At 56.3% G+C, this 57,671-nt stretch carries 54 protein-coding genes (1 of these 54 running past the window's edge); 34 read left to right on the top strand and 20 right to left on the bottom strand.

The genetic code is table 11. The features are described 5' to 3' along the window. The 3 genes from OCH02_RS25460 to OCH02_RS00010 form a co-directional block, all read right to left on the bottom strand. On the bottom strand, nt 1-88 hold an 88-nt coding region (locus OCH02_RS25460), incomplete at its 3' end, for a hypothetical protein (RefSeq protein WP_133177284.1). Nucleotides 89-105: 17 nt separating this feature from the next. Next, nucleotides 106-1,056 (bottom strand): transaldolase, encoded by a 951-nt coding sequence (tal, locus tag OCH02_RS00005; RefSeq protein ID WP_261429123.1) that lies wholly within the window; start codon nt 1,054-1,056, stop codon nt 106-108. Nucleotides 1,057-1,341: 285 nt separating this feature from the next. Continuing rightward, nucleotides 1,342-1,935: a lytic polysaccharide monooxygenase gene (locus OCH02_RS00010; RefSeq protein ID WP_012146190.1), complete on the bottom strand. Its 594-nt coding sequence runs from the start codon at nt 1,933-1,935 to the stop codon at nt 1,342-1,344. A 405-nt stretch (nt 1,936-2,340) separates the two neighbouring features. Between OCH02_RS00010 and OCH02_RS00015 the strand changes: the two genes are divergently transcribed. Then, a complete protein-coding gene (locus OCH02_RS00015; RefSeq protein ID WP_261429125.1) occupies nt 2,341-3,282 on the top strand; it encodes a LysR family transcriptional regulator in 942 nt (313 codons plus the stop codon). A 79-nt stretch (nt 3,283-3,361) separates the two neighbouring features. On the opposite strand, the gene OCH02_RS00020 is transcribed toward OCH02_RS00015, so the two are convergent. Continuing rightward, the gene (locus OCH02_RS00020) at nt 3,362-4,861 is read right to left on the bottom strand and encodes a glycosyl hydrolase family 18 protein (protein ID WP_261429127.1); all 1,500 of its coding nucleotides are present in this window, start codon (nt 4,859-4,861) and stop codon (nt 3,362-3,364) included. Nucleotides 4,862-5,157: 296 nt separating this feature from the next. Here OCH02_RS00020 and OCH02_RS00025 point away from each other — a divergent pair, with 296 nt between their 5' ends. The 5 genes from OCH02_RS00025 (at nt 5,158) to maeB (ending at nt 9,288) form a co-directional block, all read left to right on the top strand. Next, nucleotides 5,158-5,484 (top strand): phage holin, lambda family, encoded by a 327-nt coding sequence (locus tag OCH02_RS00025; protein WP_261429129.1) that lies wholly within the window; start codon nt 5,158-5,160, stop codon nt 5,482-5,484. Continuing rightward, the gene (locus OCH02_RS00030) at nt 5,474-5,875 is read left to right on the top strand and encodes a M15 family metallopeptidase (RefSeq protein ID WP_261429130.1); all 402 of its coding nucleotides are present in this window, start codon (nt 5,474-5,476) and stop codon (nt 5,873-5,875) included. Before OCH02_RS00025 ends, OCH02_RS00030 begins: the two co-directional genes overlap by 11 nt. Continuing rightward, nucleotides 5,872-6,255: a hypothetical protein gene (locus tag OCH02_RS00035; protein ID WP_261429131.1), complete on the top strand. Its 384-nt coding sequence runs from the start codon at nt 5,872-5,874 to the stop codon at nt 6,253-6,255. The genes OCH02_RS00030 and OCH02_RS00035 overlap by 4 nt, the downstream gene beginning before the upstream one ends. Beyond that, entirely contained in the window at nt 6,239-6,409 is a 171-nt protein-coding gene (locus tag OCH02_RS00040; protein WP_174353512.1) for a hypothetical protein, read from the top strand. Before OCH02_RS00035 ends, OCH02_RS00040 begins: the two co-directional genes overlap by 17 nt. Nucleotides 6,410-7,008: 599 nt before the next feature. After that, nucleotides 7,009-9,288: an NADP-dependent oxaloacetate-decarboxylating malate dehydrogenase gene (gene maeB / locus OCH02_RS00045; RefSeq protein ID WP_261429132.1), complete on the top strand. Its 2,280-nt coding sequence runs from the start codon at nt 7,009-7,011 to the stop codon at nt 9,286-9,288. Between the two features lie 53 nt (nt 9,289-9,341). On the opposite strand, the gene mmuM is transcribed toward maeB, so the two are convergent. Then, nucleotides 9,342-10,280, bottom strand: a complete 939-nt coding sequence (gene mmuM / locus OCH02_RS00050; RefSeq protein ID WP_261429133.1) for a homocysteine S-methyltransferase — start codon at nt 10,278-10,280, stop codon at nt 9,342-9,344. After that, entirely contained in the window at nt 10,270-11,679 is a 1,410-nt protein-coding gene (gene mmuP / locus OCH02_RS00055; protein ID WP_012146182.1) for an S-methylmethionine permease, read from the bottom strand. Before mmuP ends, mmuM begins: the two co-directional genes overlap by 11 nt. A 192-nt stretch (nt 11,680-11,871) precedes the next feature. Here mmuP and OCH02_RS00060 point away from each other — a divergent pair, with 192 nt between their 5' ends. From OCH02_RS00060 to OCH02_RS00075, 5 genes are all read left to right on the top strand, one after another. Further along, nucleotides 11,872-12,711: a ChaN family lipoprotein gene (locus OCH02_RS00060; RefSeq protein ID WP_261430771.1), complete on the top strand. Its 840-nt coding sequence runs from the start codon at nt 11,872-11,874 to the stop codon at nt 12,709-12,711. A 138-nt stretch (nt 12,712-12,849) separates the two neighbouring features. Beyond that, a complete protein-coding gene (locus OCH02_RS00065) occupies nt 12,850-13,614 on the top strand; it encodes a TonB family protein (protein ID WP_261429134.1) in 765 nt (254 codons plus the stop codon). An 84-nt stretch (nt 13,615-13,698) separates the two neighbouring features. Beyond that, nucleotides 13,699-15,834 carry a S9 family peptidase gene (locus OCH02_RS00070; protein ID WP_261429136.1) on the top strand — a complete coding sequence of 712 codons (2,136 nt, stop codon included), beginning with the start codon at nt 13,699-13,701 and terminating at the stop codon, nt 15,832-15,834. A 195-nt stretch (nt 15,835-16,029) separates the two neighbouring features. Further along, nucleotides 16,030-16,083, top strand: a complete 54-nt coding sequence (locus OCH02_RS25465; RefSeq protein WP_371257926.1) for a hypothetical protein — start codon at nt 16,030-16,032, stop codon at nt 16,081-16,083. Nucleotides 16,084-16,175: 92 nt separating this feature from the next. Next, nucleotides 16,176-18,209, top strand: a complete 2,034-nt coding sequence (locus OCH02_RS00075) for a TonB-dependent receptor domain-containing protein (RefSeq protein ID WP_410001241.1) — start codon at nt 16,176-16,178, stop codon at nt 18,207-18,209. Between the two features lie 17 nt (nt 18,210-18,226). Here OCH02_RS00075 and OCH02_RS00080 read toward each other — a convergent pair whose 3' ends face one another. The 3 genes from OCH02_RS00080 to amiA all read right to left on the bottom strand — a co-directional run bounded on the left by OCH02_RS00080 (nt 18,227) and on the right by amiA (nt 20,571). Next, the gene (locus OCH02_RS00080; RefSeq protein ID WP_004947732.1) at nt 18,227-18,682 is read right to left on the bottom strand and encodes a YaiI/YqxD family protein; all 456 of its coding nucleotides are present in this window, start codon (nt 18,680-18,682) and stop codon (nt 18,227-18,229) included. Further along, a complete protein-coding gene (hemF, locus tag OCH02_RS00085) occupies nt 18,682-19,602 on the bottom strand; it encodes an oxygen-dependent coproporphyrinogen oxidase (RefSeq protein ID WP_261429138.1) in 921 nt (306 codons plus the stop codon). The genes OCH02_RS00080 and hemF overlap by 1 nt, the downstream gene beginning before the upstream one ends. A 69-nt stretch (nt 19,603-19,671) precedes the next feature. Further along, a complete protein-coding gene (gene amiA, locus OCH02_RS00090) occupies nt 19,672-20,571 on the bottom strand; it encodes an N-acetylmuramoyl-L-alanine amidase AmiA (protein WP_261429139.1) in 900 nt (299 codons plus the stop codon). 330 nt (nt 20,572-20,901) lie between these two features. Here amiA and OCH02_RS00095 point away from each other — a divergent pair, with 330 nt between their 5' ends. After that, a complete protein-coding gene (locus OCH02_RS00095) occupies nt 20,902-21,327 on the top strand; it encodes a GNAT family acetyltransferase (RefSeq protein ID WP_012146174.1) in 426 nt (141 codons plus the stop codon). 43 nt (nt 21,328-21,370) lie between these two features. Here OCH02_RS00095 and OCH02_RS00100 read toward each other — a convergent pair whose 3' ends face one another. Then, on the bottom strand, nt 21,371-21,769 hold the full coding sequence (locus OCH02_RS00100) for a YgiW/YdeI family stress tolerance OB fold protein (protein WP_261429140.1): 399 nt from the start codon (nt 21,767-21,769) through the stop codon (nt 21,371-21,373). 175 nt (nt 21,770-21,944) lie between these two features. Here OCH02_RS00100 and OCH02_RS00105 point away from each other — a divergent pair, with 175 nt between their 5' ends. The 10 genes from OCH02_RS00105 to OCH02_RS00150 all read left to right on the top strand — a co-directional run bounded on the left by OCH02_RS00105 (nt 21,945) and on the right by OCH02_RS00150 (nt 31,743). Further along, nucleotides 21,945-22,409, top strand: coding sequence for a DUF2919 domain-containing protein (locus OCH02_RS00105; RefSeq protein WP_261430772.1), 465 nt, complete (start codon nt 21,945-21,947; stop codon nt 22,407-22,409). 133 nt (nt 22,410-22,542) lie between these two features. Continuing rightward, nucleotides 22,543-23,127, top strand: a complete 585-nt coding sequence (locus OCH02_RS00110) for an RpoE-regulated lipoprotein (RefSeq protein ID WP_153859522.1) — start codon at nt 22,543-22,545, stop codon at nt 23,125-23,127. A 282-nt stretch (nt 23,128-23,409) separates the two neighbouring features. After that, entirely contained in the window at nt 23,410-24,309 is a 900-nt protein-coding gene (locus OCH02_RS00115) for a Dyp-type peroxidase (RefSeq protein WP_261429142.1), read from the top strand. A 201-nt stretch (nt 24,310-24,510) separates the two neighbouring features. Beyond that, the gene (locus OCH02_RS00120) at nt 24,511-25,533 is read left to right on the top strand and encodes a sulfate ABC transporter substrate-binding protein (RefSeq protein ID WP_261429143.1); all 1,023 of its coding nucleotides are present in this window, start codon (nt 24,511-24,513) and stop codon (nt 25,531-25,533) included. Further along, entirely contained in the window at nt 25,533-26,366 is an 834-nt protein-coding gene (cysT, locus tag OCH02_RS00125; protein ID WP_012146168.1) for a sulfate/thiosulfate ABC transporter permease CysT, read from the top strand. Before OCH02_RS00120 ends, cysT begins: the two co-directional genes overlap by 1 nt. Then, a complete protein-coding gene (cysW, locus tag OCH02_RS00130) occupies nt 26,366-27,241 on the top strand; it encodes a sulfate/thiosulfate ABC transporter permease CysW (RefSeq protein ID WP_261429145.1) in 876 nt (291 codons plus the stop codon). Before cysT ends, cysW begins: the two co-directional genes overlap by 1 nt. Next, on the top strand, nt 27,231-28,319 hold the full coding sequence (gene cysA, locus OCH02_RS00135; RefSeq protein ID WP_261091010.1) for a sulfate/thiosulfate ABC transporter ATP-binding protein CysA: 1,089 nt from the start codon (nt 27,231-27,233) through the stop codon (nt 28,317-28,319). Before cysW ends, cysA begins: the two co-directional genes overlap by 11 nt. Nucleotides 28,320-28,401: 82 nt before the next feature. Further along, a complete protein-coding gene (gene cysM / locus OCH02_RS00140; RefSeq protein ID WP_261429146.1) occupies nt 28,402-29,283 on the top strand; it encodes a cysteine synthase CysM in 882 nt (293 codons plus the stop codon). A 451-nt stretch (nt 29,284-29,734) separates the two neighbouring features. Beyond that, nucleotides 29,735-30,415, top strand: coding sequence for a response regulator transcription factor (locus OCH02_RS00145; RefSeq protein WP_012146164.1), 681 nt, complete (start codon nt 29,735-29,737; stop codon nt 30,413-30,415). A 5-nt stretch (nt 30,416-30,420) separates the two neighbouring features. Then, on the top strand, nt 30,421-31,743 hold the full coding sequence (locus OCH02_RS00150) for an ATP-binding protein (protein ID WP_261429148.1): 1,323 nt from the start codon (nt 30,421-30,423) through the stop codon (nt 31,741-31,743). A 76-nt stretch (nt 31,744-31,819) separates the two neighbouring features. Here OCH02_RS00150 and crr read toward each other — a convergent pair whose 3' ends face one another. From crr to cysZ, 5 genes are all read right to left on the bottom strand, one after another. Continuing rightward, on the bottom strand, nt 31,820-32,329 hold the full coding sequence (gene crr, locus OCH02_RS00155; RefSeq protein WP_012146162.1) for a PTS glucose transporter subunit IIA: 510 nt from the start codon (nt 32,327-32,329) through the stop codon (nt 31,820-31,822). Between the two features lie 49 nt (nt 32,330-32,378). After that, on the bottom strand, nt 32,379-34,106 hold the full coding sequence (gene ptsI / locus OCH02_RS00160) for a phosphoenolpyruvate-protein phosphotransferase PtsI (protein WP_261429149.1): 1,728 nt from the start codon (nt 34,104-34,106) through the stop codon (nt 32,379-32,381). 46 nt (nt 34,107-34,152) lie between these two features. Then, nucleotides 34,153-34,410: a phosphocarrier protein Hpr gene (gene ptsH / locus OCH02_RS00165; protein WP_004936458.1), complete on the bottom strand. Its 258-nt coding sequence runs from the start codon at nt 34,408-34,410 to the stop codon at nt 34,153-34,155. A gap of 395 nt (nt 34,411-34,805) precedes the next feature. Continuing rightward, nucleotides 34,806-35,774: a cysteine synthase A gene (cysK, locus tag OCH02_RS00170; RefSeq protein WP_261429150.1), complete on the bottom strand. Its 969-nt coding sequence runs from the start codon at nt 35,772-35,774 to the stop codon at nt 34,806-34,808. 184 nt (nt 35,775-35,958) lie between these two features. After that, nucleotides 35,959-36,720: a sulfate transporter CysZ gene (gene cysZ, locus OCH02_RS00175; RefSeq protein ID WP_261429152.1), complete on the bottom strand. Its 762-nt coding sequence runs from the start codon at nt 36,718-36,720 to the stop codon at nt 35,959-35,961. A 221-nt stretch (nt 36,721-36,941) separates the two neighbouring features. Here cysZ and zipA point away from each other — a divergent pair, with 221 nt between their 5' ends. From zipA to OCH02_RS00190, 3 genes are all read left to right on the top strand, one after another. Beyond that, nucleotides 36,942-37,940: a cell division protein ZipA gene (gene zipA / locus OCH02_RS00180; protein WP_135317470.1), complete on the top strand. Its 999-nt coding sequence runs from the start codon at nt 36,942-36,944 to the stop codon at nt 37,938-37,940. 78 nt (nt 37,941-38,018) lie between these two features. Continuing rightward, entirely contained in the window at nt 38,019-40,040 is a 2,022-nt protein-coding gene (gene ligA, locus OCH02_RS00185; RefSeq protein ID WP_261429153.1) for an NAD-dependent DNA ligase LigA, read from the top strand. Then, nucleotides 40,040-40,255, top strand: a complete 216-nt coding sequence (locus tag OCH02_RS00190) for a DUF3820 family protein (RefSeq protein WP_012146156.1) — start codon at nt 40,040-40,042, stop codon at nt 40,253-40,255. The genes ligA and OCH02_RS00190 overlap by 1 nt, the downstream gene beginning before the upstream one ends. Nucleotides 40,256-40,289: 34 nt before the next feature. On the opposite strand, the gene OCH02_RS00195 is transcribed toward OCH02_RS00190, so the two are convergent. Next, on the bottom strand, nt 40,290-41,282 hold the full coding sequence (locus tag OCH02_RS00195; protein WP_261429154.1) for a bile acid:sodium symporter family protein: 993 nt from the start codon (nt 41,280-41,282) through the stop codon (nt 40,290-40,292). Nucleotides 41,283-41,377: 95 nt separating this feature from the next. On the opposite strand from OCH02_RS00195, the gene OCH02_RS00200 reads away from it, so the two are divergent. Then, nucleotides 41,378-42,298 (top strand): LysR family transcriptional regulator, encoded by a 921-nt coding sequence (locus OCH02_RS00200; protein WP_261429155.1) that lies wholly within the window; start codon nt 41,378-41,380, stop codon nt 42,296-42,298. A 1-nt stretch (nt 42,299) separates the two neighbouring features. Here OCH02_RS00200 and OCH02_RS00205 read toward each other — a convergent pair whose 3' ends face one another. Next, on the bottom strand, nt 42,300-42,776 hold the full coding sequence (locus OCH02_RS00205) for a FlxA-like family protein (RefSeq protein WP_261429156.1): 477 nt from the start codon (nt 42,774-42,776) through the stop codon (nt 42,300-42,302). A 59-nt stretch (nt 42,777-42,835) separates the two neighbouring features. Further along, nucleotides 42,836-43,384, bottom strand: a complete 549-nt coding sequence (locus OCH02_RS00210) for a nucleotidyltransferase family protein (protein ID WP_261429158.1) — start codon at nt 43,382-43,384, stop codon at nt 42,836-42,838. A gap of 140 nt (nt 43,385-43,524) precedes the next feature. On the opposite strand from OCH02_RS00210, the gene OCH02_RS00215 reads away from it, so the two are divergent. Then, nucleotides 43,525-44,910, top strand: coding sequence for an ethanolamine ammonia-lyase subunit EutB (locus OCH02_RS00215; protein WP_261429159.1), 1,386 nt, complete (start codon nt 43,525-43,527; stop codon nt 44,908-44,910). After that, nucleotides 44,907-45,698 (top strand): ethanolamine ammonia-lyase subunit EutC, encoded by a 792-nt coding sequence (eutC, locus tag OCH02_RS00220; protein WP_261429160.1) that lies wholly within the window; start codon nt 44,907-44,909, stop codon nt 45,696-45,698. Before OCH02_RS00215 ends, eutC begins: the two co-directional genes overlap by 4 nt. Here eutC and OCH02_RS00225 read toward each other — a convergent pair. Next, nucleotides 45,677-46,636 (bottom strand): LysR family transcriptional regulator, encoded by a 960-nt coding sequence (locus tag OCH02_RS00225; protein ID WP_261429161.1) that lies wholly within the window; start codon nt 46,634-46,636, stop codon nt 45,677-45,679. The genes eutC and OCH02_RS00225 overlap by 22 nt on opposite strands. A gap of 378 nt (nt 46,637-47,014) precedes the next feature. On the opposite strand from OCH02_RS00225, the gene budA reads away from it, so the two are divergent. The 3 genes from budA (at nt 47,015) to OCH02_RS00240 (ending at nt 51,254) form a co-directional block, all read left to right on the top strand. Further along, entirely contained in the window at nt 47,015-47,794 is a 780-nt protein-coding gene (gene budA, locus OCH02_RS00230) for an acetolactate decarboxylase (RefSeq protein WP_012146146.1), read from the top strand. A gap of 39 nt (nt 47,795-47,833) precedes the next feature. Beyond that, a complete protein-coding gene (gene alsS, locus OCH02_RS00235; RefSeq protein ID WP_261429162.1) occupies nt 47,834-49,519 on the top strand; it encodes an acetolactate synthase AlsS in 1,686 nt (561 codons plus the stop codon). A gap of 139 nt (nt 49,520-49,658) precedes the next feature. After that, nucleotides 49,659-51,254: an ABC transporter substrate-binding protein gene (locus tag OCH02_RS00240; RefSeq protein WP_261429163.1), complete on the top strand. Its 1,596-nt coding sequence runs from the start codon at nt 49,659-49,661 to the stop codon at nt 51,252-51,254. 182 nt (nt 51,255-51,436) lie between these two features. Here OCH02_RS00240 and OCH02_RS00245 read toward each other — a convergent pair whose 3' ends face one another. Further along, complete coding sequence (locus OCH02_RS00245; RefSeq protein ID WP_261429164.1) at nt 51,437-53,716, bottom strand: TonB-dependent siderophore receptor; 2,280 nt, start codon at nt 53,714-53,716, stop codon at nt 51,437-51,439. 436 nt (nt 53,717-54,152) lie between these two features. Here OCH02_RS00245 and fes point away from each other — a divergent pair, with 436 nt between their 5' ends. The 3 genes in view from fes to OCH02_RS00260 are tightly spaced (at most 32 nt apart) and all read left to right on the top strand, a layout consistent with a single transcriptional unit that may run on beyond the window. Next, nucleotides 54,153-55,523, top strand: coding sequence for an enterochelin esterase (fes, locus tag OCH02_RS00250; RefSeq protein WP_261429165.1), 1,371 nt, complete (start codon nt 54,153-54,155; stop codon nt 55,521-55,523). Continuing rightward, entirely contained in the window at nt 55,498-55,704 is a 207-nt protein-coding gene (locus tag OCH02_RS00255; RefSeq protein ID WP_017893570.1) for an MbtH family protein, read from the top strand. The genes fes and OCH02_RS00255 overlap by 26 nt, the downstream gene beginning before the upstream one ends. Nucleotides 55,705-55,736: 32 nt before the next feature. Then, on the top strand, nt 55,737-57,671 hold the beginning of the coding sequence (locus OCH02_RS00260) for an enterobactin synthase subunit F (protein WP_261429166.1). 2,010 nt of this gene lie beyond the right edge of the window; only the first 1,935 of its 3,945 coding nucleotides appear in the window; it begins with the start codon at nt 55,737-55,739; its stop codon lies beyond the right edge, outside the window.

Consider the following 57,671-nt stretch of genomic DNA (forward strand, 5'->3'; position numbering starts at 1 on the left):
GTGCACCCGGGTGGCCGGAATTTGCTTTTTGTACGGCGTCCATGCTGAGTGCGCGGATGGCGTTGGCAAGCTCTTTACGAGAGGACATGTTTTACTCCAGTGTGATTACAGTTCGGCGGCCAGCATATCTTCCAGCTTCTGCTGGTCAACGGCGAACAGGCGGATACCTTCGGCCAGTTTTTCAACCGCCATGGCGTCCTGATTGTGCTGCCAACGGAATTCAGCCTCCGCCAGTGGGGCAGGCTGATGGAAACCTTCGGTGGATGGCGTCAATTTACGCTCGACCGGCTGCTGGCTTTGCTTGAGCTGTTCCAGCAGGTTTGGTGCGATGGTCAGGCGATCGCAACCGGTCAGGGCCAGAATTTGCTCTACCTTGCGGAAGCTGGCACCCATGATCACCGTCTGATAACGGTGCTGTTTGTAGTATTCATAAATGTTGCGCACTGATTTCACGCCAGGATCCTGCTCGGCATCGTAGTCAGCCGCAGGCTGTTTAGCCTGATACCAGTCATAGATACGGCCAACGAAGGGTGAAATCAGGAACACGCCGGCTTCGGCACAGGCGCGGGCCTGGGCGAAAGAGAACAGCAGCGTCAGGTTGGTATTGATGCCTTCTTTTTCAAGCTCCTCGGCGGCTTTGATGCCTTCCCAGGTAGAAGCCAACTTGATCAGAATGCGGGACTTATCAATACCCTGTTCCTGATACATGCCAATCAGCTTGCGCGCCTTGGCCACGCACATACCGCGGTCGAAGGACAGGCGGGCATCCACTTCGGTGGAAATGCGGCCCGGTACGCTTTTCAGGATTTCGACGCCGATGTTGACCGCCAGTTTGTCGCAGGCATTAATCAATTGGGTTTCTTTGCTGCCGCCTTGCTGGCGGGCATAGCTCAGGGCTTCGAGGATCAGTGGCTTATACTGAGGCAGTGCAGCGGCCTTCAGGATCAGTGAAGGGTTGGTGGTGGCGTCTTGCGGTTCGAACTGGCGGATAGATTCGATATCGCCGCTGTCGGCTACAACCGTTGTAAGCTGCTTGAGTGCATCGAGTTGATTCATTTATAAGCTCCTTGACCAAACGTCAATGTAGGGAAATGAGAACGTTTTCCATCGTAGGCTGCACACACTGCATCAGAAGCCTGCCGATTAAAATGCGCTTTTTCTGATTGTTGCAATGGATAAGAACGATGGAACCCCACAAAAACCAGGCGGGCCAGGGCTTTGCGGCCGCCGGACGGTGTTAAAAAAGCGGGGGGTTGATCAGAAAAACCAGGCTTATAGCGGAGACAGGCAATAAAAAAGGGTTCAGCACCCGGCTGAACCCTGCGGTATTCCCCTTCCTTATTATTTAGTCAAATTAACGTCAATTGCCTGATAGAAGGCATTGGCCGTATCTGCCACATCCCACACGGCGAGGATCACGTGCGAACCACTACGGTCTGCCGGTATGTTGCAGTGGTGGGTGACCTGCGCAGCAGGGATCGCGCCGCCGTCGTTCTGTTGGCAGAACGGCGTCAGGTCAAATGACGCACGGGTCAGCGGCTGGGAGGCATCCCAGTTCGGTTTGGTAATGAAATAACGCCAGCTGGTGGTGCTATGGCGAGCCGTGAGCGTCCAGGTGAAGGAGTTGGCACCGGTGTGCAGGTTGATTTTATTCCAGCGGGTCGGGGTTTGCTGATCCAGTTCGAAGAAGGTGGATTTGTCGGCGCTGGCGATATGCCCATCTGCCGGACCGGCCTGTGGGAAGCCTTTCAGCCCTTCAACGCTTTGCGGTTCGTATTGCACGCTGCCGCACTGGGTATTGAGTTGCAGCTTGCACTGGTAAGAACGACTGGCCGGTGTTTCGACATAGCCGTGGGCGGCAGCCTGTTGCGATACGCCGAACAATGCGGCGCTCAGCAGACCCAGGGACATGAGGGTACGGGAAGTATTGTTCATAAGTCACTCCTGACTGAAGTTGTATTGTAAGTTGGATTTATTTCACCGGTGAAATGAGAGGTTATTAACGAAATTAAAAACATCATTCTTGGCGGCTTGTTTTATTTTTACTCTTAGTCTTGGTCGTCAGGATGGAATGTTTTATAGGCTATTAACTAAAATTATTATGATGATTGCCTTTCGTTTCTTGGTTGAATTTATTTAAATACTGCTGTCTAAAAAAACGGCGTCATGATGAATTTTATTTAAAGGATTGATGAATGGTCTTTCAGATGGCGTTCTCCGATATGGAGTATATTGCTTGTGGTTTTACTTACTCTTGTGTGACTTGAACGACTTTTACGCGCCAACCACTTGGGAATTTAGTGTCAATTTTTTCTTATTTTATTTTAAAGAGGAATTTGTATGACTAGATTATCCCTGGATGCGATTAAAATAATCAGCACCATAAAAAGTACCGGCTCTTTCTCAATGGCGGCGGAGGCATTGCATAAAACGCCTTCGGCGATATCCTATCGGGTATCCAATATTGAAAGTAAACTCTGCGTGAAACTTTTTCATCGTAATGGCCCGATGATTACCCTGACAGATGAAGGGGAATTCTTGCTGCAGGAAGGCAGCTGGATTTTAAATGCGGTGCAGGATCTTGAGAGCAGGGTGAGAAACATCCCAAAACTCGATAATAATATTCGCATCGTCGTCGATAATTTCTTTCCACTGGAAACTATCACCCAGGATATCCGTGACTATATCCAACACAGCCCGAATGCCAACATTGCGGTACAGCGTGAAGCGCTGAATGGCACCTGGGATGCTTTAAAGAACAACCGGGCGGATTTGATTATCGCCATCGGCCAGATCCCGGACAGCGTGCAGGCCAAGACGCTGATGCTCGGCAAGTTGAACTTTGTGTTGTGCGTTTCACCTTCGCATCCCTTTGCGGCGCAGAAAAAACCGGTGGACAAAAACCAGCGGCTGAACGATATCGTGGTGGTGATAGCCGACAGCAGCCACGAGTTGCCCAAGCGCAATCACGGCACCATGCCGCTGCAGCGCCAATTGGTGGTGTGCGACGTCGAAAGCAAGCTGGCGCTCCTCAAGCGCGGCATTGGTCACGGCTTCCTGCCACCGGCGCTGATAGAAAAAGAGTTGGCGAGTGGTGAACTGGTGACGGTACCGGTCGATATGCAAAAAGGTGACGAAATGATTTGGCTGGCCTGGCACCCGGCCAGCAAAGGCGCCGGATTTAGCTGGTGGCACGAACGGCTGACGCGCAAGAGCGACGTCTTTAGCCTGATGGGGCGTGAGGTGATACGTGATGGGGGTTACCCTTGGTGTAACAACTGAGGGAATTGACCACGAAGGGATGCGCAGTAAAAACCCCGTTGCCATCGGCCCCGGGGTTTTTTAATGCGTCAACCTGCCGTTATGCCACGCGGCCCACTTTCAACCAGGCGCTGTCCGAGCCGGGTACGGAAGTGATGAAGCCCCATTTGGTCTGCCAGACGTAGCCAAGATAAGACACCAGCGCCCCCTGGTTATAGGTGGTACCGGCCACGTAGGCCGGGGCGCTCATGATTGGCAAATTACCGGGGCCAACGCCGGTATAACGCAGGCCGGTGCCCATATCCAGTTGACTGTCATCGTAGTCCGCCGCGTTGAAATAGCGGTCCAGCGACGCCAGCAGGTCACCGTTACGGTTATCCTGGCCCAGATGCCAGAACATCACGCCGCCCAGTTGCTGCTGCTTGATGTACTTCGCCTTGTACTTGAAGCTTTCGACGTCATCATAGGTAACGAACAGGCCATTGGCTGCGTGATACAGGTACGGCGTTTTGGTCTTGTCGTTCCACAGGCGCTGATAGCCGTAGTTGCCCAATAGCATTTGCTCGAGTTGGCGGTAGGAGGCGATGCGCGGATCCTTGTCGCGGACACATTCTTCGCAACCCACCAGCCAGTAGTCGGTGCCTGGGAACGGATCTTCCCCCGGCGTGCTGTGGCTGCTGTACTGGCCGCCGTTGCTGCTGCTGACGCCCTTGAACGCCCGGCCATAGAAGGGCACGCCCATGACGATCTTGTTGCTCGGCACGCCTTCCAGCATCAGATGCTGTTGCACCGCCGCATCTACCGTCAGGCTGAAGGGGCTTGGGAAGGCGCGGGTCAGTTCTTCCCAGCTCCAGCCCAGGTTGGCTTCACGCAGCGCGTTATAGAAGGTTGGCCCGGCGCTGTCGCCGAACAGTCCCGCCTGGTGATTGGTGATTTTCTCCCATGGGCCGGCCAGATCGTAGGTCATCAGGTTGATGTAATCGAGTGAGGCGACGATCTGCGGCAGTTTGCTGTAGTAACGCGACAGGAAGAAAGCGCCACCGGCACCGGCAATAGTCAGTTGGTAAGGCAATGCCTGGCGGCCGTCAGCCAGGGTTTGCTGGTTCAGCAGGGTGCGGATCTCCTGCAGCGCGGCGACAAAACCGTCCACTTCACTGCTCTGCGGATACTCCCAGTCAATATCCACGCCGTCAAAGCCGTAGTCTTTCATAATGCGGACGCAGGATTGCGCGAATTTGATACGCGCCGCCGGTGTTTTCACCGCGTTGACGTAGTTGGCATGGGAAACCCCCAGATCGTTGGAGTAATACCAGCCGCCGATGGAGAACATGATCCGCAGGCTGGGGTTGTGTGCCTTCAGCGCGGTTAACCGGCTGACCACGTCACGCGCTTTGGCGTCATTAGTGGCGGGATCCCAGGCACATTCCAGATTGGCGTTAATGTCGAGGAACGAGAAATTAATGTGGGTCAGCTGTTTGGCTTTGGCCGGTGTGATGTTGGATACCGGGAAGGGCACGATTGAAGTATCAGACTCGGTATAGTTATTAATTTGGTTGGTTGGAATGAAATAATAACCAATAACGGCTTTACGTTCGGACATGGTATTTCTCCAGGGTTGAGGTTTGTTGTTATTGAGAGCCATTCTCTCGCCGCTATTAATGTTTATTTTCCTGATAAAGAGAAGTCGAAATAAATCACAGTAAAGATGAATTTTTTATCGCTCGGCACCGTTATTTATCAGGGCTTGTTGTGCCATCGCTGAGCATGAATCAATTTGAACTTAGAGGCTGTATTTATTCATTTGCTTTGTTATAGCATCCTTAACTAGATTCTGAAGGTACCGATATCCCACCGGCCGTGATTGGCAGTTAATTAAAATAAAATAGGAGTTCAGCTATGTCCAGCTTAGAGCCAGACGCTGTTGGCTTAATTATCCAGCGAGCATGTGAATATCTACAGCCGGTGATGAATGCCATTTTGGCGGGCATCATGGCGTTATTGCACGGCGCTTACCGCAACGTAGGTATGCGGCGCCGACTGTTAAATGCCGGCATGTGCGCATTATTGGCCTGGACGGTACGCGATGCATTAGCGCTGACCGGGCTGGAATTAAAGTGGGCGAATCTTGCCAGCGTACTGATTGGCTTTCTTGGGGCCGATTATATCAGCGCATTAATTAAAAGAATCATTGGAAAAAAAACGGGGCTTAAAAATGATAAATGAAATTGAAGATATTCGGTTTACCGCGCGCAGTGAGGCGAATTTGGTGGGTGTTCATCCGGATCTGGTGCGGGTGATACGGCTGGCGTTGCAGTACTCGCTGGTGCCGTTTTCCATCACCGAGGGGCTGCGTACCATGGCGCGTCAACGCGATCTGGTGCGGGGTGGTCAAAGCCAGACGCTGAAAAGTCGCCATTTAACCGGTCACGCGGTGGACGTGGTGGCCATGCCGGCGGGCGTGGTGTCGTGGGAATGGGACTATTACGCGCAAATCGCGGTGGCGGTGCGCCGTGCGGCACGCGAATGTGCGGTTAACGTTGAGTGGGGGGGCGAATGGAAAACGCTGAAGGACGGGCCACACTTCCAGCTTTCCTTCAGGGATTACCCGGTATGAGCGCCTGGTTAAGCCGGTTGGCGCAGGGGGGATTGTTACTGCTGCTGTTGGCAGCCATCTGCCTGGCCGCTTATAGCTCGCTGTTGTCGCATCGGCTGGAACGGGTGCGACAGCAGGCGAGCGAACAGCAAAAGACCCTGGCGCAACAGGCGGGGTTGATTACCACGCTGCAAACCCAGGATGCCCAGAACCGGGCATTGATGGTGGCTCAACGGCAGCAGGAACAGCAGTTGCGTCAGCAAAGCGACGTTTACCAGAGGAAATACCGTGAAGCGATTAAAAATGACGCCTGTGCTGGGCAGCCTATGCCTGGCGCTGTTATTGAGCTCCTGCGCCCAACCCCCACAGGCAGCAGCGCCGGTGGTGCTGTTGCCCCCTGAGTCGGTGTTTACCCCGTGCGAGCAGCCGCAGTTGCTGGGTAACACCTGGGGCGATGCGCTGAGTTACACGCTGGCACTACAAACCTCGTTACAAATTTGCGCAGGCCGGGTGGCGACGCTCAATGCCTGGCGAGCCCAACTGCCGTCGCACTGACGGTATTCAGACTACTGATGATGCCCGATATTAGGGAGAGCGTGCCGAAGGGGTCGTAGCAGCCTTGGCTGCCGGAGCGCCCCTCGGTGCGCTAGGCCCGGGTATCTCGAGCTAAAAAACAACTTTGTTATCAAACTCACTATCAGTCGCACTGACGGCAGTGTTTTTCTTTTCCCTCCTGTGGTACTTCTTTTTTTACTTTTAAAAAACTATTTCGATCAAGGTTATGGCCCGCTTCAAAGTTTGTGACGTTTCTCTCACTATACTTAAAGGCTGTGCCCTGCCATTGTACGTGAGCGCCGCTGGCGGTCATTTGGACGCGCAGCAAGGCGCGGGTCGTGAGGTTTGGTGGGCCAAATAAGCGACTCGTAACACAGATGCGCGTTCAAATGGCCCCAGCCCTTCGGGTCGCGCCCCAAAAGCCCGTACTCCGCGTTGTCGGGTTTGAACATAGGCCCGCTATGCTCTGCTCCCTCTGCCTTGATTACGGGCTTTTGGGTCTGCGACGGCGCCACGGACAATGACAGGACGCAGCCTCATAGCCTTAAAGGTTTACAAGTCTTACCTCAACATAAAAGCAAAAAGCATAGGAACCCATAATGGACGAACAGCTCAAACAGAGTGCGCTTGATTTTCACCAGTATCCGACCCCAGGGAAGATCCAGGTATCTCCAACCAAACCGCTGGCTACGCAACGCGATCTGGCGCTGGCCTACTCGCCGGGTGTTGCAGCCCCTTGTCTGGAAATTGCTGCCGATCCTCTCGCGGCCTACAAATACACCGCACGCGGCAACCTGGTGGCGGTGATTTCCAACGGTACGGCGGTTTTAGGGCTGGGGAATATCGGTGCCTTGGCCGGTAAGCCTGTAATGGAAGGGAAAGGCGTGCTGTTCAAGAAGTTTTCCGGCATCGACGTTTTCGATATCGAAGTCGATGAGCTAAACCCTGACAAGCTGATCGACATCATCGCCGCGCTGGAGCCCACCTTTGGCGGTATCAACCTGGAAGACATCAAAGCGCCGGAGTGTTTCTACATCGAGCAGAAGCTGCGTGAGCGCATGAAGATCCCGGTATTCCATGACGATCAGCACGGCACCGCCATTATTACCACCGCTGCAGTGCTGAACGGTCTGCGGGTAGTGAAAAAGAATATTTCCGACGTGCGACTGGTGGTTTCCGGTGCCGGCGCGGCGTCGATCGCCTGTTTGAACCTGTTGGTGGCGCTGGGGCTGCGTCAGCAGAACATTACCGTCTGCGATTCCAAAGGGGTGATCTACAAAGGCCGCGACGCCAACATGGAACAGACCAAAGCGGCCTACGCCATCGAAGACAACGGCCAGCGTACGCTGGGGGATGCTATCCCGGATGCCGATATCTTCCTCGGCTGTTCCGGTCCGGGCGTGTTGACCCAGGATATGGTGAAAACCATGGCCAAAGATCCGTTGATCATGGCGCTGGCCAACCCGGAACCGGAGATCTTGCCACCGCTGGCGAAAGCCGTGCGTCCGGATGCCATTATCTGTACCGGTCGTTCCGACTATCCGAACCAGGTGAACAACGTCTTGTGCTTCCCGTTCATCTTCCGCGGCGCGCTCGACGTGGGCGCGACCACCATCAACGAAGAGATGAAGCTGGCCTGCGTGCATGCGATTGCCGATCTGGCACTGGCAGAGCAGAGCGACGTGGTGGCTTCGGCCTATGGCGATCAGGACCTGTCATTTGGTCCTGAATACATCATTCCAAAACCTTTCGATCCGCGCCTGATTGTTAAAATTGCCCCGGCGGTTGCCAAGGCGGCGATGGAGTCGGGCGTGGCGACACGTCCAATCGAAGACTTTGACGCCTACGTCGAAAAACTGTCCGAGTTCGTCTACAAAACCAACCTGTTCATGAAACCTATCTTCTCCCAGGCGAAAAAAGAGATGAAGCGCGTGGTGATGGCGGAAGGGGAAGAGGAAAGGGTACTGCATGCGACTCAGGAGCTGGTGTCGCAGGGGTTGGCCTATCCGATCCTGGTCGGTCGCCCGAGCGTGATTGAAATGCGGCTGAAAAAACTCGGCCTGCAACTGACGCCGGGTAAAGACTTTGAAGTGGTGAACAACGAGTCCGATCCGCGTTTCAACGAATACTGGGGCGAGTATTACCAGATCATGAAGCGTCGTGGCGTATCGCAGGAACAGGCGCGGCGTGCAGTCATTGGTAACCCGACGCTGATTGCGGCGATCATGCTGCATCGCGGCGAGGCGGATGCGATGATCTGCGGCACCATCGGCAGCTATCACGAGCATTACGACGTGGTCGAGAAAGTGTTTGGTTTCCGCGAAGGGGCACACGTCGCCGGGGCGATGAATGCGCTGCTGCTGCCAAGCGGCAACACCTTTATTGCCGACACCTATGTCAATGACGATCCGACGCCGGAGCAACTGGCAGAAATTACCCTGATGGCGGCGGAAACCGTGCGTCGTTTTGGGATTGAACCCAAGGTGGCGCTGCTGTCTCATTCCAGCTTTGGCTCTTCCGATAACCCGGCGGCCTGCAAGATGCGCAAAACGCTGGAGCTGGTGAACCAGATGGCACCGGAGCTGGAGATTGACGGTGAGATGCACGGTGACGCCGCGCTGGTGGAAAGCATCCGTAACGATCTGATGCCGGACAGCCCGCTGAAAGGGGCGGCCAACGTACTGATCATGCCGAATATGGAAGCGGCGCGAATCAGCTACAACCTGTTGCGCGTATCTTCTTCCGAAGGCGTTACCGTGGGGCCGGTGCTGATGGGGGTATCGAAACCGGTACACATCCTGACGCCAATCGCCTCGGTACGCCGCATCGTCAACATGGTGGCGCTGGCCGTGGTGGAAGCGCAGACCACGCCGTTATAAGCCTTGAGTGACAACCAGCCTCCTGCGTTTCGGCGCCGGAGGCTTTTTTTATTTTATGCTTTGCAGCGTGCGGCGATCTGGCGGATATCCTGCGGTGTCGTGCGGCAACAGCCGCCAATCAGCCGGGCACCGATGCGTTGCCATTCGCCAATTTGATCAATCAAACTGCCGTGTGTGCCACCACAGGCATGCCAGGTTTTACTTACCGCGTCGTAGTGTTCACCCGAGTTTGGATAGACCAGCAGCGGCTTGTCAGCCAGTGCGGCAAACTGCTGCAGTGCCGGAGCCACATTTTCCAGCGCAATGCAGTTAATGCCTATCGCCAGCACCTGTGGATTGGCGTGCAGCAGAGCCAAGACTTCGGTCAGCGGCGTCCCGTCGCTGAGGTGTTGACTGTCGCGCAGAGTGAAAGCGAACCAGGCACCCAGGGTTGGGAACGCTTCTAATAGCGTCAGCAACGCCTGCAGTTCACTCAATGACGGCAGGGTTTCACAGGCCAGTAAATCCACCCCAGCTTCAGCCAGTGCGCTGATACGCGGGCGATGGAAAGCCATCATTTCATCCTGCGGCAGCGAGTAATCACCGCGATATTCAGATCCGTCGGCCAGATAAGCGCCATAGGGGCCTACCGAGCCGGCAATCAGCAGCGGTGCAGCTTGCGGGTGCTGCATCAGATAGTCGTGGCGTGCCTGCTGCGCCAGCTGCACGCTTTTGGCAATCAGCGCCAGTGACTGCGCTTGACTCAGGCCCCGGCGTAAAAAGCCTTGTGGCGTGGCCTGATAGCTGGCGGTGATGGCGCACTGCGCCCCGGCGTTGAAATAGTCGAGATGCACCTGATAAATCAGCTCAGGGTTTTCAATCAGCACTTTCGCCGACCACAGCGGGTCGCTCAGGTCACAGCCGCGGGCTTCCAGTTCGGTGGCCAACGCGCCGTCTAAAATCAGCGTAGGGTGAGCGCTCAAGAGCGTGGCGACAGGGTTGTTAACCGACATGATTCTCTCCCAGAGACGTTTTTTGCCCGGCACGGCGGGTCAGGTAATAGGCGATGTAACACAGGGCGACAAAGGGCAGCCCGCAGTAAAGCGCAATGCGCTGCTCCGGGTCGAACGCCAGCCCGACGCAGGCCAGCAGACACAGGGTGAAACCGACGATCGGCGTTAGCGGGTAGCCCGGCGCACGGTATTTCAGGCCGGAAATGGGCTGGCCGCTGCGGACATAATGACGGCGGAAAGCGAAGTGCGAGGCACAGATGCTCAACCAGACCACCACCACCGCAAAGCCGGAAATCGCTGACAGCGCCACGAACACCGTGTCCGGGGCGATCACGCTGGTCAGCAATGCCAGTACGCCGCCGAGCATGCTGAAGGTCAGCGCGTTAATTGGGATACCCCGTTTATTCACGCGGGAGAAATAGGCCGGCAGGGTGCGCTGGTTGGCCAGCGACCACAGCATGCGCCCCGAGGCGTACAGGCCCGAGTTGGCCGCCGACAAAATGGCGGTCAGGATCACGAAATTAAAGATATCGGCGGCATAGGGCACCCCGATGCGTTCAAATACCAGCACAAACGGGCTTTTGACAATCCCGGCCTGATCCATCGGGATCAACGCCGCCAGAATAAATACCGTACCGATAAAGAACAGCATCAGGCGGATCACCGTGGTACGTATCGCCCAGGGCACCACCTTTTCCGGGTTCTCGGTTTCACCGGCGGCAATGCCGATAAGCTCAGTGCCAGAAAACGCGAAATTCACTGCCACCATGGTCATCAGGATCGGCAAGGTGCCGTTTGGCAGCCAGCCGGAGGCGGTCAGGTTATGCAGGAAGGGCGCTGGCGTGCCGTCTTTCATCGGCAGCAGGCCGAACATGGCCGCACCGCCGAGGATGATAAACGCCAGAATGGTGACGACCTTGATCAGCGAGAACCAGAATTCGCTCTCAGCAAAGAAGCGGGTCGTGACCACGTTAAGCAGGAAAATCGCCGCGCAGAAGATCAAACACCACAGCCACACCGGTGATTGCGGGAACCAATACTGCATGCAGAAACCGGCAGCGGTCAGGCTGGAGCCCAGAGCTACCGTCCAGGTCAGCCAGTACAGCCAGGCGACGGTGTAACCGGTGGCCGGGCCAAGATAGCGTGATGCATAGACGTGGAAAGCGCCGGTTTCCGGCATCGCCACCGACAGTTCACCCAGGCACAGCATCACCAGATAGACCACCAATGCGCCGATCAGATAGGCCAGCAGGGTGCCGAGAGCACCGGTAGTGGAAATGATATAGCCGGTGTTGAAGAACAGCCCGGTACCAATCACGCCGCCCAGTGACAGCATCACCAGATGCCGGGCCTTCATGGTGCGTTTGAACTGCCCTTCGGCAGGAACGGCTGAGTGCATAATATTCTATCCGTGTAGACGTCTAAACAGCTAAATGGCTATCGGTTATACCCGCAATACTTCACGAAATCAATGTGTGAGCGGAAACCATAAAGCAAAAACCGTTATCAGCGTCTCAGGAAAGGGGGTTCTCTATATGCAAATGATAATTATTATCTATAATGTCGCCACTTTTATTACAGGGGCAGCATGATGAGATTTTTGATTTTATTGGCCGCGCTGGCACTGGGTGCCTGTAGTCAGGCCCCGGTTTCCTCGCCGAAGAACAGCCTTGATAACCTGGGGGAAATTACTGATTTACGCAGCGGTGAAAGTTTGTCGCCGGCGCAATTACTGAGTCGATTGGCCGCTCAGCCACGGATCATCGTCGGGGAAAAACATGACAACCCGTACCACCACCGGATTGAACTGTGGCTGGTGGAAAACTTACCGCAACAGCGGCCGCAGGGCAGCGTACTGATGGAGATGATTACCCCGAGTCAACAAGCCAAAGTGAGTCAGGTGAAGCACTGGCTGCAGGGCAGTCCGGCGGTACGCGACAGCCGCGTGGCGGAGTTGATTGATTGGCAACCTGGCTGGAAATGGCCGCTGTACGGCGAACTGACGATGGCGGCGATGCGCGCACCGTATCCGCTATGGTCGGCCAACCTGGATCGCGATGAAATCATGGCATTCTATCAGCAGCCGGTTTTCCCGCCGGGCCAACTCTCCGTGCGTCCGGCGGTGCAGAAGGCGCTGGAAGAAACTATCCGGACTTCGCACGGTGGGAAAATTGAACCTCAACAGTTGCACGCCATGTTGGCGATCCAACAGCAGCGCGATCGACGTATGGCCGAACGTTTGCTGGCCGCGCCGACGCCGACGCTACTGATTGCCGGCGGCTATCATGCTTCAAAATCGGTGGGGGTGCCGCTGCACGTGCAGGATCTGCAGCCGGCAGCCTTGCCGATCGTATTGATGCTGGCTGAGCCCGGTGTACAGGTCGATATGCAGGTAGCGGATTACCTGTGGGTGACTCCAGCGGTTAAATGATTAGGTTAAGACGGAGAAAAGAACTATTAATACAAATTACAAATGATTATCATTAGCAAATGAGATCTAAAATCATTCGTAATTAAGTGTTCTAATATCCCTATGCTAAGTCAGTCTTTATCTTGTCCGCTCGCCTCAATGCCACAGCCGCGCTGGGCGCGCGGACTTTTATGTGCGCTAGCGGTACATCTGGCGTCGGTGCTGCTGTTTTATTGGCCGTCCAAATCGTTGCCGCCGATGCCGTTGGCACCACCGGCGGTGATGATGAGTTGGGCGGCGCAGATTGAAGCACCGGAAAGCCCCAGGCCGCTGCCGTTGGGCGTGCAACAGGCCGAGTCTTCTGAGGCACAACCGGCCGAGCCGCAGGATCAACCCGATTTGCCCAAGCTGGCGCGGGCCGAAAAGACCAGGATTAGCGTGGCTGAGAAAAAGCGGACTGAACGCCGACCACCGCAGAAAGCCCAGCCGCAGCCGGAACAGCAGGTAAAAGAGGTTAAGCGTGCTGCTGCCTCCAGCGCTGCGGCACCGAAAGCCTTGCACATGGCCCGGCAGACGGCCGCACCGCTGAACAGCGATTCCGCAAGCAACGAACAGGTCAAGCTGTCGTGGGAAAACCGGGTAAAGGGAATGCTAAACCGCATCAAACGTTATCCGCCGGATGCGCAGCGCCGCCGCCGTACCGGTATGCCACAGGTGTCTTTTTCTGTGGATGCACAGGGGCGGGTTTTCGATCTGGCCTTGCATGCCCCGTCGGGTACTGCTTCGCTGGATCGGGAAGCGCTGGCCGTGGTCATACGGGCACAGCCACTGCCGCCACCGCCGGTCGAAATGCTGCGGCAGGGCAAGATTCAGGTGACGATGCCCATCGATTTTAATCTGGCCGCAATGAACGCCGGCCAATAGTTTATTTTGTGAGCGGCGGTCTTTTACCTTTTTTGTTCACCTATGCAAAAGGGGGCTGCTGATGCCAAACCATCGTGAGGGATTATGAAACATCCACTTCTGTCGGGCCGCCAGCGTTGGCGTGCGGCCACCTATGCCGTGATTTCATTGAGTTTATTGGGCCAGACCGCCAGGGCGGAACCGCTGGCACCCAGCGCTGAGATTATCCCTCATCAATTGGTTACCCTGGGGGAAACCCGGGTGGATGATTATTATTGGCTGCGTGACGACAGCCGGCAGAATAAAAAGGTGCTGAATTATCTGACGGCGGAAAACCGGTATACCGAGCAGATGATGCAACCGTATAAAAAACTGCGCGATACGCTGTATCAGGAAATGCTGGGCCGTATCAGCCCGGAAGATCGCTCGGTGCCCTACCAACTTAATGGGTATCGCTATCAGGAAAGCTATGCGGCAGGCAAAGATTTTGCTCTGTATCAGCGCCAGGCCCTGACGGCCGATGCGCCGTGGCAAACCTTGCTGGACGCCAATCAGCGTGCGGCGGGGCAGGATTATTATCGTTTGGGCGGGATGGCGATAAGCCAGGATAACCAGCAGATGGCGATTGCTGAAGATCTGCAGGGGCGCAGGCAGTACCGTATTTCGCTGCGTGAGATAGACAGTGGAAAATGGGCGCTGGAAGTGATTGAAAACACCTCCGGTGATATGGCGTGGGCCAATGACGGCAAGACGCTATTTTATATTCGCAACCACCCGCAAACCCTGTTGCCCTATCAGGTTTACCGCCATCAGTCCGGCACGCCGGTTGCGGACGACAAACTGGTCTATCAGGAAAATGATGGCGGGTTCTATTTGAGCCTGGGTCGTTCTTCTTCGCGCGACTACGTCATTATTACCATCAGCGGCAATACCACTTCTGAGGCGCGGCTGATTGACGCTAATCAGCCTCTGAGCACACCGGTGCTATTCGCCGCACGCAAGAACGGCCTCGAGTATTATCTAGACCACTATCGCGGTGAGTTCTATCTACGCTCTAACCACCAAAGCCCGCATTTTGGCCTGTACCAGACCGCGGCAGTCGGCAAGCCATGGCAAACGCTAATAGCACCGCAGGAAAAGCGCGAGGTGGAGGGTTTCACGGTGTTTCGTGACTGGCTGGTCGTGAAGGAACGAGCTGATGGTCTGGTACAGCTACGGCAAATCAGTTGGGACGGTAAAACCCAGCGCAGTATTCCTTTCGATGACGCCAGCTATATGGCCTGGCTGGGCTATAACCCGGATCCGGACAACCAGCAGCTGCGCTACGGCTATTCGGCGATGACGACGCCGACCCGCACCTACCAATGGGATCTCAATAAAGGCGAGCGCACCCTGCTGAAACAGCAGGAGGTGAAGGGGGTGGATCCTGGCCAGTACCACAGCGAGCGAGTGTGGATTAACGCGCGTGACGGTGTGAAGGTACCGGTCTCGCTGGTCTACAACAAAGCCATGTTCAAACCGGGGCACAGCCCGCTGCTGGTGTACGGTTATGGTGCCTATGGCATGAGTATGGATCCGGCCTTTAGCGCCAACCGCATTAGTTTGTTGGATCGCGGTTTCGTTTATGCGCTAATCCACGTGCGCGGTGGCGGCGAGTTGGGGCAGAACTGGTACCAACAGGGCAAGTTGACTCATAAGCCAAACACCTTCAGTGACTTTATCGACGGCACCCAGGCATTAATCCAACAGGGTTATGGCCAGCCGGGCCGCATTTACGCCATGGGGGGCAGTGCAGGAGGGTTGCTGATGGGGGCGGTGATCAATCAGTCACCGCAGTTGTATAACGCGGTGGTGGCGCAGGTGCCTTTTGTTGATGTGCTGACCACCATGCTGGACGACAGCATCCCGCTGACGGTCGGTGAATACGAAGAGTGGGGCAATCCGAATCAGCCGCAGGCTTATGCGTTGATGAAGTCCTATAGCCCTTATGACAACGTAGGTAAACAGGCCTTTCCGAACCTGCTGGTCACCAGCGGCCTGTATGACTCGCAGGTGCAATATTGGGAACCGGCCAAATGGGTAGCCAAACTGCGTCGATTTAAACAGGGAGATTCAGTGTTGCTGCTGGCGACCGATATGACGGCCGGGCACGGCGGAAAATCGGGCCGCCTGACGCGGCTTGAAAATAGCGCGCTGGAATACAGCTTTATTATGGCGATGGATCAGAAAACACGGAAATAACCATTATCACCGTCGGGTAATAAGCCCGGCGGTTTATTAAAACTATAAAACACTCAACTTACCGTCGATTCCGGCGGGCTTTTTGCTGGGCATTGTCGGCCACCACATCTTTTGGCAATTTCTGGGGATATATGAAAATTAAATTAATAGTAAGCCTGTTCGGCGTGGGAATAACGCTGAGCGGGGTGGCGACGGCTGCGCAGAATGGGACAGAAGAGGGAAAGGGCAAGGTCGTTTTCAGCCCGTTAAATGTTTCGGCGGCAGACAGCAGTAACAGTAGCAGTGAAAAAGAAGCGCTGGAAAAGCCCGGCGCTTTCAGCTCGCGCGGGGAAAACAAGAATCTGGAGTCGGTGGACAGCATTCTGCGCAGCATGCCAGGCACCTACACCCAGATCGATCCTGGCCAGGGTTCGGTCAGCGTCAATATCCGTGGCATGAGTGGTTTTGGCCGCGTTAATACCATGGTTGATGGTATTACCCAGAACTATTACGGCAGTTCACCCAGCGACGCAGCGCATGGCGGTTTGCCAACCAGCCAGTTTGGTGCGCTGATCGACCCTAACTTTATCGTCGGCGTTGATGTGGCACGCGGTAATGCGACGGGATCCGCCGGTGTCAATGCGCTGGCGGGCAGCGCCAACTTCCGCACCATTGGCGTGGATGACGTGGTGTTTTCGGATAACCCTTTTGGCGTGCGCACCAAGTTTTCTGTAGGCAATAACGGTATTGGCCGCAGCGGTATGATCGCCGTGGGTGGGAAAACCGACGCATTCGGCGACGGCGGTAGTCTGGGAGCCATGGCGGCGATCAGCGGCAGTTCGATCACCTCTAATTATAAGAACGGTTCCGGGTTTGACAGTGAAGAATTTAATGTCGATAAAACGTATCGCCAGAATCCAAAATCTCAGTTATTTAAAGTGGATATTAAACCCGACGCTTTTAATAGTATTGAACTGTCGGCCAGAACTTATCAAAACAAGATCACCCGTCGCCATATCGACAGTAATGACTTCTATATTAAATATCATTACGCCCCGTTTTCAGAGCTGATTGATTTTAATCTGACTGCCAGTACCAGCCGGGGTGAGCAGAAGTTTATGTCCGATAATATGGCGGGATTCAGCGACAGCACCGCAAGGAATATCTCTGACGCACTGGACGTAAACAACACCAGTCGTTTCAGCCTGCAGGAGGTCGACTTTGCCTTCAGCTATGGTGGCAAGCTGATCCGCAACGAATACAAAAAGCACGCATCCGGGCTGGTGACCGATGATAATCAGGCGGAAAGTTCGCCGGTGGGTATTGCCGGCAAACAAAATATCGCCAGCCTTTACAGCGGGCTGCAGCTTAATTACGGCATCTGGCAGGGTAATTTTGACCTGAACTACAGCGCCTATGATATCTCCGGCTATAAACCGGCCTGTGATGAGCGCGTAGCCTGCTTCCCGCAGGGGGCCAGCAATATCAATTTGAAAGAGCACGGCTTTAATCCGGCGGTGATGTTGTCAGCGCAGGTGACGCCATGGCTGCAGCCGTTTGTCAGCTACAGCAAGTCGATGCGCGGGCCGAATATTCAGGAAGTGTTCTTCGCCAACAGCGGCGGGCAGTCGATGAACCCGTTCCTGAAGGGCGAAACGGCCGAAACCTATCAGGCGGGTTTTAACGCCAATGCGCATGACCTGCTGTTTAAACAGGACAGTTTCCAGCTCAAGGCGGTGTATTTTGAGTCGAAAATCAAAAATTACATTTCCAGCCAGAGCTACATGGTGTGCAGCAATCGCCAGAAATGTAATCGTGCCCAGACTAGCCAGGAGGAATGGGATAACGCCGATGTGAATGTCGCCATGACCATGTACAGCAACTCTTACGAGCCAGTCAGGTCGCGTGGGGTGGAAGTGGAGGCGATGTACGACGCCGGTTTCGCCTACACCAAACTGTCCCTGAGCAAGGATCACACCAGTCAGCCGACCAATCAGGCCAGCAATGTGTTTGGTGCCGGTGATATCAGCGAGTTACCGGAGTTGTACTTCACGCTGGATACGGGGGTGCGTTTGCTGGATGAGAAATTGACGCTGGGCGGGCTAGTGAAATACACCGGCAAGGCTGTGCGCCTTTCTCCCGATTCTAACGTCGATGAGAATGAGCAATTGCTGAAAGAGCCTGCGCCGCATATTCCGACCGTTATCGATCTGTACAGTACCTATCAATTCAACCGCAATCTGCTGTTGAAATTCAGCGTGCAGAACCTGATGGACAAAGACTATTCCGATGCGTTGAACAAGATGAATGCTATGCCGTCCCAGTCACAGGATTTCTCACCGACCAACACCGCCCGCGGCCGAACCTATATCTTTGGCGGCGAGGTGCGATTCTAAACGGGATGCGGGCGCAATTACTGCGCCCGTTTTGCTTGCTGCAACCACTTGTCCAGCTCATTGGCGAACTGCTGGCGATCGCGCTGGTTCAGCGTATTCGGCCCGCCGGTCTGGATGCCGCTGGAGCGCAGGGTATCCATAAAGTCACGCATGTTCAGGCGCTCACGAATGGTGTCCGGGGTGTAACGTTCACCGCGTGGGTTCAGCGCCACCGCCCCTTTTTCTATCACTTCCGCTGCCAGCGGGATATCAGCGGTGATCACCAGATCGCCTTTCTCGCAGCGGCGCACGATTTCGTTATCCGCCACGTCAAAACCGGCCGCCACCTGCAGGGTGTGGATGTGTTTTGACGGCGGCGTTCTCAACGGCTGGTTCGCTACCAGCGTCACCGACATTGCGGTACGCTCCGCCGCCCGAAACAGCACTTCCTTAATTACGTTCGGACAGGCGTCCGCATCAACCCAAATCTGCATCATTCCGGCTCCTTCAGCCAATCGCGTACCGGCAGGAAATCACGGTACAGCGCCGCTTCCGGGCTGTCTTCCGCCGGTTGATAATTGTATTCCCAACGCACCAGCGGCGGCATCGACATCAGGATGGATTCGGTACGGCCACCGGTTTGCAGGCCGAACAGCGTGCCCCGGTCCCAGACCAAATTGAATTCCACGTAGCGGCCGCGACGATACAGTTGGAACTGGCGCTCGTGATCGCCCCAGCTCAGCGTTTTGCGTTTCTCTACGATCGGCAGATAGGCCTCGAGGAAGCCTTCGCCCACCGCCTGGGTAAACGCGAAGCAGGTGGCGAAGTCCGGGGTGTTCAGGTCATCAAAGAACAGGCCGCCGATGCCGCGTGCCTCGTTACGGTGTTTGATAAAGAAATAGTCGTCGCACCATTTTTTGTATTTGGGGTAGACCTGTTCACCGAAGGGCGCACACAGCCGTTCGGCGGTGCGGTGCCAGTGAACGGCATCTTCTTCGAAGCCATAAAACGGCGTCAGGTCAAAGCCACCGCCAAACCACCACACCGGTTCTTCACCCGGTTTTTCCGCAATGAAAAAGCGCACGTTGGCGTGGCTGGTAGGAATGTAGGGGCTGCGCGGATGGATCACCAGCGACACGCCCATCGCCTGGAAGCTGCGTCCGGCCAGTTCGGGGCGATGCGCGGTAGCGGAAGCGGGCAGGGTAGCGCCGGAGACGTGTGAAAAGTTGACGCCCGCCTGTTCGAACACCGCGCCGTCGGTCAACACCCGGCTGCGGCCACCGCCGCCTTCTTCACGCGTCCAGCGGTCTTCGTTGAAAACGGCGCTGCCGTCGGCCTGGGCCAACTGGCTGCAGATGCGGTCCTGCAGCGCCAGCAGGAAGGATTTTACTTCGGCGATGGTCGATAAACTCATACGGGATAATTCACAGCGTCTGACTGAACAAGGCGCAGAGTATACCTTTATTCACCGCGGCTGGCAGTATCAGCCGGGTTTTCGTTGGTGCGTATCGTAATAGCTGAAGAAACTGATCACGCCGTCGGCAATGGCGCGGGCGATTTTTTCGCGAAATGCGGTGGTGCCGAGCAGGCGCTCTTCTGCCGGGTTGGTAATGAATGAAGTTTCTACCAGCACTGACGGAATAGACGGGGATTTCAACACCGCAAATGCCGCCTGTTCCGTACTGTTGCTGTGCAGGTGGTGTACCGGCCGGATTTGGCCGAGCACGTGGCGACCGAGCGTCAGGCTGTTGTTGATGGTATCGGTCTGCACCAGATCAAACAGCACCTGTTGCAGATAGTTGTCCTGGTTTTTGTACTTGCCACCGGCCACGTCATCGGCGGCATTTTCACGGTTGGACAGGTAACGCGCCATGGCGCTGCTGGCCCCGCGATTGGACAGGGCAAACACCGAAGCGCCTGAGGCTTCCGGGCTGGTAAAGCCGTCGGCGTGAATCGAGATAAACAGATCGGCCTGATGCTGATGGGCAATCTCCACCCGTTGGAACAGCGGGATAAACTCGTCTTCTTCCCGCGTCAGACGGACTTCGACGTGTTCCTGTTCGTGCAGGATGCGACGGACGTGGTTGGCAATCTCCAACACGACGTGCTTTTCCTGTGAGCCTTCGCTGCCAACCGCGCCTGAGTCGATACCGCCATGGCCAGGGTCGATCATCACCAGCCTTTTGCTGCCGGACGGTTTAGCTGCCGGCTTGCTTGTCGGTTTGGGATGTTGGTTGCGCAGCATGCCACCGGACTCGGCTTCGGCGCTTTGGCTTTTGCTGCCAAGCAGCACCAACGCCAGGCCGGAGAGCAGTAATTGACGTCGCGTGGGGGAAACAGGGAGCGGCTTAAAATTGAGGAATTGTTTAACCTGCTTTTTCATAACGCTACGCTCCATCGACAAATTCTATTTTGCGACGTTATATCGTATTGATAATCATTAATCGACCTGATAACTATGTCCATTTATTACGCAGGTAACCGATCATTTCTGGATAATTGCTGGGGTAAATCGCAGTTTGATATTGCGTAAGTGAATAATCTCGCGATATACCCTGCGTACTTGAAGCTGCATCTGTGTTAGCTGCGCTTGCTCACCCGAATCACTGACTTAAGTCAGCTCGTCGGGCTTCATTCGCTTGCTGCCGTGATGCAACTCCAATAACTTTGGGTATAATCAGATAAACATCTTAATTAACAGCGGCGAACATCGATGGAAATTCGCGTATTTCGACAAGACGACTTTGAAGAGGTCATTACCCTGTGGGAGCGCTGCGATCTGCTGCGACCGTGGAACGATCCCGAGATGGATATCGAGCGCAAACTGAATCACGATCCAGGCCTGTTTCTGGTTGCCGAAGTGGGCGGAGAAGTCGTAGGGTCGGTGATGGGCGGTTACGATGGCCATCGCGGTTCGGCGTATTACCTGGGGGTACACCCGGATTATCGCGGGCGCGGTATTGCCAATGCGTTAATTAACCGTTTGGAGAAGAAGCTGATCGCGCGTGGGTGTCCGAAGATCCAACTGGTGGTGCGTGAGGACAACGACACGGTGATCGAGATGTACGAAAAACTCGGTTACGAGATCCAGAACGTGACCAACCTGGGTAAACGACTGATTGAAGATCAGGAATATTGAGTCGTCATTCGGGCGGTGAAACGTCACCGCCCGTTGCTGCGTGTTAAGGCAGTTTTTTGATGTTTTTCACATCCACTTCCACACTGCTCCAGTCTTTATCCACTTTCCCTTCCAACTGCACTTTATCTTTCGGGGTGATGGTCTGGCCGTTCCAGCGTTTTTTGTCGATCTCCACCGTCAGGGTGCCGCTGGCGTCGCGGAAGGTATAGGTGTCGTCACCGACGCGCTGCTCAATGTTGCCCTGCAGCATCACCCAGGTGTCATCGCTCATCGACTTCACCTTGTCTACCGTGGTCAGCGCCGCGCTTGGGCCGGAGAAGCCGCCCTGCTGGGTAGTTTGCGTTTGTGTCTGCGGCGCGGCAGGATCGAGGAACCCGCCTTGCTGTGCCATAACCGGTGCGCTGCACAGCGCGATTAATGCGGCCAGGGTATATTTTTTCATCTTAAGCTTCCTTATCTCAATCGAGAATCAAAGCCCTGCCAATCAGGACTGCTGGTTTGATGGGGTTAAGTAAAGCATGAAAATCTTAAGGGGTTCTTAAGCGAGCACATTGAAAACAATAAATCTGGCTCCCATTTGAAGGAGTAATAATAATGCAATTGGCAAGGAATTGATGTTGAAGCCACTCCCACACCGTTTTTCTCCCGACGATTACGATCATCATGGCGCGCTGCGTTTGCCGCTGTGGTTTTGGGGCGTGCTGGTTTTACAGGCCCGGACCTGGATTTTGTTCGTGATGGCCGGTGCTTCGCGCCAGCAGGGGGAAGGGCTGCTGCAGCTGTTTTACCCTGACACCCAAAGGTTCTGGTACGGCATCATGCTGGGGCTGCCGGCGGCGTTGGCATTTCTGTTGGCGCCACGGCGTCAGCAGTGGCCACGATTGTGGCGCGCCTGGCGTTGGGTGCTTTGTCTCTCGCTACTGGCGGCGCTGGGCGGTTCGGTGTTCAGCCTGTGGCAACAGGCCGACAATCAGCCACCGCTGGATGCTGTCCTGATACTGCTTGATGCGCTGGCCCTGACCTATCTGTTGCTGAACCAGCGGCTGAAAGCCTGCTTTACCGTACAGAACGACGCCGGGTAATTGCCGCCTGCGGCGGCACTTTTCCTATTTTCTGCACTCCAAGCTCGCAACCGATGGCGAAGCGTGGGCAGTTGTGAGAGGCTGGCACGCAGCAAAACGCCGGGCCCATGCCTTTGATGTTAAGGAGCTAGAGATGAATATTCGCCCACTACTGTTAGGGCTCCCGCTGTTACTGACCGGCTGTTCGACGATGTCGAACTTCTCCTGGTCGAGCCTGTCGCCGCTTAACTGGTTTGGCAGCAGCCTTGAGGTCAGCGCCAAGGGCGTTGGCGATTTGAACGCCGGCACCCCGATGTCGGAAAGCGCCATCAACGACGGGCTGAAAGGCGATTACCGCCTGCGCGGCGGCATGGCCACCAGCCAGGGCCAGATAGTTTCTTACTATCAGGCGATGGACGGCAATGATGTGAAACTGGTGATCACCGGTGAACCCAAGGGCCACGTGCAGCGGGTGGACGTGATGGACAGCAAGGTGGCGACCGAGTGGGGCAGCAAACTTGGCACGCCGTTCAGCGACCTGTACAGCAAGGCGTTCGGTGCCTGTAAGCCGGCCACCGGTGACGATGCCGGCAAGGTGGAATGTGTAGCGGAGCAGAGCAAATATGTGACTTATATTTTCAACGGCAAGTGGGCCGGCCCGCAGGACATCATCCCACCGGATGACACGCTGAAAAGCTGGACGGTCAGCAAGATTATCTGGCACGCCAAACCTCAGTAAGCCTTTCTTTTTGGGCGCCCAATCCGCGGCGCCAAACCCTCATAAATTTTTACCCTATGCATTTCAAGCCACAGCTAGGCGACCAACACGGGAGTCCCCACGAGCTTACTTTAGTAAGTGACTGGGGTGAGCGGGTGCAGTTAACAACGCTGTGGTTTGAAAGGCGACGGGTATCCTTATTTTCTTTGCGTTCGGGCAAGGCAATTACCCCTGCTTGCGGTATGATGCTGCGCATTCGTAACAGGCCACTGTTACCCGATTCTGCTATTGAGGATAACGACAATGACACAGGTTCAGAGCGGCATTTTGCTGGAACACTGCCGTTTCGCCATTTTTATGGAAGCCACGGTACAGGGCGAATTTGCCGAACTCCGTCAGGGCTGCAAGCAGTTTTGCCAGACGTTGACCGAGCTGCAACAGCAGTTCCCCGATGCGCATGTGGGCGCGGTGATTGCCTTTGGCTATGACGTTTGGCATGACCTGTCCAGCGGCCAGGGTGCCAAAGAGCTGAAGCCATTCACCCCGCTCGGCAAAGGGCTGGCACCGGCCACCCAGCGCGACCTGCTGATCCATATTCAATCCCTGCGTCATGATGTTAACTTCACGCTGGCCCAGGCTGCGCTGGCGGCGTTCGGCAACGCCATCAAAATTGAAGAGGAAACCCACGGTTTCCGCTGGGTGGAAGAGCGTGACCTGAGCGGCTTTATCGACGGCACGGAAAACCCGCAGGGCGACAAGCGACCGGAAGTGGCGGTGATTGCCGAAGGCGAAGAAGACGCAGGCGGCAGCTACGTGCTGGTGCAGCGTTACGAACACAACCTGCGTCAGTGGCAGCGTTTCACCACCGAACAGCAGGAGCAGATTATCGGCCGTACCAAACATGACAGCGAAGAACTGCCGCCGGAGCAGCGCCCGGACACCTCGCACGTCAGCCGCGTTGATCTGAAAGAAGAGGGCAAGGGGCTGAAGATCCTGCGCCAAAGCCTGCCTTACGGTACCGCCAGCGGCAAGCACGGGCTGTATTTCATCGCCTACTGCGCGCGCCTGCATAACATCGAAAAGCAGCTGCTGAGCATGTTCGGCGATCTGGATGGCAAACGCGACGCAATGCTGCGTTTCAGCCGCGCGGTGACCGGCAGTTATTACTTTGCGCCATCACTGACGCGCCTGCTGTCGCTGTAACACCTCTACCGGGGCTGGCGACGCCTGCTCCGGTTTTACTTCCCCCCTCTGCCATGCCGCTCCGTTCCTGCCTTATAGCGTTTGATGCTTGAAAATCACTAAACGGTATATAAAAGCGTTACAGCTCCGCACCTAGTTATAAATACACTGGTCAACATCAGGGCGAAAGCCCGACGGAATGACTCAGTAATAAGGTGCACAATGAAACAAACGCGGGTTAAAAATATCGTACTGAAAGGATGGTTGGCGGTGGCGCTGTTAGCCAGCGGCCCGCTGTCGGCAACTGAATTGCTGAACAGTTCCTATGACGTTTCCCGTGAATTGTTTACTGCGCTGAACCCAGGCTTTGAGCAGCAATGGAACCAACAGCACCCGGGCGACAAGCTGACCATCAAACAATCCCACGCCGGTTCCTCCAAGCAGGCGCTGGCGATCCTACAGGGTTTGCGCGCCGACGTCGTGACCTACAACCAGGTGACCGACGTGCAGATCCTGCACGATCGCGGGCAATTAATCCCGGCTGACTGGCAGTCCCGTTTACCGAACAACAGCTCCCCTTTCTATTCCACCATGGCTTTCCTGGTGCGTAAGGACAATCCAAAGGGCATCCATAACTGGAATGATTTGGTGCGTGATGACGTGAAGCTGGTGTTCCCGAACCCGAAAACCTCCGGTAACGGCCGTTATACCTATCTGGCCGCCTGGGGGGCCGCCAATCAGGCGGATGGCAATGATCAGGCCAAAACCCGCGCCTTTATGACCCGTTTCCTGAAAAACGTTCTGGTGTTTGACACCGGCGGTCGCGGCGCAACCACCACCTTCGTCGAACGCGGTCTGGGCGACGTGCTGATCAGCTTTGAGTCGGAAGTGAACAATATTCGCAAGCAGTATGGCGAAGACAAATACGAGGTGATCGTGCCGCCGGTCGATATTCTGGCGGAGTTCCCGGTGGCCAGGGTCGATAAAAATGTGGCAAGAAACGGCACCGAACAGGCGGCCAAAGACTATCTGAATTATCTCTACAGCCCGGCAGCGCAGCAGGTGATCACCAGCTACTACTACCGTGTTTACGACAAACAGGCGATGGCCGCGGCCAAAGGGCAGTTCCCGGAGACCAAGCTGTTCCGGGTGGAAGATCAGTTTGGTGGCTGGCCGCAGGTGATGAAAACGCATTTCTCCACCGGTGGTGAGTTGGATCAGCTGTTAGCCGCAGGGCATAAGTAATGTTGTCGTTGACCAGCAAGCGGGTGTTACCTGGGTTCGGCCTCAGTCTGGGGAGCAGCCTGTTTTACACCTGCCTGATCCTGCTGTTGCCGCTCAGCGCGTTGGTGATGCAGTTGGCGCAGATGAGCCTGGCACAGTATTGGGAAGTGATTTCCAACCCGCAAGTGGTGGCGGCTTATAAAGTCACGCTGTTGGCGGCGGGTGTTGCCAGTCTGTTTAACGCGGTGTTCGGCATGCTGATGGCCTGGATCCTGACCCGCTATCGTTTTCCCGGCCGCACGCTGCTGGACGGTCTGATCGATCTGCCGTTTGCACTGCCGACGGCGGTAGCCGGCCTGACGCTGGCGGGGCTGTTTTCCACCACTGGCTGGTATGGCCAATGGCTGGCGCATTTTGACATCAAGGTGACTTTTACCTGGCTCGGCATTGCCGTGGCGATGGCCTTTACCAGCTTGCCGTTCGTGGTGCGCACCGTACAACCGGTACTGGAAGAACTGGGGCCGGAATATGAAGAGGCGGCAGAAACCCTGGGCGCGACCCGCTGGCAGAGTTTCCGGCGCGTGGTGATACCTGAGCTGGCACCGGCGCTGTTGGCCGGTACGGCGATCTCCTTTACCCGCAGCCTGGGCGAGTTTGGCGCGGTGATCTTTATCGCCGGCAACATCGCCTGGAAGACCGAAGTAACCTCGCTGATGATTTTTGTTCGTTTGCAGGAATTTGATTATCCGGCGGCCAGTGCGATTGCTTCGGTGATCCTGGCGGCCTCGCTGCTGTTGCTGTTCAGCATTAACGTTCTGCAGAGCCGCTTTGGCCGACGTATCGGGGGGCACTGATGGCTGATATCTCTGAGTTTAACGGTGTCGAGCGGCCGCGCGTCAACTGGGGCAAGTGGACACTGATCGGTATCGGCGTGCTGTTTTCGGTATTGCTGCTGGTGGTGCCGATCGTTTCGATTTTTGCCGAGGCCTTTTCCAAAGGGATTGGTGTGATGTGGGGCAACCTGGTCGATCACGACATGTTGCACGCTATCTGGCTGACGGTGCTGATCGCTTTGATTACCGTGCCGTTCAACCTGATTTTCGGCACGCTGTTGGCCTGGCTGGTGACGCGTTTCACCTTCCCGGGGCGTCAGCTGTTGTTGACGCTGATCGACATCCCGTTCGCCGTTTCGCCGGTGGTCGCGGGGCTGATTTATCTGTTGTTCTACGGCAGCAATGGCCTGCTGGGCGGTTGGCTGGATGCGCATAACATCCAACTGATGTTCTCCTGGCCGGGCATGGTGCTGGTGACCATTTTCGTAACCTGTCCGTTCGTGGTACGTGAGCTGGTGCCGATGATGCTCAGCCAGGGCAGTCAGGAAGACGAGGCCGCCATTTTGCTGGGCGCTTCCGGTTGGCAGATGTTCCGCCGGGTGACCTTGCCCAACATTCGCTGGGCGCTGTTGTACGGCGTGGTATTGACCAACGCGCGCGCCATCGGTGAGTTCGGCGCGGTATCGGTAGTGTCCGGTTCTATTCGCGGTGAGACCTTCAGCCTGCCGCTGCAGGTTGAGTTGTTGCAGCAGGATTACAACACGGTCGGTTCCTTTACCGCCGCCGGTTTGCTGACCCTGATGGCGATAGTGACCCTATTTTTGAAGAGTGGCCTGCAATGGCGTCTGGAACGTCAGAATGCACGTCTCGAGCGGGAGGAAAATCATGAGCATTGAGATTAACGGTATCAATAAGTTTTTCGGTCGTACCAAGGTATTGAACGATATCTCGCTCGACATTGCCTCCGGTGAGATGGTGGCGCTGCTGGGGCCGTCCGGCTCCGGGAAAACCACGCTGCTGCGTATTATCGCCGGGCTGGAAAGCCAGAGCGGCGGCAAGCTGGGCTTCCACGGCACCGACGTCAGCCATGTGCATGCGCGCGATCGTCGAGTGGGCTTCGTGTTCCAGCATTACGCGCTGTTCCGCCACATGACGGTGTTCGATAACATCGCCTTTGGTCTGACCGTGCTGCCGCGCCGCGAGCGCCCGAATGCCGCGGCGATCAAACAAAAAGTGACCCAGCTGCTGGAAATGGTGCAGTTGGCCCATTTGGCTAACCGTTATCCGTCACAGCTTTCCGGTGGTCAGAAGCAGCGCGTGGCTCTGGCGCGTGCTCTGGCGGTCGAACCGCAAATTCTGTTGCTGGATGAACCCTTCGGCGCGCTGGATGCGCAGGTGCGTAAAGAACTGCGCCGTTGGCTGCGTCAGCTGCATGAAGAGCTGAAATTCACCAGCGTATTCGTCACCCACGATCAGGAAGAGGCGATGGAAGTCGCCGATCGTATCGTGGTGATGAGCCAGGGCAATATTGAGCAGGTCGGTTCGCCGGAAGAGATTGTGCGTGAACCGGCCAGCCGCTTCGTGCTGGAATTTATGGGCGAAGTGAACCGCCTGAGCGGCGAGATCCGCGGTTCGCAGCTGTTCGTCGGTGCGCACCAGTGGCCGCTGTCGTTCCAGCCAATGCATCAGGGCCGCGTGGACTTATTCCTGCGCCCGTGGGAAATGGAAGTCGGCACCGAGAGCAGCGACCGCTGCCCGCTGCCGGTGCAGGTGCTGGAAGTCAGCCCACGCGGCCATTTCTGGCAGATGACCGTGCAGCCGATTGGTTGGCATCAGGAACCGATCAGCGTGGTGTTGCCGGATGGCAATGAGCCCCCGGTACGCGGTGGCCGTTACTACGTTGGCAGCCTGAATGCGCGCCTGTACGCCGGTGATCAACTGCTACAACCTGTTGCGTTAGCTAAAAGCGCCTGATAGTTTTTACCCCCCGGCTTCATTTTAAAGGCAACCCCGAGGTTGCCTTTTTACATTACGTACTTCAACACAGGCCAAGATCGTGACAACGCTTGAACAATGCATCGGTAATACCCCGCTGGTAAAATTACAACGGCTGGCTGCAGGCCTGGGCAGCGAGGTTTGGCTCAAACTGGAAGGCAATAACCCGGCGGGTTCGGTAAAGGATCGCGCCGCGTTGGCGATGATCCAGCAGGCGGAACTGCGCGGTGAGATAAAGCCCGGCGATCGGTTGATCGAGGCCACCAGCGGCAACACCGGTATTGCACTGGCGATGATAGCGGCGCTCAAGGGCTATTCGATGACCCTGCTGATGCCGGAAAACATGAGCCAGGAACGTCAGGCGGCAATGCGCGCCTATGGCGCAGAGTTGATCCTGGTCAGCCGAGAAGTGGGGATGGAAGGCGCGCGCGATCTGGCGCTGGAAATGCAGAATCAGGGGCAGGGCAAGGTGCTGGATCAGTTCAATAATCTGGACAACCCTTACGCCCATTTCACTACCACCGGCCCGGAAATCTGGCAGCAGAGCCATCAACGGGTGACCCATTTTGTTTCCAGCATGGGTACCACCGGCACCATTACCGGCGTGGGCGGTTACCTGAAGAGCCAAAATCCGCAGGTGCAGATTATCGGCCTGCAACCGGCGGAAGGCAGCAGTATACCCGGCATTCGCCGCTGGGCACCGGCTTATATGCCGGGCATATTCCGTCCTGATCTGGTAGATCAGGTGCTGGACATTGAGCAAACCGACGCAGAACAGACCATGCGTCAATTGGCGCAGCGCGAAGGTATATTCTGCGGCGTCAGTTCCGGCGGGGCAGTAGCCGGTGCGCTACGGATTGCGGCGGCCAACCCGGGCAGCGTGATTGTGGCTATCATCTGCGATCGTGGCGATCGCTATCTCTCCACCGGTGTTTTTGCCTGAGCGTTATTTCCTTTCCAACGCGTATATCGAGCCCATCCCGGCGGCGTGTTTCGCCGGGAAGAAATCAAAATTCCCCTATCTCTTCTGCGACCCTCAGAGCGTTCTGCCGCTCTAAGTGGTTAATATCGGCTACCATTGCCCTTGAGGCTGTTAATCGCCTGGCGTCACGCCCAGGGCCTTTATCTGACCCGATTTTGGACCACCAGGGGACATAAAGGGAATTTCTTCGGCGTCTTGCGCCCTGAAGTAGAGAAATAAGGCGATAGCGCCCACAATAACGGTGGGCTTTCCTGGCATTAAAACGCGGCAAAAATCTGTTGGCACTAATTTAACGCGCCGTCGGCCGGGCTGCGGTTAACCGGCGTTCAGGAATATGTAAGGATTGAGTAAAACCGGCTGCGAAGCAGACAAATAGGCGTGAAAATGATGAAAATCCGCGAAGGAGCAAGGCATGAAAATTTTATTGGTCGATGATGACCTCGAACTCGGCACCATGCTGAGCGAATACCTGACCGGCGAAGGCTTTAACGCCACGCTGGTGCTGACCGGCAAGGCCGGGGTGGAAGGCGCGCTGTCGGGTGATTACACCGCGATGATCCTCGACATCATGCTGCCGGACATGAGCGGCATCGACGTGCTGCGCGATGTGCGTAAAAAGAGCCGCATGCCGATCATCATGCTGACGGCCAAGGGCGATAACATCGATCGGGTTATCGGTCTGGAAATGGGCGCCGACGACTATATGCCCAAACCGTGTTATCCCCGCGAACTGGTGGCGCGCCTGCGTGCGGTACTGCGCCGCTTCGACGAGCGGCCGGATGAGGTGGATGACGAGATTGCGATTAATTTCGGCGAGCTGACCCTGAACCCATCGACCCGCAGCAGCGAATGGCGCGGCAAGGCGTTTGATTTGACCGCTTCCGAATTCAATCTGTTGGAGCTGCTGTTACGCGCGCCGGAGCGGGTGGTATCAAAAGACGAGCTGTCAGAAAAAGGTTTGGGCCGCCCACGAGAAGCCTATGACCGCAGCGTCGACGTGCATATCAGCAATATCCGCCAGAAGCTGGGGGCGTTGACGGACAACGCGCTCAGCATTGAGACGGTGCGCAGCATCGGCTACCGCATCCGATAATGCCTATGCGTGGAAGACTGTTCTGGAAAATCCTGCTCGGCTTCTGGCTGACTTTTATCATCATGACTCAGGCGTTGTGGGTCGCTTTTTCCCTGTATGGCGATCGTTACGAGCCGCCGGAAAACGCCATGGCTCGGCGGGTGGTCACGCTGCAATTGACCTCTGTCGCCACTCAGCTGCGCCGCGGTGGAATGCCGGCGCTGGATGCCATGCTAAAAGACTGGTCGGATGATGATCGGCGTTTGTTGACCGTGACTCCATTGGATAAGCCGCCTGCACCGGTCGTTGAGGAACCGGTGTTTGAGAGCCGCCGGATACCGAAAGCAGTCACCGCCTGGGTAGAGGGCGAGGGCGGTAAGGGTTATTGGCTGAGTTATGACATGCGCAGCCTACGGGATGAGTATCGTCCGAGCAAACGCTCGCATTTTTTCAATATTCCCGCGCCGATGATTTGGGTGGGCGGGTTAGCCGGACTGTTGTTCAGCGCGGTGCTGGCCTGGAACCTCACCCGGCCGATGCGCAAGCTGCGTGATGGTTTTGATCGCGTAGCGCAGGGCGACTTGTCGGTGCGTCTGTTCCCGGCCATGCGCCGACGTCATGACGAGCTTTCCGAGGTGGCGCGTGACTTTGACAGCATGGCGGAAAGGCTGGAGTTGTTGGTCAGCGCCCGTGAGCAGTTGCTGCATGACGTTTCGCACGAACTGCGTTCGCCGCTGGCCCGCTTGCAATTGGCGATTGGCCTGGCGCGGCAGAATGCGGGTAACGTAGAGAATTCGCTGCAGCGCATTGAGCACGAAGCAGGGCGGCTGGATAAAATGATCGGTGAGCTGTTGGCGCTGTCACGTGCCGAGAACAATAGCCTGCCGGATGAAGAGTATTTCGACCTGTATGGGCTGGTGGACGCGGTGGTGAGCGATGCGCGCTACGAAGCACAGATCCCCGGCGTAGATATCGTGCTGCAGGCCAGTTCGGACGTGGATTACACCGTCAAGGGCAATGCCGAACTGATGCGGCGTGCAGTGGATAATATCGTGCGTAATGCGTTGCGTTTCTCCAGCCACGGGCAACGGGTGACGGTGGTGCTGACGCGTATCGATCAGCTGTTCCAGATTGAGGTCAGCGATCAGGGGCCGGGCGTGGAAGAGTCGAAACTTTCCAGTATTTTTGATCCGTTTGTCAGGGTGAAATCGGCAATGTCGGGCAAGGGCTACGGGCTGGGGCTGGCGATCACCCGCAAGGTGGTCCTGGCGCACGGTGGTCAGGTTGAGGCGCGTAACGGCGAACGGGAAGGGCTGGTGATTACCCTGCGAATTCCGCGCTGGAGTTAATTGCCGTTGCGATGGGCTTGAATGGCAGAGATAAAAAAAACGGCGCCGAGGGCGCCGTTCTTGCGTTCATTCGCTATTACTTCTTGATGCGGATGATCGGGGTCTCACCAACGGTGACGTTACCGGTCAGTTTGATCAGTTCTTTGATCTCGTCCATGTTGGAGATAACCACCGGCGTCAGGATAGACTTGGCTTTCTCTTCCAGCAGGGCCAGATTGAACTCGATAACCACATCACCTTTCTTGACGCGTTGGCCTTCTTCAGCGATGCGTTTGAAGCCTTCGCCTTTCAGTTCAACGGTGTCGATACCGAAGTGGACAAACAGCTCGATGCCGCTGTCGGATTCGATAGAGAAAGCATGGTTGGTTTCGAAAATTTTACCGATGGTGCCGTCAACCGGAGCAACCATTTTGTTGCCCGTTGGTTTGATGGCAATACCGTCGCCAACGATTTTTTCAGCGAATACTACGTCAGGTACATCTTCGATATTAACGATTTCGCCAGAAAGTGGAGCTACGATCTCGATAGTGCCCGTGTCTTTCTTGTCATCAGAAACCAGAGATTTCAATTTATCGAACAAACCCATGATCTTCTCCTAAGCATTAAATTGGGCGGCGTTCCAGTGTCGTGGAAGTTTAGCAGAGCGTCTTTTCTTCGATGAATTTATTCACGCAATTCATCAGATCTTGCGCCGTTGGCTGTGCCAAGGCTTGCGCTGCCAACGCCTTCACATCTTCGAAATTAGTATTACGTATAATTTTCTTGATGCGCGGGATTGAAATCGCACTCATGCTGAACTCATCCAGCCCCATGCCCAATAACAACAGTGTAGCACGCTCATCGCCAGCCAGTTCACCGCACATACCGGTCCACTTGCCTTCTGCATGAGATGCATCAATAACCTGTTTGATCAGGCCAAGCACTGATGGGGACATCGGGTTATAGAGATGAGAAATCAGCTCGTTGCCGCGATCTACCGCCAGAGTATACTGGGTTAGATCGTTTGTCCCAATACTAAAGAAGTCGACTTCTTTCGCCAGGTGATGAGCAATCACCGCCGCGGCCGGTGTTTCCACCATCACGCCCACTTCAATTGTTTCGTCAAACGCCTTGGCTTCTTCACGCAATTGCGCTTTCAGCGTCTCGATTTCGCCTTTCAGGTCGCGAACTTCTTCTACCGAAATGATCATCGGGAACATGATGCGCAATTTGCCGAACGCGGAGGCGCGCAGGATGGCACGCAGTTGGGCGTGCAGGATTTCTCTGCGATCCATGGCGATACGGATGGCGCGCCAGCCGAGGAACGGGTTCTCTTCTTTCGGCAGGTTCATGTACGGCAGGTCTTTGTCGCCGCCGATGTCCATGGTGCGTACGATGACTGCCTGTGAGCCCATGGCTTCCGCAACGGCTTTATAGGCCTGGAACTGCTCGTCTTCGGTTGGCAGTGAGTCGCGGTCCATGAACAGGAATTCGGTACGATACAGGCCGACACCTTCAGCGCCGTTGCGCTCTGCACCTGCGACGTCGCGCACGGTGCCGATGTTGGCACAAACTTCAACCTGATGACCGTCCAGCGTAATCGCCGGCAGGTCTTTCAACTTGGCCAGATCGTTTTTCTCGGTCACGTACTGGTTTTGTTCGGCTTTCAACTGATCGATAACGTCAGCGGTTGGGTTAACGTAAATTTTATTGTTAACCGCGTCCAGAATCAGATAGTCGTCGTTCTTCACCTGCTTGGTGACGTCGCTGGTGCCCACGATTGCCGGCAATTCCAGGGAACGCGCCATGATGGAGGTGTGTGAAGTACGGCCGCCGAGATCGGTGATGAAGCCCAGAACCTTGTCCAGGTTCAACTGCGCGGTCTCAGACGGGGTCAAATCGGTAGCAACCAGGATCACTTCGTCCTGAATTGAGCTCAGATCGACGATAGCCAGGCCCAGAATGTTCTGCAGCAGGCGTTTACCGATGTCACGTACGTCGGCCGCACGCTCTTTCAGGTACTCATCGTCGAGTTCTTCCAGCGCTTTCGCCTGGCCTTCGATGATGGTGTAGGCAGCCGCATCCGCAGAAGCCAGATCGTCTTTGATTAGGGCTATGATTTCCTGCTCAAGCTCTTCGTCTTCCAACAGCATGATATGGCCTTCGAAGATAGCTTCTTTCTCTTCGCCGAAGGTTTCGCCAGCTTTGGTCTTGATCGCTTCCAACTGCACGGATGCCTTGGCGCGGCCATCAAGAAAACGTTGGACTTCCTGCTCTACAGCGTCTGCAGAGATTTTCTTCCGGTTGATAACAATTTCATCTTCTTTCAGTAGGAGAGCCTTACCAAAAGCGATACCCGGTGATACTAAAATGCCTGAAATCATAACCCTACCTTACTCTTGACTGGTGTTAACTAAGAAGACGGGCTGATTACTCAAGCTCTGCCATCAGTTTTACCAAGTGTTCAACGGCTTTCTGCTCGTCTTCACCTTCAGCGGAGATGGTCACTACGGTCCCTTGAGTCAGCCCCAGAGTTTGCAGTTTGAACAGACTTTTGGCGCTGGCGCTTTTACCGTTGGAAGTCACGGTGATGTCAGACGTGAAGCCTTTGGCTTCTTTCACGAACTGAGCGGCAGGGCGAGTGTGCAGACCATTCGGAGCGGTAATAGTAACTTCTTGCTGGAACATTGATGTTTCCCCAACTTATTGGTGTGTTGTGGAGCTAAAGTTTAGCCCAAGGGCATGACTTTAGCTTGTCTGGTTAGCGCCTGACTATGGTACAGGGGCGAGCATTGATGCAACAGAAAACGACGAGTTTGGCACTTCAGATCAAAAAAACCGGCTTCTGCCGTCGTTTAAATCCGCTCTCCATTATGCCGTGTTTACCGCATCCGCGACAAACGAGTAAATCGATTCAGCCTAAACAACGAATGGAGGGTGATTAATTTCGCGCATCGAAATAATGCACCGTTAAATACTAAAGCTGGCGGGTAAAATCAATCTTCGACTGCTATAAACTTTGATCCAGTCCACAAAAAAGCACCCCGTAAGGTGCTTTTTTAGCGATTAGTGCGCGGCTGGCACTACTGTTGCAATTCTTGTTCGGTGAACAAATCGGCGAACAAGGCGGTGCTCAAATAGCGCTCGCCGGAGGAGGGTAATATCACCACGATGTTTTTGTCAGCGAACTCAGGTTCTTCAGCCAGTTTCACCGCTGCGGCCACGGCAGCACCGGAGGAAATGCCTGCCAGAATGCCTTCTTCGTCCATCAGACGGCGCGCCATGCTGATGGCTTCGTCATTGGTGATTTGCTCGACGCGATCAACCAGGTCGAGATCCAGGTTGCCGGGGATAAAGCCTGCGCCAATGCCCTGAATCTTGTGCGGGCCAGGTTTGATTTCTTCACCATTCAGCGCCTGGGTGATCACCGGTGAGTCGGTAGGTTCCACCGCTACGGTGGTAATCGCTTTGCCTTTGGTGTTCTTGATGTAGCGGCTGACACCGGTAAGCGTACCGCCGGTACCGACGCCAGAGATGAAAACGTCAACTTCGCCATCGGTATCTTCCCAGATTTCCGGGCCGGTGGTTTGTTCGTGGATAGCCGGGTTAGCCGGGTTGCTGAACTGCTGCAGGATAAGGTAGCGGTTGGGATCGGTGGCGACAATTTCTTCCGCCTTGGCGATCGCACCTTTCATGCCTTTAGCGCCTTCGGTCAGCACCAGGTTGGCGCCCAGCGCCTTGAGCAGTTTGCGGCGTTCGATGCTCATGGTTTCCGGCATGGTCAGCGTCAGCTTATAGCCGCGTGCGGCGGCGACGAACGCCAGTGCGATACCGGTGTTGCCGCTGGTTGGCTCCACCAGTTCTTTGCCGGCGACCAGGACACCGCGTTTTTCCGCGTCCCAAATCATATTGGCACCGATGCGGCATTTGACGCTAAAGCTCGGGTTGCGTGATTCAACCTTGGCCAGAATGCGTCCGTTGCCGATACGGTTCAGACGAACCAGCGGCGTATGGCCGATCGTTAATGAGTTGTCTTCATATATCTTGCTCATAGCCCGTCCTTTAACTCTATGAAAAATGTGGGGAACGTCGAAAGCATACGCTAACAGTACCGGCAGGGAAGTAAAGAATTGGTATATCTATATGTTATTAGGAAATAAGTTTTAAGCACAAGGATAAGGGCGCAAATTGCGCGCCCTGTCGAAGAATTAATCGTAATGTGGCCGATAAAACGGCTCAGGAACGAACGAATTGTGGGCGGTAACGATCAACCCACATCGCCGTGGCACCGCAAACCGCGACCGGCAGGATCACCAGATTGAGGATCGGGATCATGGTGAACAGGCTCACCATAGCGCCAAACTGCAGATTGTCGGTCTTATGCTGGCGCAGTGCGCGGCGCATATCGGCGAAGCTTACCTTGTGGTTATCGAACGGATAGTCGCAATACTGGATTGCCAACATCCAGGCGCTGAACAGGAACCACAGCACCGGTGCCACCGTCTGGCCAATGCCCGGAATGAAATAGAGTATCAGCAGCAGCAGTGCGCGCGGCAGGTAGTAGGCCAGCTTGCGCCATTCGCGTGCCATGATGCGCGGCAAATCTTTTACAATGCCAAAGATACCGGTGTCCGGCAGCGGTTTACCGGTCAGGCTGCCTTCCAACTGCTCGGCCAGCAGGCCGCAGAACGGGGCGGCAATCAGGTTGGTGAGGGTGCTGAACAGATAGCTGAACACCAGCAGTACGGAAATGACCGCCAGCGGCCACAGCAAATAGCTAAGCCACTGCAGCCAGGTGGGTACATGGCTCATCATGCTGGGGATCCAGTCGCCGAGCTGGCTGAACAGCCACCAGAAGGCGGACCCCATCAGCAATACGTTGACCAGTAACGGCAATACGACATAGCGTTTAATCCCCGGGCGTGAAATCAGGCGCCAGCCTTCGGCAAAATAATGCAGGCCGCTGGTGGTGTGAGAAGGTGACTGCGTATAGGACATATCTTAAGTTATCTCTTTGTCTGAACAGGCTTAGCTATCATATCGGGATGATTTTCTACTGGCTAGGGTGACATTGGCTGAAAAAACAGCAAAAAAAGGCAGTATAATCATCTTTATTGGCATAAAGTTCAGCACGGACTTGCACTTGTGTGCTCGGGCAAATAGAGTTAAAGAGTGAATGTTTGCCGCGGTGGCAATGTATTGGAACAACAGAGATAGCAATGATGCAGGATTTGCGTCTGATATTAATCGTTGTTGGCGCGATCGCCATAATAGCGTTGTTATTGCACGGTCTTTGGACCAGTCGTAAGGAACGCTCATCGCTTTTTCGCGATCGCCCAGCCAAACGTTCCAAAAAGGAACGTGAACAATCCCCGATCGACGAACTCGATGAAGGTGTGGGGGAGGTGCGTGTACGCTCCGCTCACCCGGAAGACGAGCCGTCCTTTGGTCATTTCGATGCCGCTCGCGAAGAACCCGTGGTTGCGCCCAAGCCCGCTCCGGCGGCTGAGCCAGCACCGCGTGCCGTTCAACCGGCTGCCCATCAGACTCCGCCACCGCTGTCTCAGCGGCCGGATTATGATGACATCCTGTTGGATAACTACGCGCAGGACGAAGACGACGAGCCGCAGCAGCCTGCGCCGCGCCGTGAACCGCGCGTTGACGATCTCCCGCCTGTGGCACCTGCAGCAGAGCCGGCGTTCCATGCCGAACCTGCTCATCAACCGCAGCCGGAAGTGAAACCAGCGGTGGCGCACGAGCCTCAGCCTGCTCCAGCTGCCATCAAACCGGCAAAACTGAAAGAAACCGTACTGGTGCTGCATGTTACCGCACATCAGGGGGGCGTGATCGGCGGCGAAATTCTGCTGCAGAGCGTGCTGCAGGCGGGCTTCCAGTTTGGCGAAATGGGCATCTTCCATCGCCATATCAGTCCTGCGGGCAGCGGTCCTGTGCTGTTCAGCCTGGCGAATATGGTTAAGCCAGGGTCCTTTGATCCTGAGATGATGTCCGATTTCTCTACGCCGGGCGTGTCGATGTTCATGATGGTGCCGTCTTATGGCGACGCTAATCAGAACTTCAAGCTGATGCTGCAGTCGGCACAGCGGATCGCCGACGATGTGGGCGGTGTGGTGCTGGACGATGAGCGCCGCATGATGACCCCGCAGAAGCTGGAAACCTACAAAGCGCGCCTTCGTGAAGTGTTGGAAAACAACGCCTGATCGACGGCCACGCGCACTGAACATCCGTAACAACAAAGCCCCCGCTTGCCGGGGGTTTTTTATCTTTGATGGTGAGCCATGGAATCGATAATCCAACAAATCAATCAACTACGAACCTCACTGCGCCATCACGAATATCAATACCATGTGCTGGACGCGCCGGAAGTGCCGGATGCGGAATACGATCGCCTGATGGCTGAATTGCGTGCCCTGGAAAACGCTCATCCGGAGTTGATCACCGCAGATTCACCGACCCAGCGTGTGGGCGCTGCCCCGCTGGCGGCGTTCGATCAGGTACGTCATGAAGTGCCGATGTTGTCATTGGACAACGTCTTCGACGAAGAAAGCTTCCTGGCATTCTACAAGCGAGTGCAGGATCGCCTGAAGAGCAGCGATCCGCTGATCTTTTGCTGCGAGCTGAAGCTGGACGGTCTGGCGGTCAGCCTGCTGTACGAAGATGGCGAACTGGTTCGCGCGGCAACGCGCGGCGACGGCACAACCGGTGAAAACATTACCTCTAACGTGCGCACCATCCGCGCCATTCCACTGCGACTGACGGGTGACAATATCCCGCGCCGGCTGGAAGTGCGCGGCGAAGTGTTTATGCCGCAGGCCGGTTTCGAGCAGATGAACGAAGAGGCGCGTCGCAAGGACGGCAAGATCTTCGCCAATCCGCGTAACGCCGCCGCCGGTTCGATTCGTCAGCTCGACCCGCGTATTACCGCCAAACGCCCACTGACCTTTTTCTGTTATGGCGTTGGCCTGCTGGAAGGCGGCGAATTGCCTCGCAGCCACTGGCAGCGCCTGATGCAGTTCAAAGACTGGGGGTTACCGGTCAGCGATCGCGCCAAACGTTGTACTGGCAGCGACGAAGTGCTGGCGTTCTACCGCCAGGTGGAGCAGGACCGCACGCAGCTCGGGTTTGATATCGACGGTGTGGTAGTGAAAATTGACGATATCGACCTGCAGGAAACGCTGGGCTTTGTGGCGCGTGCGCCGCGCTGGGCGACAGCATTCAAATTCCCGGCGCAGGAGCAGATTACCCAGGTGCGCGAGGTGGAGTTCCAGGTTGGCCGTACCGGTGCGATCACGCCGGTGGCAAGACTGGAACCCGTGCTGGTTGCCGGGGTGATCGTCAGCAACGCCACGTTGCATAACGCCGATGAAATTGAACGTTTGGGCCTGCGCATCGGCGATACGGTGATTGTGCGCCGCGCCGGCGACGTGATCCCGCAGGTGGTGGGAGTGATAGCCGATCGCCGTCCAGCGGACGCGCGTGAAATTTTGTTCCCGCAGCATTGTCCGGTATGCGGTTCCGACGTGGAGAGAGTGGAAGGCGAAGCGGTGGCACGTTGCACCGGTGGGCTTATCTGCGCTGCACAACGCAAAGAAGCGCTGAAGCACTTTGTTTCCCGTCGGGCGTTGGACGTCGACGGCATGGGCGACAAAATTATCGAGCAGTTGGTGGAAAAAGAGTACGTGAAGAATCCGGCCGATCTGTTCCGTCTGTCCGCCGGGATCCTGACCGGGCTGGATCGCATGGGGCCGAAATCGGCGCAGAATCTGGTCAATGCGCTGGAAAAATCCAAACAGACCACCTTTGCCCGTTTCCTGTATGCGCTTGGCATCCGTGAAGTCGGCGAAGCCACAGCGGCCAATCTGGCTGCACACTTCGGTACGCTGGATAAACTGTTAGCCGCTGATATCGAGGCGTTGAAAGAAGTGCCCGAGGTCGGTGAAATCGTGGCGAAGCACACGCGTCATTTCCTTGACGAAGAGCTCAACCAACAGGTTATCCAGGAACTGGTTAGTGACGAAATCGGCATTAACTGGCCGGCCCCGGTGGTGATAGTAGCGGAAGAGATCGACAGCCCGTTCGCCGGCAAAACCGTGGTGCTGACCGGCTCGTTGAGCCAGCTTTCACGCGATGAGGCCAAAGATCGCCTGACGGCACTGGGCGCCAAGGTCAGCGGCAGCGTATCGAAGAAAACCGATCTGGTGATTGCAGGTGAAGCCGCCGGTTCCAAACTGGTGAAGGCGCAGGAACTGGGCATTGAAGTGATTGATGAAGCGGAAATGATCCGCCTGCTGGGTGCCTGATGGAGAAAGAGAATCTGTTGGAGATTGCCAATACGGTAATGCCGTTCGGCAAGTATCAGGGGCGGGTGCTGATTGACCTGCCCGAAGAATACCTGCTGTGGTTTGCCCGCAAAGGGGAGTTCCCCCAGGGCAAGCTGGGTATGCTGATGGAAATGACGTTGGCGATTAAAATTGAAGGGCTCGACCACCTGGTCAAGCCGTTGAAGAAAAGTTGAGTTGCCGGGTGCGGTGTCTGCCGCACCCATTTATTTATTCCCGCACGGCTTGCGCGTTGGGCGCCGCCTGTTGTTCCTGCTGTTTTTTCTGATAGCGTCGTGCCAATACTGCGCAGGTCATCAATTGCACCTGATGGAACACCATCAGCGGCAGCACCATAATGCCCACGGTCGAGGCCGGAAACAGGATATTGGCCATCGGGATACCGTTCGCCAGGCTTTTCTTCGAGCCGCAGAACACGATGGTGATTTCGTCGGCTTTGCTAAAGCCCAGCCAGCGTGCCATATAAGTATTCACCACCAGCACAATCGTCAGCAGCACCAGGCTGCCCACCACAATAAATACCAGCGAACCGATGCCGACCTGATGCCAGATGCCATGCGTCACCGCCTCGCTAAAGGCGGCATACACCACCAGCAGAATTGAGGTCTGGTCGGTCTTGCCAATCAGTTTGCGGTTGCGTTCAATCCATTTGCCGATCAGCGGCCGTGACAGATGTCCGGCAACAAACGGTACCAGCAATTGCAGCACGATGGAGCCAACCTGTTGCAGACTGCCGGTTTCCCCGTGCACATTCATCAACAGCCCGACCAGCAGTGGCGAGACGAAAATCCCCAACAGGCTTGAAGCCGAAGCGCTGCATACCGCAGCGGCCACGTTGCCGCCCGCCAGCGAGGTAAAGGCAATGGCCGATTGCACGGTTGCGGGCAGAATACACAGGTAGATAAAGCCGGAATACAGTTCGGGGCTAACGTTGACCGGTGACCACCATTTAAACAGTACGCCGAGCGTCGGGAAAATAATAAAGGTGCTGAACATCACCCACAGGTGCAGCCGCCAGTTGTTGCTGCCGGCCAGAATGGCTTCGCGTGACAGCTTGGCACCGTGCATAAAGAACAGCAGGGCGATGGCGGCGATGGTCAGCGCGTTCAGCCAGCCGACGAACTCGCCGCGCGCCGGCAGGAACGAAGCCAGCAGCACGGTGGCGATCAGCGTCAGGGTAAAGCGATCGGGCAAAAATCTCATGGCGACGTACTCGAAGAAAAATCAATGCGCCCATTGTCGCGCGACCGGATATAATAATTAAATTGATTTATTTAATTCATATATGAATAAAAAACATGAATTACTCGCTTAAACAACTCAAAGTCTTTGTCGCTATTGCCCGGCACCGCAGTTTCAGCCGGGCCGGCGAGGCCATTGGCCTGACCCAGTCGGCGGTCAGCCACAGCGTGAAAGAGCTGGAGGCGGAGGTCGGCGTTCGCCTGCTCGATCGCACCACTCGTGAAGTGCTGCTGACCGACGCCGGGCAACGGTTGGCTAACCGGGTTGAACGTTTGCTGGATGAGTTGCAGTCGTCATTGTTGGATGCGCGCAGCTTTGGCGTACAACGCAGCGGCACGGTGCGGGTGGCATCGAGCCAGACCATCTCCGCGCACCTGATGCCGCAGTGCATTGCCGCCGGGGAAAAGCAATATCCGGATATCCGCATCATGCTGCGTGACCAGGCGCAGCAGCAGGTGTTGCACAGCATTCGTAATGCAGAGGTCGATTTTGGCATCGTGGTCGATCCGGTGCAGGCGTTGGATCTGGACTGCGAACCGATCCTGCACGAGCCTTTCCTGCTGTTGTGTCGTAACGATCATCCGTTTGCCGAATTGCCCGAGGTGCACTGGGCGACTCTCAGCGGTAGCCGTCTGGTGTTGCAGGATTATGCCTCCGGTAGTCGGCCACTGATTGACAGCGCGCTGCGCCAACAAGGGGTGGAGGCGACGGTGGTGCAGGAGATCGGCCATCCGGCCACGCTGTTTCCTATGGTAGCCGCGGGTATTGGCATCAGTATCTTTCCGGCGCTGGCGTTACCCTTGCCGGAAGGCGGCCAGTTGAAGGTTCGCCGACTGGTGCCGGAAATCAACCGTGCGCTGATGCTGGTGCGGCGTAAAAACCGCTCTCTGACCCCAGCGGCAGAGGTCATCTGGCAGGTGGTGGGGCAGCAGGCGGCCTTGCTGCAACAACAGCGTCAGCTGCAGGCGGATTACTGAGTCAAATATACACATCCACGGCATTAAGTGCGGTTGGGCGGTTGATGCCGTCGCCCTTGGTCGGCGCGATACTCTCGGCAGCTTTAGCCATTTGCTCTGCCTGCTGTTTTTCCATCTCTTCTTTCTGAATGCGCGCGATCTCGGCCTGCAGCATTTTGATCTGCGCCTGAATCAGCTGTTTCTGTTTTTCAATTTCTTTGGGATCGGCATCCGAGTCTTTCAGGTCTGCCAGTTTCTGTTGCAGCCCCTGGATTTGTTTGTTCAGCGACTTGATACGCGCTGAAGCGCTGCTGTCGGCCACTTTCACTTGTTCGTTACCGTCAGTTTCCCTGGCTTCTTTCATCTTGCCGCCTTCCGGCTGCTGGTTGACCGGCTTGGCCATCAGCAATTGGCCTTGGTTACCGGGGGCGCTAAAAACGTTGCTGATGCCGGGTACGGTGTTTTTCACCGGGACAATCATGGTAATGCTGGTCGACATAACACTCTCCCTGAGTTTTGATTCCGCTGCTCAGGGTATCGGCAGAATGGGATAAAACTTTACCCGCGGATTTGCCGCAGGCGCGGCCAGCGTTGTAACCAGCCTTTGTCGATCACCCGCTGTTCATAAGCGGCGAGGTCGCCGTTTTTGGCATTGAAGGTGATGGTGTCATCGAACAGCCCATCGAGGCCAAAGGGCGCGACCAGCTGTAGGTTGTCGTCCGCATTCAGTCGCACGCCCACCGCCGTTTCCAGCTCGGTCCAATAGCTGATGGCGTCTTCGCTGCTAAGGTAGGGCGCTCGACCACTGCGCAGGTGCATGCGCGCCTGATTTTTCACTGACCAGGGCTGTGGCAACCATTCTTGTAACCGTGTTTCCAGCATCAGGTCACGCTCCGCTTCCGGGCGCTGTGCGTCAAAATGGATCACGTCGATGTCGTTGAGTGGCGTTGGCATGGCGTAATCGTGCAGCCGATCCCATACCAGATTACGCACAAAGCCGGCACCCAGGCACCAGTCATTCAGACCGAGCCGACGGGCGGTGCGCAATATCGTCATTCTTTCACTATCTTGCTGTAACCATTGGATAATTTTTTGTTGCCGGGTCATTACCTCTCCTTTGTTGCGGCTACTGTAACCCGAAGCGGCCGTGGGTGAAACCGCAGGAGAATATATTCGCCGGTCGACTGACTACACTTGGTACAGGGTTTGCAACTTCAGGTAAGCATTCAGGCAGAACAGGGGACGCTATGTATCAGGCAACGCTTAGCCGGCGCAGCTATCGTTTCAGCGATTTACGTCAGTTGATGGCCAAGGCTTCACCGGCCCGTTCCGGCGACTATCTGGCGGAAGTGGCGGCGGACAGCGCAGAGGAGCGCATGGCTGCACGTATAGCGCTGGCGGAGGTGCCGCTGAAAACGTTCCTCCAGCAGTTGCTGGTGCCCTATGAACAAGACGAGGTCACTCGGCTGATTATCGATAGCCACGACGCATTGGCCTTTGCGCCAATTTCACACCTGACGGTGGGGGATTTTCGTGACTGGTTGCTGAGTGAACAGGCGGACAGCGCGATGCTGGCGCAGGTGGCGACCGGCATTACGCCGGAAATGGCGGCGGCGGTGAGTAAGCTGATGCGTAATCAGGATCTGATCCTGGTGGCCAAAAAATGCCGGGTGATTACGCGTTTTCGTAACACTATTGGCCTGCCGGGCCACCTGAGCGTGCGGCTGCAACCGAACCATCCAACCGACAGCTTACAGGGCATCGCGGCCAGCATGCTCGACGGCCTGCTGTACGGCAGCGGTGACGCGGTGGTGGGCATCAACCCGGCCAGTGACAGCCTGCCGCTGCTGGAAAAACTCAATTACATGCTGGACGACGTGATCCAGCGTTTCGCCATTCCTACCCAATCCTGCGTGCTGACGCACGTCACCAATACGCTGCGGCTAATAGAGCGCGGTGCACCGGTGGATTTGGTATTCCAGTCGATCGCCGGAACCGAGGCGGCCAACAGCGGTTTTGGCATTAATCTGGCGCTGCTGGCGGAGGCACAGCAGGCGGCGCTGAGCCTCAATCGCGGTACTCTGGGCAATAACGTCATGTATTTTGAAACCGGGCAGGGCAGCTGCCTATCGTCCAATGCGCACCACTGCGTCGATCAGCAAACCTGCGAAGCACGTGCTTACGCGGTGGCGCGACATTTCTCTCCGTTGCTGATCAACACCGTGGTCGGGTTTATCGGCCCTGAGTATTTGTATGATGGTAAGCAGATTATCCGTGCCGGGTTGGAGGATCACTTCTGCGGCAAGCTGCTAGGCCTGCCGCTGGGTTGCGACGTGTGTTACACCAACCACGCAGAGGCGGATCAGGACGACATGGACACCTTGTTGACGCTGCTGGCTACCGCCGGGCTGACCTTCCTGATAGGCGTACCGGGAGCAGATGACATCATGCTCAATTACCAAAGCACTTCATTCCATGACGCACTGTACATCCGCGAACTATTGGGGCTGAAGCACGCGCCGGAGTTCGCCGACTGGCTGACGAAAATGCATATCACCGACGAGCTGGGCCGACTGCGCGACACCGCGGCCAATCACCCGTTGTTGCTGGCGTTACAGGGAGAGCAACCATGAGCAAGCCGGTTCACGTTAACCGTTGGGATGCGCTGCGTGCCTTTACCGATGCGCGCATTGCGCTGGGGCGCACCGGCTCCAGTTTACCGACCCAGGAACTGCTTAAATTTGGCCTGGCGCATGCACAGGCGCGAGATGCGGTGCACCAGCCGTTTGACAGCGATACGTTGGGCGGGGCGTTGCAGGATCAGGGTTGGCAAACCTTGACGGTGCACAGTCAGGCCGTCGATCGTACCGCTTATCTCAGCCGGCCGGATCTGGGGCGTCGGTTGGCCGCGGACAGCCGTAGCCTGCTGCTGGGGTTGCCTGACAAGCCGGTGGATTTATTGCTGGTGGTGGCGGACGGATTGTCCTCCAAGGCGGTGCATCGGCAGGCACTGCCGTTGTTGCAGGCGCTGCGGCCTTATCTCGAATTATTGGGGCTTTCGCTGGCACCGCTGGTGCTGGCGCATCAGTCACGGGTGGCGTTGGGGGATGATATCGGCGAATGTTTAGGGGCCAGAGCGGTAGCGATGTTGATTGGTGAACGGCCGGGCCTGTCATCCCCGGACAGCCTGGGGATCTACCTCACCTGGGGGCCGAATACCGAGCGGCGTGAGTCGGAACGTAATTGCATTTCCAACGTCCGTCCGGAGGGGCTGGACTACCCGCAGGCGGCGTTCAAACTGGCGTGGCTGCTGGAACAGGCATTTCAGCGCCGACTGACTGGCATAGAATTGAAGGACGAAAGCGATAACCCGGCGTTGCAGGGGCGAATAACACCGCTTCATTCCCAGCTCGGTGGTTGACCGATACCTTGTTTGAGTAAGCTGATGAACAGATTCAAGCGGGCGGAAACCTTGGCCACCGGCCGCAGCAGATAAATACCCTGTTGGTCCTGGCGGGGATCTTCCAGTACCGGCAGCAACCGACCTGCCTGAATATCCGGCCCGACCACCCAATTGGGCAAAAAGGTGATCCCCATCCCCAGCAGTGCAGCTTCGCGCTGAGCGGTAAAATCATCGCAGCGCAGTACCAGGCTGCAGCGGTCCATCAAAGAGGCACTGAGGATCTGCGCCCAGCAGGCCGGCTGTTGCTTATGGTAGCGGGCAATCAGCCGATGTTGCGGCAAAGCGTTCAGATCGGCAGGCCTGCCGTAGCGAGCGAGATAATCAGGGCTGGCGCACATGACCCAACGTTGGGTGGCTATCCGGCTGGCGTACAGCCCACTGTCTTTCTGCTCGCCGATGCGAATGGCGGCATCCAACAGTTCCTGCGTCGGATCGGTCTGGCGCTCGGTTAAATCCAGTTCAACAAACAGTTGGGGATAGCGTTCGGCAAGCAGAGGCAACAGCGGCAGGATATAGGTTTTGCCAAAGGTCGGCAGGCAACTGATGCGCAAGGTACCTTGCGGTCTGTCGTTCAACGAAGTCAGTTCTGCGCGGATATCGCTGATGTCTGTCAGCAAGGTAGTGGCGCGCGCCTGCAACATTTCTCCGGCATCTGTCAGCATCAGGCCGCGCGTTGAGCGGATAAACAGCGTGGCGCCCAATGCATTTTCCAGCGCATCGACGTGGCGTACCAGGGACGAAGGCACCATGCCCAGCTTGCGGGCGGCGGCGGAGAAGCTGCCCAACAGGGCGACTTCGAGAAATATCGGCAGATGTTCAACATAGCGGGCGTCATTCATTTTTGCATTATATGCAAAAGCGTTTCTTATGAATACCAGGTTCTCCGGCTGACGCATTACGGCTACTCTTTTATGGGGCTTATGGCAGGAAAGGATATGCCATGAATTCCACCGCACAGAGAAAATGCATAAAGCACGCGGTTTTTAGAACTTTAGAACACTCGTTTTCCCCAGGCCTTGCTGTGTGCCTGCGGTATTAATAGCTGTTTCAACACCAGATTAACCGTTCAATTTGGCGTCCTGTTTAACAACAATGGTTAGTGAAACTAAACCGTTGTTGACATTGGGCGCCGCCGGCCTGCCGTGCCGGTTTTTTTGTCGCCGATGGCTGAATCGTTCCAACTGAACGGGTTGCCGGCGACATCTTTGCTCACCCTCTGGTGAGCATTTTGAACGCACGGGGCATTTCACTCCGTGCTGGTGGAGGAGTATGTTATGAACGAAGATCACGGGTGCGCCTGTGCACAGCATTTGGCGCAGGGTTTTGCCAGGCAGTCGCTGAGCGTTGGGGAGGGCGAGATCTACCAAATCTCGCTGATGAGCGCGTTAATCAGCGGCGTTTATGAAGGGGAGGTCACTATTGCCGAGTTGCTCAGGCACGGTAATTTTGGCCTGGGGACTTTCAACCACCTGGACGGCGAACTGATCGCCTTCGACAAGGAAATTCACCAGTTGCGTGCCGACGGTAGCGCGCGGCCGGCCAGTCTGCAGCAGAAAACCCCGTTTGCCGTCGTCACCTTTTTCCAACCCAGCGTCACCCAACATTTCGATCGTCCGATCACCAAGGCGCAGCTGCACCAATGTATTGATGAACAGGTGGCTTCGCCGAATCTGTTCTGCGCGGTGCGTGTCGACGGCGAGTTCAGCCATGTGGAAACCCGCACCGTACCCCGTCAGGAACGCCCCTATCGCCCAATGCTGGAAGCGATTGAAGAGCAGCCCACCTTTGCCTTCCATCACTGCCAGGGCACGCTGGTCGGTTTTCGCTCGCCTGACTATATGCAGGGCGTTGGCGTGGCCGGTTATCACGAGCATTTTGTCACCGAAGATCGCAACGGCGGTGGGCACGTGCTGGATTACCAGCTCGACCACGGCCGTCTGCAATTTGGTGTGATCACCCGTCTCAATCTTCAGTTGCCGCATGACGCGGATTTTCTGCGCGCCGACCTCTGTCCAGAGGATTTGGACCGCGCAATTCGTTCTGCCGAGGGTTAATTCCGCGACAGTCTTGGGTTAGTTTTCAGGAGGTATTCCATGAACAAGGCAAAAACAGACAATAACTGGGCATGCGGCGCAGATTTGGTGGTGAAAAATCTGGAGGCGCAGGGCGTCAAACACGTATTCGGTATTCCGGGAGCCAAGATTGACCGGGTATTTGATTCGCTGGAGGATGCGCCGTCGATTGAAACGGTGGTGGTGCGTCACGAAGCCAACGCGGCATTTATGGCTGCGGCGGTCGGGCGTTTGACCGGCAAGGCCGGGGTAGCGCTGGTGACCTCCGGGCCGGGCAGTTCCAACCTGATCACCGGGCTGGCGACCGCGACCTCGGAAGGGGATGCGGTAGTGGCTTTTGGCGGCGCGGTGAAACGTGCCGATAACCTGAAACAGACCCACCAGAGCATGGACACCGTCAGCATGTTCCGGCCGGTGACCAAGTATTGTGCCGAGGTGCATGCCGGTTCGGCGATTTCAGAGGTGGTTGCCAACGCCTTCCGCCACGCCGAGTTCGGCCGTCCGGGGGCCTCTTTCATCAGTCTGCCAATGGATATTGTCAATGAGCCGGTCAGTGCGCCGGTGCTGGCGGGTTGCCGACTGCCGCGTATGGGGGCGGCGGCTATCGAGGATATTCGCGCCGCGGTCGAATTGATTCAGCAGGCGAAATGCCCGGTGTTGCTGTTGGGCCTGCAGGCCAGCCGTCCGGAAAACAGCGAGTCGGTACGCCAGTTGCTGCATCGCACTCATATGCCGGTGGTGGGTACCTATCAGGCGGCAGGGGTGATCGACGTTAACCACTTTGCGCGCTTTGCCGGGCGCGTTGGCTTGTTCAATAACCAACCCGCCGACCAGCTATTGCAAAAGGCCGATCTGGTGGTCAGCGTCGGCTATGGCCCAATTGAATACGATCCCTGCATGTGGAACAGTCAGGGCCGATTGAAACTGGTGCATATTGACGTGCTGCCGGCGGATATCGACACCTGTTATCGCCCGGACATTGAGCTGGTGGGCAATATCAGCGCGACCCTCGACATGATGACCGAAGCCTTTAGCGGCGTGGTGAGCGTGCCGACAGAGGTGGAATTGATCCTCAGCGATCTGGGCCGTCAGCGCAATGAACTGGCGGAACGCGCCGCACGGCGCGGCGGCATGCCAATCCACCCGTTGCGTATCGTGAAAGAGTTGCAGGATATCGTCAGCGATGACGTGACGCTGTGCGTGGATATGGGCAGTTTCCACATCTGGATTGCACGTTATCTTTACAGCTTCCGGGCGCGCCAGCTGCTGATCTCCAACGGCCAACAGACCATGGGGGTGGCGTTGCCGTGGGCGATCGGTGCCGCTTTGGTGCGCCCGGGGGACAAAGTGGTCTCTATCTCCGGCGACGGCGGTTTTATGCAGTCGAGCATGGAGCTGGAAACCGCAGTACGCCTGAAAAATAACATCGTGCACGTCATTTGGGTGGATAACGCCTACAACATGGTAGAAATGCAGGAGGTGAACAAATACCGGCGTAAATCCGGGGTGGAATTCGGCCCGATTGATTTTAAAGCCTATGCCGAAGCCTGCGGCGCGGTCGGCTTTGCCGTGCAGTCGGTGGAAGACTTGCGGCCAATGCTGCGCAAGGCAATGGAAATTCAGGGGCCGGTGGTGGTGGCTATTCCGGTGGATTACGCCGACAACTACAAACTGATGGCGCAGATGAACTTCAGCCAGATGATTTAATTTCACCCAGCCGGGTAACCACGGGGAATGCCGCATGCGGCACTCCCCGTTTTTTATGCTCAGAATTTGTGCTTTACATCCCTAACTGCATGATTTATTGGTATCCCTCGAGTCTGTTTTCTACTCTGGGGATGGCACGATGAATAAAAAAGCAATAACAATGACGTTGGGACTATTGGCTCTGACGGTGATGGGCGGCGCACGCGCCAGCACGCTGGTTTATTGTTCCGAAAGCTCGCCGGAAGGGTTCAATCCGCAGTTGTTTACCTCCGGTCCCACGGTTGACGCCAGTTCGGCGACGATTTACAACCGGCTGGTGGACTTCAAAGTTGGTACCGTCGAGCTGCAACGGAGCCTGGCGGAAAGCTGGCAGGTAAGTGAAGACGGCAAGCAATACACCTTTCATCTGCGCAAAGGGGTGAAATTCCAGAGCAATAAATACTTTACCCCCACCCGCGACTTCAACGCCGACGACGTTATCTTCTCCTTTATGCGGCAAAAAGACCCCAATAACCCCTATCACAAGGTCTCCAACGGCGCTTACACCAATTTTGAGTCGATGGAGTTTGGCACGCTGATCAACAACATTGTCAAAGTGGACGACAACACCGTGCGTTTTGAGCTTTCGCGTGCCGAAGCGCCGTTTGTAGCCGATCTCGGCATGTATTTCGCCACTATTCTCTCGGCCGAATATGCCGATGCGATGCTGAAGGCCGGTACGCCACAGCGAGTGGATAACGATCCGGTCGGCACCGGGCCGTTCCAACTGGTGCAGTACCAGAAGGATGCGAAGATCCTCTACAAGGCATTCGACCAGTATTGGGAGGGGAAACCGAAGATAGACCGGCTGGTGTTCTCGATCACCCCGGATGCGGCGGTCCGCTTTGCCAAACTGCAAAAGAATGAATGTCAGGTGATGCCGTTCCCCAACCCGGCGGATCTGACGCGCATGCGCGAGGACAAAAATATCCAGGTGATGGAGAAATCCGGGTTGAACATCGGTTTCCTGGCGTTCAATACCCAGAAAAAACCGCTGGATAACCTCAAGGTGCGGCAGGCGCTGGCGCTGGCGGTGAACAAGCCGGCGATCCTCGAGGCGGTATTCCACGGCGCAGGCCAGCCGGCGAAGAACCTGCTGCCGCCGACCCAGTGGGGCAGCAATGACCAGATTGAGGACTATCCGTACTCACCGGAAAAAGCCAAACGGTTATTGCAGGAGGCCGGGCTGGGGCAGGGGTTCGCCATCGATCTGTGGGCGATGCCGGTACAGCGGCCATATAACCCGAATGCCAAACGCATGGCGGAGATGATCCAGGCCGACTGGGCGAAGATCGGCGTGAAGGCCAAGATTGTCACCTTCGAGTGGGGCGAATATTTGCAGCGGATAAAAAACGGGGAGCATCAGGCTGCGTTGATGGGCTGGACCACCGCCAACGGCGATCCGGATAACTTCTTCGGCCCGCTGTTTACCTGCGTTACGGCCAACGGCGGTTCAAACTCGGCCAAATGGTGCTATCCGCCGTTCGACAAGCTGATCCAGCAGGCGCGTGAAGAGAACGATCTCGCCAAACGGGTGGCGATGTATCAGCAGGCGCAGGTGATGATGCATGACCAAATGCCGGCGATGATGATTGCCCACTCAACCATTTTTGAGCCGGTACGCAAGGAAGTGAAGGGCTACGAGATTGACCCGTTCGGCAAGCACATCTTCAAACAGGTTTCGTTGGAGAAATAAATAAACGGGGGCTGCATGGCAGCCCCTGAGGTCATTGGTAATCGGCTCTGCTTTTTAATGGTAGGGGCGCTGCATGCTGCGCCCAGTTGCATAAACACTGGGTTAAATCGGGTCGAACATGTTCGACCCCTACCGGTTTAGCCCCTTAGTGGGGGATTAGCAGTCTTGATTAAGCTGGTCGTTTAGAAATGGGTATTCACGCTCATATAGTAAGTCCGGCCCGGTTCGTTGTAGGTGGCAGCGCCCGCACCGGCGATATTAATTGCGCCGGTGGTCGGGTCACCCACGTTCTGCGAGTTACCCTCACGGAACTGGCGTTTGTCGAACAGGTTGTCGATACCGGCCGTCAGACTGACGTTCTTGGTCACATCATAGGTGGCGCTGGCGCCCACTACGGCGTAAGGGCTGACTTCCTTGGTTTCGGTTCCGCTAACCGGTTTGCCCTGATAATTGTACTTCTTCGGCTTCTGACGGCCGTACCAGGTCAGGGTCGACTGCATCGACAGCTCCTCTGTCGCCTGCCAGCTCAGGGTCGAGTTGATGGTGAACTCAGGAATAATCGACAGGTAATCACCGGTAGTCTTATTCTTGTTCTCAATCATATAGGTGGCGTTGTTGGTCCAGGATACGGTCTCGCTGACCGGCACGTTCAACGAGCCTTCCAATCCCTGCACGACCGCTTTAGGTACGTTTTCCCACTGGTAGATAGCGGTACCGGTGCTGCTGGTGCCGATGCGAGAGTTACCCGCTTCGATTTTGTTGTGGTAGTCGTTGCGGAAATAAGTCACGCCGGCCAGCCAGCCGTCGTTATGGAACTCCAGACCCACTTCTTTGTTGACGCTGGTTTCCGCCTTCAGATCGTCGTTACCGAGCAGATAACAGCCATTTTTGACATCGCTGGACGAGCAACCTTGCCCTTTGCTGTAGAGCAAATAGTTCGGGTTGGTCTGGTACAGGTTCGGTGCCTTATAAGCGCGGGCAATGCCCATCTTCAGCGTGAAGAAGTCGCCCAGTTCCTGCGACAGATTCAGCGACGGGCTCCAGTTGTTGCCGGCCTCGGAGTGCAGGTCGTAACGCAAGCCTGGCGTCAGCATGGTGCTGTCGGTCAGCTCCATGTTGTCTTCGGCAAACAGCGAGAAGATATGCGCGGAGGCATAAGGGCTGCGGGTACCGGCTGCCTGGCCAGGAATAGTGCCGCCCATCAGGGTTTGGCTGGTGGAGGAACCGTCTTTCATCTTCTGCTGGTTCCATTCGGTGCCCAGCGTCGCGGTTTGCGTCACGCCCAGTTCAAAGGGCACGCTGATTTCGCTGTGTGCCAGGAAATCGTCCAGCCTGGTGGTGCCGAAACCCTCGTTTTTGGTATCGAAGATGCCTTCGGTACCGCCGGCCAGGCCTTCGTTCAGACGGGTATTACGCGTGCGTTCGAACTGAATATAGTTGTTGGTACTGACGCCACTATCCCAGGCACCACGGTGGTTGAGGCCGAAGGTTTCGCGGTAGATACGGTTGGTTTCTTTGCCGTAGTTGCTTTGCACCAGCGGGTTGGAGTTGGTGTTTTGGGTATCCCCGGCATACAGGTTGCCCTGACGACCGTAGGCGTACTCAAACTCCAGTGACTGCAGGTGAGCAAAATCCCAATGCAGCATGGCATCGATGTTTTTGTCTTCCACGCCCTCACGCCCGGAAGGCGTGCTGTTGGCGTAAGCCGGTGCACGGTAAGATTTGTGCGCTTCGTTAATATCCCAGGCGTCGGCCTGAGTTTTGCTGTAACCACCGAACAGGCGGAAGCTTAATTCGTCGGTCAGCGGGCCTGACAGGCTGAAATCGGTGCGCTTGGTAGAACCTTCCTGCTTGTGCTGCGGCACGTTGAAATAGGCATTTAACGAGCCGTGCAGCTCTTTGGTGTTCTTTTTGGTAATGATATTGACCACGCCGCCGGCGGCACCGTTGCCGTAGCGGGCCGCTGCCGGGCCGCGCAGCACTTCGATGCGTTCAATCATCTCCGGGGGTACCCAGGCGGTATCGCCACGGGTATCACGTTCGCCACGCCAACCCTGACGTACTGAATTACGGCTGGTGGCCGGTTTTCCGTCGATCAGGATCAGGGTATTTTCCGGGCCCATGCCGCGAATATCGATCTGGCGGTTGTTGCCGCGCTGGCCGCTGGTGGAGTTACCGGTCAGGTTAACGCCCGGCATGGTGCGGATCAGTTCGCTAATATCGCGCGCCGGTGGGCGTTTTTTGATTTCGTCGGCGGTAATGGTCGAAACCCCGGGTGCCTGCAGGTTCTGCTTGGCGGCGGTGACGACAATGGTGTCCTCGGCGGCTTCGTTTTTGTTTTTGGCGACGGGGCCGGTTTCTGCGGTGGTTTCTGTTTGCTGTGCGGCGTGCGCAAAGGCGGACGCGCCTAATCCTAACCCGATGAGTGTGGCTAAGGAATAACGAGATAATGTGCGGTTCATGTGAGAGTTCCTACCTTGCTGCCTTTCCCGGAGCACCGAAAGCAGGCCTCCGGCAGTAGAGAAGGGCGGTTGTAGTTTTTGTGTTTTCGGAAATAAAAATCCAACCGGTCGAGATGCGACATTGGATTCAGCGCTATACCCTATAGCTTTCAAGTTGCAGCTAGGCGGCCAGCTTGCTCATCCCCAGGCGCTTACAAAAGTTAAGTAACTGGGGTGAGCAAGTGCAGGTAACAACGCTGCAACTTCAAAGATGACGGGTATAAAATTCGGTATCCGTCCCTGTTGAACATACCTGCCCGGTTTACGAGCCTACACACACTATTGCAAACGCAAATAATTATCAATAGTATTCGGTTTACCGTTTTCTTGGGCAGCGCCTCGCGCCGCGAATTTACCGGCTTTCCTGAAGCTGCCAGCTAAATAGTGAATAGGCGTTTTGAAAACAAAATCCGAGTCAGAAAGCAGCAGATTATTATCGAGCAAGCACGCCGGGCGCCATGGATGGTGGCTGAATATCGCCAAACGCGGCACGCCGCTGGTGGAGCTGCTGGGGGATGGGCGAGGGAAGGTCACATTTTTATGGCGCGATCCGCAGGGATGTGAACTCACTTCAGCCTACCAACGTGTCTGGATCCACATCAATTGTCTGACCGACCACCACCAGCCGTCACCGCCGCAGAGCCTGCAACGGCTGGAAGGGACCGACGTCTGGTACTGGCAAACCGAGCTGAGCGCCGACTGGCGTGGCAGCTACTGCTTTATCCCCTGTATGGACGACCGACCGCTGGAACACAGTGGCGACGATGCACACGCCAATATGCATTCGATCCGTCACTGGTGGCATCAGGTGTTTGCCGGTGCCACGCAGGATCTGCTTAATCCCCATCGTTCATGGACAGGTGTTGGCGGCAACGTGTTGTCCGGTTTGCATATGCCGGAAGCCCCCCCGCAACCGGCCTGGCAGGATTTTGATCGCTACGCTGTCGCCAGTGGGCGCTGTACGCCAGCACCGCCTGCGCGGCTACAGCGCCACAGTTGGCACAGTGAGCGGTTGGGGAATACCCGCGACGTCTGGGTTTACACCACCGGCGACAGCAACCCGGCGCAGCGACCCCTGGCGGTATTGCTGGACGGTCAGTTCTGGTCGAACAACATGCCGGTCTGGGATCCGCTGATGCAGTTGACGCGAGAAGGCCAATTACCGGAAGCGGTTTATCTGCTGATCGACATTATCAGTCTCAAGCACCGCAGTCAGGAGCTGGCCTGCAATGAGGATTTCTGGCTGGCGGTGCAAGAAGAGCTGCTGCCGCAGGTGGCCGAATGGGCACCTCACAGCCGTGATCCTGCCACGACGTTGGTATGCGGCCAGAGTTTTGGCGGCCTGTCGTCGCTGTATGCCGGGTTGCACTGGCCACAGTGCTTTGGCGGGGTGATCAGCCAGTCCGGTTCATTCTGGTGGCCGCGTCGCGATATGTATCTGCGTGAAGCAATACCGGCGGATGCCGGCTGGCTGCTGCATCAGGTTGAGCAGGGCGTCGGCAAAGGGCAACTGAAGGTGTTTATGGAAGCTGGCGTGCATGAAAAAGTGGCGCATCGGGTGAACGACCGGATGGTGGATTTGCTGCGTGACGCCGGGCATCGGGTGCAATACCGGACGGTGGCGGGTGGGCATGATTACCTGTGCTGGCGTGGCGGTCTGATCGACGGGCTGCAAGCGCTGTGGTCGGATAGTTTTCCTGCCTCTGCGGCCCAATTCACCTTCACTGTCCAGGGAGTCCGTGATGGAAACTCAGAACCCGTTCGATGACGAACAACAAATTTGCCTGATTGTGTGCAATGACCAACTGCAGTACAGCCTGTGGCCCGAGTTTAGCGCAGTACCGGCGGGGTGGACGCCGGTATTCGGCCCGGCGGCGCGGCCGCTGTGCGTGCTGTGGCTGGAACAACATTGGCAGGATATGCGGCCCGCATCACTGCGCAAGGCGTGATGGCAATAATACCGAGAACAGGAGTCAGTCCCTTGTCAGACAGCACTTTATTAACGTCCGAACAGCCACTCGCCACTGAGTTGCCGTTGGTCGCCGCGCAACCCGGGATCTGGGTTGCCGATCAAATTTCACCGCACGCCAATGCCTATGCGGTTTCCCACTATATCGAGCTCTGCGGGCCGTTGGACCAGGATTGCCTGCTGCAGGCGATCGCGCAGGGGCTGTTCGAAGTGGATACCTTGCAGTTCCGCTTTGAAGAGCGTGACGGGGTGCCGGTGCAGTGGCATGACCCGCAACGGGCGATCCTGCCGGTTGAGCTGATTGATCTGCGAGACTCCCCCGATGCAGCAGCGGCAGCGCGTGCCTTGATGCAACTGGATATGTCCGGTGACTTACGCATCGGCAGCGGTAATGCACTGTATCGTCATATGTTGATCCGTCTGTCGGATCAGCGTTGGTTCTGGTATCAGCGTTATCACCATATTCTGGTGGATGGCTTCAGTTTCACCGCCATTGCCCGCAGAATTTCCCATATTTACACCCGGATGTCGCGCAATGAGCAGCCGGACCCGACGCCGTTTAGTGCCTTCAGTGAAGTGGTTGAAGAATATCAACGCTATGCACAATCGGCGACTTGCCAGCGTGACGCGGCCTTTTGGCTGAACAAGGCAAAGCAGTTGCCTGCGCCAGCCACACTCTGTCCGCAACCACTGGCCGGCCAGACGCCGACCACCCGTATTCATCGGTTATCACAGCTGTGCGACCGTCAGGACTTTAGCCAACTGGTGAACGCCGGTCAGCAGCAGTTCAGCGTGGCAGATATGGCGTTGGCGCTGGTGGCGCTGTGGGTGTCTCGCCTGAGCGGCCACGCCAGCTTCAGTGCCGGTTTTATCTTTATGCGCCGTACTGGCTCGGCCGCGTTATGCGCCAACGGCCCGGTGATTAACGTACTGCCGATCGAAATGCACCTCGATCCTCAGGCGACGCTGAGCGAGGTTGCCGGCAATATCGGCCGTGAGCTGAAAAGCGTCCGTCGCCACCAGCGTTACGAGGCGGAACAGGTGCAGCGTGATCTGGGGCGGATTGGTGATGCCCAGCCGCTGTATGGCACCGTTTTCAACTTTAAGATGTTTGATTTCCAGTTGGACTTTGGCGATATCGAAGGCATTACCCATGAGCTGGCCTCCGGTCCGGTGCGTGACCTGGAGATAGCGCTGTATCTTGATGAGGCCGGCACGCTGAAGGTCGATCTGCTGGCCAATGCCGAGCGTTATCAGCGGGATGAGTTAGCGGCTCATCTGCGCCGCCTGCCGCTGTTGTTACGTCAGTTCGCCGCGCAGCCGCAAATGCCGATCGGTGACGCCGACTTGCTCACCGAGCAGGATCACCAATTATTGGCTCGGGTCAACGACACCGCTTATCCGGTGGCACCGCAAACCCTCAGCGGCCTGTTGGCGCAGCAGGCACAGGAAACCCCGGATGCTCCGGCGCTGGCCGATGCACAGTATCAATTTAACTACCGCGAGACCCGCGAACAGGTCTGCGCGTTGGCGCGCCAACTGGTCGCTCAGGGCGTGCAACCCGGCGATATCGTCGCCGTTGCCTTGCCGCGTTCGGTATTTCTGTCGCTGGCGTTAATGGCCATTGTCGAGGGGGGGGCGGCTTATTTACCGTTGGATACCGGTTACCCCGATGAGCGCCTCGGCATGATGCTGGAGGACGCTACGCCGCGTCTGATTATCACCGAACCTGGCCAGCAGGCGCGCTTTGTCGGCAAGGGTGACATTTTTCTGTATGACGCGCCGTTGGTCGCAGACAGCGCGGCGGAGGTGGAGCTCAGCGGACCCACGCCGCACCATCCGGCCTACATTATCTTTACCTCAGGTTCGACCGGGCGGCCGAAAGGCGTACTGGTGGGCCACCAGGCGATCGTCAACCGTTTGTTGTGGATGCAGCATCAGTATCCG

This window comes from Serratia quinivorans (genome assembly GCF_946227985.1).
Lineage (GTDB): Bacteria > Pseudomonadota > Gammaproteobacteria > Enterobacterales > Enterobacteriaceae > Serratia > Serratia quinivorans_A.

Coding starts and splice junctions, on each gene's coding strand:
- OCH02_RS00145 (WP_012146164.1), top strand. CDS start 29,735: ATGAAAATTTTATTGGTCGATGATGACCTCGAACTCGGCACCATGCTG.
- OCH02_RS00240 (WP_261429163.1), top strand. CDS start 49,659: ATGAATAAAAAAGCAATAACAATGACGTTGGGACTATTGGCTCTGACG.
- OCH02_RS00015 (WP_261429125.1), top strand. CDS start 2,341: ATGACTAGATTATCCCTGGATGCGATTAAAATAATCAGCACCATAAAA.
- OCH02_RS00190 (WP_012146156.1), top strand. CDS start 40,040: ATGGAGAAAGAGAATCTGTTGGAGATTGCCAATACGGTAATGCCGTTC.
- alsS (WP_261429162.1), top strand. CDS start 47,834: ATGAACAAGGCAAAAACAGACAATAACTGGGCATGCGGCGCAGATTTG.
- OCH02_RS00205 (WP_261429156.1), bottom strand. CDS start 42,776: ATGTCGACCAGCATTACCATGATTGTCCCGGTGAAAAACACCGTACCC.
- ptsI (WP_261429149.1), bottom strand. CDS start 34,106: ATGATTTCAGGCATTTTAGTATCACCGGGTATCGCTTTTGGTAAGGCT.
- OCH02_RS00025 (WP_261429129.1), top strand. CDS start 5,158: ATGTCCAGCTTAGAGCCAGACGCTGTTGGCTTAATTATCCAGCGAGCA.
- OCH02_RS00035 (WP_261429131.1), top strand. CDS start 5,872: ATGAGCGCCTGGTTAAGCCGGTTGGCGCAGGGGGGATTGTTACTGCTG.
- budA (WP_012146146.1), top strand. CDS start 47,015: ATGAACGAAGATCACGGGTGCGCCTGTGCACAGCATTTGGCGCAGGGT.
- OCH02_RS00255 (WP_017893570.1), top strand. CDS start 55,498: ATGGAAACTCAGAACCCGTTCGATGACGAACAACAAATTTGCCTGATT.
- zipA (WP_135317470.1), top strand. CDS start 36,942: ATGATGCAGGATTTGCGTCTGATATTAATCGTTGTTGGCGCGATCGCC.
- cysK (WP_261429150.1), bottom strand. CDS start 35,774: ATGAGCAAGATATATGAAGACAACTCATTAACGATCGGCCATACGCCG.
- OCH02_RS00020 (WP_261429127.1), bottom strand. CDS start 4,861: ATGTCCGAACGTAAAGCCGTTATTGGTTATTATTTCATTCCAACCAAC.
- cysA (WP_261091010.1), top strand. CDS start 27,231: ATGAGCATTGAGATTAACGGTATCAATAAGTTTTTCGGTCGTACCAAG.
- OCH02_RS00195 (WP_261429154.1), bottom strand. CDS start 41,282: ATGAGATTTTTGCCCGATCGCTTTACCCTGACGCTGATCGCCACCGTG.
- OCH02_RS00030 (WP_261429130.1), top strand. CDS start 5,474: ATGATAAATGAAATTGAAGATATTCGGTTTACCGCGCGCAGTGAGGCG.
- OCH02_RS00115 (WP_261429142.1), top strand. CDS start 23,410: ATGACACAGGTTCAGAGCGGCATTTTGCTGGAACACTGCCGTTTCGCC.
- amiA (WP_261429139.1), bottom strand. CDS start 20,571: ATGAAAAAGCAGGTTAAACAATTCCTCAATTTTAAGCCGCTCCCTGTT.
- OCH02_RS00095 (WP_012146174.1), top strand. CDS start 20,902: ATGGAAATTCGCGTATTTCGACAAGACGACTTTGAAGAGGTCATTACC.
- cysZ (WP_261429152.1), bottom strand. CDS start 36,720: ATGTCCTATACGCAGTCACCTTCTCACACCACCAGCGGCCTGCATTAT.
- cysT (WP_012146168.1), top strand. CDS start 25,533: ATGTTGTCGTTGACCAGCAAGCGGGTGTTACCTGGGTTCGGCCTCAGT.
- OCH02_RS00210 (WP_261429158.1), bottom strand. CDS start 43,384: ATGACCCGGCAACAAAAAATTATCCAATGGTTACAGCAAGATAGTGAA.
- hemF (WP_261429138.1), bottom strand. CDS start 19,602: ATGAGTTTATCGACCATCGCCGAAGTAAAATCCTTCCTGCTGGCGCTG.
- OCH02_RS00200 (WP_261429155.1), top strand. CDS start 41,378: ATGAATTACTCGCTTAAACAACTCAAAGTCTTTGTCGCTATTGCCCGG.
- ptsH (WP_004936458.1), bottom strand. CDS start 34,410: ATGTTCCAGCAAGAAGTTACTATTACCGCTCCGAATGGTCTGCACACT.
- mmuP (WP_012146182.1), bottom strand. CDS start 11,679: ATGCACTCAGCCGTTCCTGCCGAAGGGCAGTTCAAACGCACCATGAAG.
- OCH02_RS00100 (WP_261429140.1), bottom strand. CDS start 21,769: ATGAAAAAATATACCCTGGCCGCATTAATCGCGCTGTGCAGCGCACCG.
- OCH02_RS00070 (WP_261429136.1), top strand. CDS start 13,699: ATGAAACATCCACTTCTGTCGGGCCGCCAGCGTTGGCGTGCGGCCACC.
- OCH02_RS00150 (WP_261429148.1), top strand. CDS start 30,421: ATGCGTGGAAGACTGTTCTGGAAAATCCTGCTCGGCTTCTGGCTGACT.
- eutC (WP_261429160.1), top strand. CDS start 44,907: ATGAGCAAGCCGGTTCACGTTAACCGTTGGGATGCGCTGCGTGCCTTT.
- OCH02_RS00080 (WP_004947732.1), bottom strand. CDS start 18,682: ATGCAGATTTGGGTTGATGCGGACGCCTGTCCGAACGTAATTAAGGAA.
- crr (WP_012146162.1), bottom strand. CDS start 32,329: ATGGGTTTGTTCGATAAATTGAAATCTCTGGTTTCTGATGACAAGAAA.
- cysW (WP_261429145.1), top strand. CDS start 26,366: ATGGCTGATATCTCTGAGTTTAACGGTGTCGAGCGGCCGCGCGTCAAC.
- OCH02_RS00215 (WP_261429159.1), top strand. CDS start 43,525: ATGTATCAGGCAACGCTTAGCCGGCGCAGCTATCGTTTCAGCGATTTA.
- OCH02_RS00120 (WP_261429143.1), top strand. CDS start 24,511: ATGAAACAAACGCGGGTTAAAAATATCGTACTGAAAGGATGGTTGGCG.
- ligA (WP_261429153.1), top strand. CDS start 38,019: ATGGAATCGATAATCCAACAAATCAATCAACTACGAACCTCACTGCGC.
- OCH02_RS00010 (WP_012146190.1), bottom strand. CDS start 1,935: ATGAACAATACTTCCCGTACCCTCATGTCCCTGGGTCTGCTGAGCGCC.
- OCH02_RS00110 (WP_153859522.1), top strand. CDS start 22,543: ATGAATATTCGCCCACTACTGTTAGGGCTCCCGCTGTTACTGACCGGC.
- OCH02_RS00245 (WP_261429164.1), bottom strand. CDS start 53,716: ATGAACCGCACATTATCTCGTTATTCCTTAGCCACACTCATCGGGTTA.
- OCH02_RS00225 (WP_261429161.1), bottom strand. CDS start 46,636: ATGCGTCAGCCGGAGAACCTGGTATTCATAAGAAACGCTTTTGCATAT.
- tal (WP_261429123.1), bottom strand. CDS start 1,056: ATGAATCAACTCGATGCACTCAAGCAGCTTACAACGGTTGTAGCCGAC.
- mmuM (WP_261429133.1), bottom strand. CDS start 10,280: ATGTCGGTTAACAACCCTGTCGCCACGCTCTTGAGCGCTCACCCTACG.
- maeB (WP_261429132.1), top strand. CDS start 7,009: ATGGACGAACAGCTCAAACAGAGTGCGCTTGATTTTCACCAGTATCCG.
- OCH02_RS00065 (WP_261429134.1), top strand. CDS start 12,850: ATGCCACAGCCGCGCTGGGCGCGCGGACTTTTATGTGCGCTAGCGGTA.
- OCH02_RS00060 (WP_261430771.1), top strand. CDS start 11,872: ATGAGATTTTTGATTTTATTGGCCGCGCTGGCACTGGGTGCCTGTAGT.